Annotated in this window: 52 protein-coding genes (2 of these 52 cut by a window edge); 18 read left to right on the top strand and 34 right to left on the bottom strand. The window is 66.7% G+C overall.

The features are described from left to right. Positions 1-290, bottom strand: the 5' portion of a protein-coding gene (locus HMPREF3174_RS04760) for an asparagine synthetase B family protein (protein WP_070448095.1). Its footprint begins 1,315 nt before the window's first position; 290 of the gene's 1,605 nt are visible here — the first part of the coding sequence; its start codon is at positions 288-290; the stop codon falls past the left edge of the window. Positions 291-369: 79 nt separating this feature from the next. Here HMPREF3174_RS04760 and HMPREF3174_RS04765 point away from each other — a divergent pair, with 79 nt between their 5' ends. Further along, on the top strand, positions 370-1,518 hold the full coding sequence (locus tag HMPREF3174_RS04765) for a glycosyltransferase (protein ID WP_070448096.1): 1,149 nt from the start codon (positions 370-372) through the stop codon (positions 1,516-1,518). Next, positions 1,515-2,759, top strand: coding sequence for a glycosyltransferase (locus tag HMPREF3174_RS04770; protein ID WP_070448098.1), 1,245 nt, complete (start codon positions 1,515-1,517; stop codon positions 2,757-2,759). The genes HMPREF3174_RS04765 and HMPREF3174_RS04770 overlap by 4 nt, the downstream gene beginning before the upstream one ends. 89 nt (positions 2,760-2,848) lie before the next feature. On the opposite strand, the gene HMPREF3174_RS04775 is transcribed toward HMPREF3174_RS04770, so the two are convergent. From HMPREF3174_RS04775 to HMPREF3174_RS04785, 3 genes are read right to left on the bottom strand one after another with little or no spacing between them, the layout of a single operon-like run. Then, positions 2,849-3,835: a Gfo/Idh/MocA family protein gene (locus tag HMPREF3174_RS04775; RefSeq protein ID WP_062613643.1), complete on the bottom strand. Its 987-nt coding sequence runs from the start codon at positions 3,833-3,835 to the stop codon at positions 2,849-2,851. Further along, the gene (locus HMPREF3174_RS04780) at positions 3,835-4,935 is read right to left on the bottom strand and encodes a DegT/DnrJ/EryC1/StrS family aminotransferase (RefSeq protein ID WP_062613644.1); all 1,101 of its coding nucleotides are present in this window, start codon (positions 4,933-4,935) and stop codon (positions 3,835-3,837) included. The genes HMPREF3174_RS04775 and HMPREF3174_RS04780 overlap by 1 nt, the downstream gene beginning before the upstream one ends. Before the next feature lie 2 nt (positions 4,936-4,937). After that, on the bottom strand, positions 4,938-5,537 hold the full coding sequence (locus tag HMPREF3174_RS04785) for an acyltransferase (protein ID WP_062613645.1): 600 nt from the start codon (positions 5,535-5,537) through the stop codon (positions 4,938-4,940). 65 nt (positions 5,538-5,602) lie between these two features. On the opposite strand from HMPREF3174_RS04785, the gene HMPREF3174_RS04790 reads away from it, so the two are divergent. Genes HMPREF3174_RS04790 through HMPREF3174_RS04805 form a run of 4 tightly spaced genes read left to right on the top strand, consistent with a single transcriptional unit; the run spans position 5,603 to position 8,641 of the window. Further along, a complete protein-coding gene (locus HMPREF3174_RS04790) occupies positions 5,603-6,310 on the top strand; it encodes a glycosyltransferase family 2 protein (protein ID WP_062613646.1) in 708 nt (235 codons plus the stop codon). A gap of 2 nt (positions 6,311-6,312) precedes the next feature. Continuing rightward, positions 6,313-6,732 (top strand): DUF2304 domain-containing protein, encoded by a 420-nt coding sequence (locus HMPREF3174_RS04795; RefSeq protein ID WP_062613647.1) that lies wholly within the window; start codon positions 6,313-6,315, stop codon positions 6,730-6,732. Further along, entirely contained in the window at positions 6,729-7,724 is a 996-nt protein-coding gene (gene rfbB, locus HMPREF3174_RS04800) for a dTDP-glucose 4,6-dehydratase (RefSeq protein ID WP_062613648.1), read from the top strand. The genes HMPREF3174_RS04795 and rfbB overlap by 4 nt, the downstream gene beginning before the upstream one ends. After that, positions 7,724-8,641, top strand: coding sequence for a glycosyltransferase family 2 protein (locus HMPREF3174_RS04805; RefSeq protein WP_062613649.1), 918 nt, complete (start codon positions 7,724-7,726; stop codon positions 8,639-8,641). The genes rfbB and HMPREF3174_RS04805 overlap by 1 nt, the downstream gene beginning before the upstream one ends. 112 nt (positions 8,642-8,753) lie before the next feature. On the opposite strand, the gene HMPREF3174_RS04810 is transcribed toward HMPREF3174_RS04805, so the two are convergent. Then, complete coding sequence (locus tag HMPREF3174_RS04810; RefSeq protein WP_070446321.1) at positions 8,754-9,635, bottom strand: glycosyltransferase family 2 protein; 882 nt, start codon at positions 9,633-9,635, stop codon at positions 8,754-8,756. 95 nt (positions 9,636-9,730) lie between these two features. On the opposite strand from HMPREF3174_RS04810, the gene HMPREF3174_RS04815 reads away from it, so the two are divergent. The 3 genes from HMPREF3174_RS04815 to HMPREF3174_RS04825 all read left to right on the top strand — a co-directional run bounded on the left by HMPREF3174_RS04815 (position 9,731) and on the right by HMPREF3174_RS04825 (position 12,735). Beyond that, the gene (locus HMPREF3174_RS04815; RefSeq protein WP_070448099.1) at positions 9,731-10,909 is read left to right on the top strand and encodes an LCP family protein; all 1,179 of its coding nucleotides are present in this window, start codon (positions 9,731-9,733) and stop codon (positions 10,907-10,909) included. A gap of 182 nt (positions 10,910-11,091) precedes the next feature. Further along, on the top strand, positions 11,092-12,255 hold the full coding sequence (locus tag HMPREF3174_RS04820; RefSeq protein WP_246783063.1) for an LCP family protein: 1,164 nt from the start codon (positions 11,092-11,094) through the stop codon (positions 12,253-12,255). Next, complete coding sequence (locus HMPREF3174_RS04825) at positions 12,256-12,735, top strand: GtrA family protein (protein ID WP_062613652.1); 480 nt, start codon at positions 12,256-12,258, stop codon at positions 12,733-12,735. A 196-nt stretch (positions 12,736-12,931) separates the two neighbouring features. Here the strand turns inward: HMPREF3174_RS04825 and HMPREF3174_RS04830 are convergent, their stop codons facing one another. From HMPREF3174_RS04830 to HMPREF3174_RS04840, 3 genes are all read right to left on the bottom strand, one after another. Continuing rightward, a complete protein-coding gene (locus tag HMPREF3174_RS04830) occupies positions 12,932-14,248 on the bottom strand; it encodes a sensor histidine kinase (RefSeq protein WP_068538799.1) in 1,317 nt (438 codons plus the stop codon). Positions 14,249-14,251: 3 nt separating this feature from the next. After that, the gene (locus tag HMPREF3174_RS04835) at positions 14,252-14,929 is read right to left on the bottom strand and encodes a response regulator transcription factor (protein ID WP_062613654.1); all 678 of its coding nucleotides are present in this window, start codon (positions 14,927-14,929) and stop codon (positions 14,252-14,254) included. An 84-nt stretch (positions 14,930-15,013) separates the two neighbouring features. After that, complete coding sequence (locus HMPREF3174_RS04840; RefSeq protein ID WP_062613655.1) at positions 15,014-16,054, bottom strand: adenylate/guanylate cyclase domain-containing protein; 1,041 nt, start codon at positions 16,052-16,054, stop codon at positions 15,014-15,016. A gap of 118 nt (positions 16,055-16,172) precedes the next feature. Here HMPREF3174_RS04840 and HMPREF3174_RS04845 point away from each other — a divergent pair, with 118 nt between their 5' ends. From HMPREF3174_RS04845 to HMPREF3174_RS04855, 3 genes are read left to right on the top strand one after another with little or no spacing between them, the layout of a single operon-like run. After that, positions 16,173-17,852 (top strand): DUF885 domain-containing protein, encoded by a 1,680-nt coding sequence (locus HMPREF3174_RS04845; protein WP_062613656.1) that lies wholly within the window; start codon positions 16,173-16,175, stop codon positions 17,850-17,852. Continuing rightward, positions 17,849-18,478, top strand: a complete 630-nt coding sequence (locus HMPREF3174_RS04850; RefSeq protein WP_201783157.1) for a Maf family protein — start codon at positions 17,849-17,851, stop codon at positions 18,476-18,478. The genes HMPREF3174_RS04845 and HMPREF3174_RS04850 overlap by 4 nt, the downstream gene beginning before the upstream one ends. Further along, positions 18,475-19,104 (top strand): NUDIX domain-containing protein, encoded by a 630-nt coding sequence (locus HMPREF3174_RS04855; protein WP_070448103.1) that lies wholly within the window; start codon positions 18,475-18,477, stop codon positions 19,102-19,104. The genes HMPREF3174_RS04850 and HMPREF3174_RS04855 overlap by 4 nt, the downstream gene beginning before the upstream one ends. Before the next feature lie 226 nt (positions 19,105-19,330). On the opposite strand, the gene HMPREF3174_RS04860 is transcribed toward HMPREF3174_RS04855, so the two are convergent. The 6 genes from HMPREF3174_RS04860 to typA form a co-directional block, all read right to left on the bottom strand. After that, positions 19,331-20,662 (bottom strand): citrate synthase, encoded by a 1,332-nt coding sequence (locus HMPREF3174_RS04860; RefSeq protein WP_070448104.1) that lies wholly within the window; start codon positions 20,660-20,662, stop codon positions 19,331-19,333. Between the two features lie 106 nt (positions 20,663-20,768). After that, a complete protein-coding gene (gene dapC, locus HMPREF3174_RS04865) occupies positions 20,769-21,893 on the bottom strand; it encodes a succinyldiaminopimelate transaminase (protein WP_070448106.1) in 1,125 nt (374 codons plus the stop codon). Positions 21,894-21,895: 2 nt separating this feature from the next. Next, complete coding sequence (gene fdxA, locus HMPREF3174_RS04870) at positions 21,896-22,219, bottom strand: ferredoxin (protein ID WP_062613661.1); 324 nt, start codon at positions 22,217-22,219, stop codon at positions 21,896-21,898. 54 nt (positions 22,220-22,273) lie between these two features. Continuing rightward, entirely contained in the window at positions 22,274-24,346 is a 2,073-nt protein-coding gene (locus HMPREF3174_RS04875) for a VanW family protein (protein ID WP_148132169.1), read from the bottom strand. A gap of 82 nt (positions 24,347-24,428) precedes the next feature. Further along, complete coding sequence (locus HMPREF3174_RS04880; protein WP_062613663.1) at positions 24,429-24,818, bottom strand: hypothetical protein; 390 nt, start codon at positions 24,816-24,818, stop codon at positions 24,429-24,431. Further along, positions 24,815-26,755, bottom strand: coding sequence for a translational GTPase TypA (gene typA, locus HMPREF3174_RS04885; protein ID WP_062613664.1), 1,941 nt, complete (start codon positions 26,753-26,755; stop codon positions 24,815-24,817). Before typA ends, HMPREF3174_RS04880 begins: the two co-directional genes overlap by 4 nt. Before the next feature lie 137 nt (positions 26,756-26,892). Between typA and HMPREF3174_RS04890 the strand changes: the two genes are divergently transcribed. Next, complete coding sequence (locus HMPREF3174_RS04890; RefSeq protein WP_062613665.1) at positions 26,893-27,507, top strand: PH domain-containing protein; 615 nt, start codon at positions 26,893-26,895, stop codon at positions 27,505-27,507. On the opposite strand, the gene HMPREF3174_RS04895 is transcribed toward HMPREF3174_RS04890, so the two are convergent. The 6 genes from HMPREF3174_RS04895 to HMPREF3174_RS04920 all read right to left on the bottom strand — a co-directional run bounded on the left by HMPREF3174_RS04895 (position 27,504) and on the right by HMPREF3174_RS04920 (position 37,334). Beyond that, positions 27,504-29,234: an ABC transporter ATP-binding protein gene (locus HMPREF3174_RS04895; RefSeq protein WP_068538794.1), complete on the bottom strand. Its 1,731-nt coding sequence runs from the start codon at positions 29,232-29,234 to the stop codon at positions 27,504-27,506. The two genes, HMPREF3174_RS04890 and HMPREF3174_RS04895, sit on opposite strands and share 4 nt — an antisense overlap. Continuing rightward, the gene (locus HMPREF3174_RS09455; protein ID WP_070448109.1) at positions 29,231-31,129 is read right to left on the bottom strand and encodes an ABC transporter transmembrane domain-containing protein; all 1,899 of its coding nucleotides are present in this window, start codon (positions 31,127-31,129) and stop codon (positions 29,231-29,233) included. The genes HMPREF3174_RS04895 and HMPREF3174_RS09455 overlap by 4 nt, the downstream gene beginning before the upstream one ends. A gap of 119 nt (positions 31,130-31,248) precedes the next feature. Further along, entirely contained in the window at positions 31,249-32,973 is a 1,725-nt protein-coding gene (locus HMPREF3174_RS04905; RefSeq protein WP_062613668.1) for an ABC transporter family substrate-binding protein, read from the bottom strand. A gap of 211 nt (positions 32,974-33,184) precedes the next feature. Then, on the bottom strand, positions 33,185-35,305 hold the full coding sequence (locus tag HMPREF3174_RS04910; protein WP_101923747.1) for a dipeptide ABC transporter ATP-binding protein: 2,121 nt from the start codon (positions 35,303-35,305) through the stop codon (positions 33,185-33,187). 20 nt (positions 35,306-35,325) lie between these two features. Further along, positions 35,326-36,324: an ABC transporter permease gene (locus HMPREF3174_RS04915; RefSeq protein ID WP_082661181.1), complete on the bottom strand. Its 999-nt coding sequence runs from the start codon at positions 36,322-36,324 to the stop codon at positions 35,326-35,328. Next, positions 36,324-37,334 (bottom strand): ABC transporter permease, encoded by a 1,011-nt coding sequence (locus HMPREF3174_RS04920; protein WP_062613670.1) that lies wholly within the window; start codon positions 37,332-37,334, stop codon positions 36,324-36,326. Before HMPREF3174_RS04920 ends, HMPREF3174_RS04915 begins: the two co-directional genes overlap by 1 nt. Before the next feature lie 218 nt (positions 37,335-37,552). On the opposite strand from HMPREF3174_RS04920, the gene lipB reads away from it, so the two are divergent. Beyond that, positions 37,553-38,296 (top strand): lipoyl(octanoyl) transferase LipB, encoded by a 744-nt coding sequence (gene lipB / locus HMPREF3174_RS04925; RefSeq protein ID WP_062613671.1) that lies wholly within the window; start codon positions 37,553-37,555, stop codon positions 38,294-38,296. A 43-nt stretch (positions 38,297-38,339) separates the two neighbouring features. Further along, entirely contained in the window at positions 38,340-39,374 is a 1,035-nt protein-coding gene (lipA, locus tag HMPREF3174_RS04930; RefSeq protein WP_062613672.1) for a lipoyl synthase, read from the top strand. 24 nt (positions 39,375-39,398) lie between these two features. Here the strand turns inward: lipA and HMPREF3174_RS04935 are convergent, their stop codons facing one another. From HMPREF3174_RS04935 to HMPREF3174_RS04950, 4 genes are all read right to left on the bottom strand, one after another. Continuing rightward, positions 39,399-40,961 (bottom strand): class I adenylate-forming enzyme family protein, encoded by a 1,563-nt coding sequence (locus HMPREF3174_RS04935; RefSeq protein WP_070448111.1) that lies wholly within the window; start codon positions 40,959-40,961, stop codon positions 39,399-39,401. Continuing rightward, on the bottom strand, positions 40,954-42,231 hold the full coding sequence (locus tag HMPREF3174_RS04940) for a M18 family aminopeptidase (protein WP_062613674.1): 1,278 nt from the start codon (positions 42,229-42,231) through the stop codon (positions 40,954-40,956). Before HMPREF3174_RS04940 ends, HMPREF3174_RS04935 begins: the two co-directional genes overlap by 8 nt. Positions 42,232-42,301: 70 nt before the next feature. Next, positions 42,302-43,006: an alpha/beta hydrolase family protein gene (locus HMPREF3174_RS04945; RefSeq protein ID WP_148132170.1), complete on the bottom strand. Its 705-nt coding sequence runs from the start codon at positions 43,004-43,006 to the stop codon at positions 42,302-42,304. Between the two features lie 66 nt (positions 43,007-43,072). After that, positions 43,073-43,543 carry a protein-tyrosine phosphatase family protein gene (locus HMPREF3174_RS04950; RefSeq protein ID WP_210382925.1) on the bottom strand — a complete coding sequence of 157 codons (471 nt, stop codon included), beginning with the start codon at positions 43,541-43,543 and terminating at the stop codon, positions 43,073-43,075. A 204-nt stretch (positions 43,544-43,747) separates the two neighbouring features. Between HMPREF3174_RS04950 and HMPREF3174_RS04955 the strand changes: the two genes are divergently transcribed. After that, complete coding sequence (locus HMPREF3174_RS04955) at positions 43,748-45,949, top strand: NADP-dependent isocitrate dehydrogenase (protein ID WP_070448115.1); 2,202 nt, start codon at positions 43,748-43,750, stop codon at positions 45,947-45,949. On the opposite strand, the gene focA is transcribed toward HMPREF3174_RS04955, so the two are convergent. From focA to HMPREF3174_RS04970, 3 genes are all read right to left on the bottom strand, one after another. Then, positions 45,927-46,835, bottom strand: coding sequence for a formate transporter FocA (gene focA, locus HMPREF3174_RS04960; protein WP_210382926.1), 909 nt, complete (start codon positions 46,833-46,835; stop codon positions 45,927-45,929). The genes HMPREF3174_RS04955 and focA overlap by 23 nt on opposite strands. 147 nt (positions 46,836-46,982) lie before the next feature. Beyond that, a complete protein-coding gene (locus tag HMPREF3174_RS04965) occupies positions 46,983-48,578 on the bottom strand; it encodes a hypothetical protein (RefSeq protein WP_070448117.1) in 1,596 nt (531 codons plus the stop codon). 33 nt (positions 48,579-48,611) lie between these two features. Further along, positions 48,612-49,241 (bottom strand): TIGR03085 family metal-binding protein, encoded by a 630-nt coding sequence (locus tag HMPREF3174_RS04970; RefSeq protein WP_070448119.1) that lies wholly within the window; start codon positions 49,239-49,241, stop codon positions 48,612-48,614. A 109-nt stretch (positions 49,242-49,350) separates the two neighbouring features. Here HMPREF3174_RS04970 and HMPREF3174_RS04975 point away from each other — a divergent pair, with 109 nt between their 5' ends. After that, positions 49,351-49,758: a DUF4870 domain-containing protein gene (locus tag HMPREF3174_RS04975; RefSeq protein WP_070448121.1), complete on the top strand. Its 408-nt coding sequence runs from the start codon at positions 49,351-49,353 to the stop codon at positions 49,756-49,758. A gap of 159 nt (positions 49,759-49,917) precedes the next feature. Here HMPREF3174_RS04975 and def read toward each other — a convergent pair whose 3' ends face one another. Further along, positions 49,918-50,487 (bottom strand): peptide deformylase, encoded by a 570-nt coding sequence (gene def, locus HMPREF3174_RS04980; RefSeq protein ID WP_068538787.1) that lies wholly within the window; start codon positions 50,485-50,487, stop codon positions 49,918-49,920. A gap of 394 nt (positions 50,488-50,881) precedes the next feature. Here def and mscL point away from each other — a divergent pair, with 394 nt between their 5' ends. After that, positions 50,882-51,262 (top strand): large conductance mechanosensitive channel protein MscL, encoded by a 381-nt coding sequence (mscL, locus tag HMPREF3174_RS04985; protein ID WP_062613682.1) that lies wholly within the window; start codon positions 50,882-50,884, stop codon positions 51,260-51,262. A 90-nt stretch (positions 51,263-51,352) separates the two neighbouring features. On the opposite strand, the gene HMPREF3174_RS04990 is transcribed toward mscL, so the two are convergent. The 6 genes from HMPREF3174_RS04990 to HMPREF3174_RS05015 all read right to left on the bottom strand — a co-directional run. Further along, positions 51,353-52,816 (bottom strand): purine-cytosine permease family protein, encoded by a 1,464-nt coding sequence (locus HMPREF3174_RS04990; RefSeq protein WP_062613707.1) that lies wholly within the window; start codon positions 52,814-52,816, stop codon positions 51,353-51,355. A gap of 73 nt (positions 52,817-52,889) precedes the next feature. Beyond that, positions 52,890-53,840: an ABC transporter substrate-binding protein gene (locus tag HMPREF3174_RS04995; protein ID WP_062613683.1), complete on the bottom strand. Its 951-nt coding sequence runs from the start codon at positions 53,838-53,840 to the stop codon at positions 52,890-52,892. 18 nt (positions 53,841-53,858) lie between these two features. Then, on the bottom strand, positions 53,859-54,521 hold the full coding sequence (locus HMPREF3174_RS05000; RefSeq protein WP_068538785.1) for an ABC transporter permease: 663 nt from the start codon (positions 54,519-54,521) through the stop codon (positions 53,859-53,861). Then, positions 54,505-55,170, bottom strand: coding sequence for an ABC transporter permease (locus HMPREF3174_RS05005; protein WP_070448123.1), 666 nt, complete (start codon positions 55,168-55,170; stop codon positions 54,505-54,507). The genes HMPREF3174_RS05000 and HMPREF3174_RS05005 overlap by 17 nt, the downstream gene beginning before the upstream one ends. After that, positions 55,167-55,964, bottom strand: coding sequence for an ABC transporter ATP-binding protein (locus HMPREF3174_RS05010; protein ID WP_062613686.1), 798 nt, complete (start codon positions 55,962-55,964; stop codon positions 55,167-55,169). Before HMPREF3174_RS05010 ends, HMPREF3174_RS05005 begins: the two co-directional genes overlap by 4 nt. Next, on the bottom strand, positions 55,961-56,351 hold the 3' portion of the coding sequence (locus tag HMPREF3174_RS05015; RefSeq protein ID WP_068538784.1) for a nitroreductase family protein. 203 nt of this gene lie beyond the right edge of the window; 391 of the gene's 594 nt are visible here — the last part of the coding sequence; the start codon falls outside the window, past its right edge — the gene reads right to left on this strand; it ends in the stop codon at positions 55,961-55,963. The genes HMPREF3174_RS05010 and HMPREF3174_RS05015 overlap by 4 nt, the downstream gene beginning before the upstream one ends.

A 56,351-nucleotide genomic window follows, 5' to 3' on the forward strand; every position in this document is an offset into this window, starting at 1 on the left:
ACGCGGGCGCGCAGGGCTTCGATGGAGGACGACACCACGGACGGCGAGCCCATGGCCACATGGATCGGGAACGAGCGCGCCTGATCGGTCATGAGGTAGGCGGCATCGTCCGTCATATAGATGGCCGCCCAGTTCCCGCGCTGCGCGCGGATCCAGTCGAGGATCCGGTCCGGTGCCGGGAGGCCCTGCGGGCGCTGACCGCCGACCGCCGTCCGCCACAGTAGCGTACCGTTGCCGGCCTCGACGGTCTCCCATTGGCCGGGGTCAGCTATCTCAACATGCGCGCACATAAGCGTTATCCTATCGAGTGGCTCTGCCCTTGGCCGCCTCCCGCTATGTCAAACTCGCCACTCGCGATAGTGTTGAGCCATGACCCTGTCCCACGCCCTCTGGGTGCCGTCATGGTATCCGACGCCCGAGTCCCCCCACACCGGCAGCTTCTTCGCCGAGCAGGTTGCGGGCCTGCGCTCGTCCGGCCTCAGAGTCGGCGTGATCGTGGCCGAGCCACGAAGCTGGAAGGCGCTTCGGTCCTCGCCGCTGACGATCGATCAATCCGGGATCGTGGCCACCGCCTGGCCCACGAATATCCACGAGCGCCTCCCCGGGGAGCCGCTACGGCTCTCCCTTCTCGCGCGGCGCCTCGCCGCGGCGTACGAGCAGACGTGGGGCAAGCCCCAGGTTCTCCACGCCCACTCGGTCTTCCCGGGCGCGCTCCTCGCCCGCGAGCTCGCAAAGATCTGGGACGTCCCCTACGTGCTCACCGAGCACCGCCCCTCCTCCCTGACGCGCCGGAAGGGAACGGCCCGTTTTCGCGCGATCGACGCCGCCGTTCAGCGCGCGCATTCACGCTGGACGGTGTCGAACGGGATGGCGCAGGAGTTCACCGCCTTTTACGGCGCGCCATTCAGCTCTGTTGCGCCGCCGGCACATCAGGCTTTCTTTGACATCGCCATCCCGCAATCACCGCGCGGCGAGTTCACCTTTGTCCACGTTTCGTCCCTTGACGACAACAAGCGCACGGCCCTGACGATCCGGGCCTTCGCCAAAGTCTGCGGGCAGGAGCCGCACGTCCGCCTCCGCATCGCGGGCGGAAGCCCAGACCTCATCGCGGCACACGCGAACCTCGCCGCGAGCCTGCGCGTTTCCGATCGCGTGGACCTCCTCGGGCCAGTCGCGCGCGCCGACGTCCCCGCGCTCATGGCCGCCTCCGACTGCCATGTGCTGGTATCTGCCACGGAAAGTGGGGGGACCGTGTTTTCCGAGGCACAGGCCACCGGCTTACCGTCGATCGCCTCGGCAACACCTGGCGGATTGTTCCAGACAGTGCCGGGCACCGGCGTCGTGATCCCCATCGACGACGAGCCGGCGCTTGTCGCCGCGATGGCCGACATGGTCCACTCCACCTCCCGCTACGACCGCGCGCACATCCGGGAAATCGCCCGATCGCGCGTATCGATGGACGCCTTTGTGCGCACCCTCCGCCACGCCTACGACGCCGCAATCGAGGACAGGTCATGAGCCAGCTCGTACTGATCACCAGCCACTTTCCGTACAACCCGGGCGAGCAGTTCCTCGAATCCGAGATCGAGCACCTCGCCCGATCGTTCGACAGGATCTACGTGGTGCCGATCGACCTCAGCCACAGCGACGGCACCACCCGCGCCCTGCCCGCCAACGCCACGTTGGTCGACATGGCACGCCCGGGCGACCCCCGCGTGTCGGGCGCCGCCCGGCGCGCGATCCGCTCCTTGACCGAGAGGATCGCGCGGTTCGGCCTGCCGCAGCACCTGGCGCTCGACCTCCGCTTCGCCGTCACCGCGCTCGGCTTCTACGAGCGCACGGCCGCGGCGTTGCACGACGCCGGCGTCGACCCTGCGGCCCCCACGGTCACCTACGGCTACTGGCTCTTCAAGCAGGCGGCCGTGGCGAGCCTGCTCAAGGAGCACTACTTCACCGGGCAGATCCGCGCCGTCTCCCGCGCACACAGCTACGACGCCTACCCCTCCCGCGGGATCCTCGGATATCTGCCCGCCCGCCCGTACCTGTCCACGCACGTCGACGCCGTCTACCCCATCTCGCGCTCCGCCTACGATTCGATCCTTGCGAACACCCCCTTCGCCGCGGACAAGCTCTCCATCGAGCGCCTCGGGACCCGCGCACCGGGCGCCGAGGTCACACGGGCGAAGGGCGCCCCCGTCCGCTTCCTCTCCTGCTCCTCGCTGGCGTCGCTCAAGCGCGTGCCCGATATCGCGCGCGCCATGGCCGAGCTTCACCGCAGGCGGCCAGGGGAGTTCCGATGGACCCACATCGGCGATTCCGGCGAGGCGTCCGCCCGCGAACTCGCCGCGCTCGTGAACGAACTCGGCATCGCGGACATCACCACCCTCATCGGGCAGATCTCGAACCCAGACCTGTTCGAGCACTACGCCACCCAGCCCGTGGACTTCTTCGTCAACTACTCCACCACCGAGGGCGTGCCCGTCTCGATCATGGAGGCCTTCTCCTTCGCCATCCCGGCCATTGCCACGAACGTGGGAGGAACCGGCGAGCTCGTGCGCCACGCCAACAACGGCCGCCTCATCCCCGGCGACGCCGCGGTCGGCGACCTGGCCGACGCCCTGTCCTCGCTGATCGACATGGAACCCGCAGAATACGACAGGCTGAGCTCCGGCGCGCGAGCCACATGGGAGTCCATGGCTCGCGCCGACGAGAACTACAGCCACTTCGCCGCGACCCTCGCCCGCCTCCTCGAGCCGTAGCCGCAAAGCGCCCGGGGAGGCCGCAAACACGCGTGGGCGGGAGCTCCAGCTCCCGCCCACCTTTGCTTCCTAGCTATCTGCTTCGTGGCCTAGAAGTGCCGGACCTCCCCGTCCGCCGCGGCCGAATCCAGGATCGCCTGCACCACTTCCATGGTGGTCAGCGCCTCCTTCATCGTCACGTGCTCCGAGCCCTTGCCCAGAATCGCGTCCCGGAAATGCTCGTGCTCCACTGCCAGCGGTTCGCGCTTTTCGAACGCGTAGCGGATCACCTGGCCCTCGGAAACGCCGCGGAAGGCGGAGATCTGATCCCAGCCGAGCGGCAGCGAGCCGTTCTCGTAAAACGTCAGGTCGCCCATCGTGGTATCGGCCACGAGCGCGCCGTGCTCGCCCAGCACCACGGTCTGGCGCTCCTTGTACGGGGTGAGCCAGTTGACCAGGTGGTTAACCAGCACGCCGTTCTCCAGCTTGCCGGACGCCGTCACCAGATCCTCGTACTCGCGCTCGGCGCGGTGCGCCGTCTGAGCCGAGATGGAAGCGTACTTTGAGCCGGCAACCCACGCCGTGAGGTCGACGTCGTGGGTAGCCAGGTCCTTGACCACGCCCACGTCCGCGATGCGCGCCGGGAACGGCGACTGGCGGCGGGTGGTGATCTGGTAGACCTTGCCCAGCTGGCCCTCGGCGATCCGGCGGCGCATCTCGAGCAGCGCCGGGTTGCAGCGTTCCACGTAGCCCACCGCGCCCACGAGCCCCTTGGACTCAAAGGCCTGCACCATCGCCTTGCCCTCCTCGATCGTGGAGCCCAGCGGCTTTTCCACCATCGTGTGAACGCCGGCCTCCGCCAGCTTGAGGGCCACCTCGGCGTGCTGCCCGGTGGGCACGGCCACCATGGCGGCGTCGATGCCGGCGTCAATCAGCGCGTCGACGTCGGGAAGGACCTCCAGGTCCCCCGCCACGCCAAACTTGTCCCCATACGGGTCAGCAACGGCCACCAGCTCGGCGCCCTCCAGCGCGCGAATGTTGCGCGCGTGGTGGCGACCCATCGAGCCCAGGCCGATCAGTCCGTAACGCAAAGTCATTAGGCACCAGCCTTCGCCACGGCGTTGACGGCCTCGACGATCCGGTCAAGGTCCTCCTGGCTGAGCGACGGGTGCACCGGCAGGGAGATGACCTCCTTGGCGGCCGCCTCCGTGTTCGGCAGCTCCAGGCCCGGTGCGAAGTGCGCCAGCGAAGGCAGGCGGTGGTTCGGAATCGGGTAGTACACGCCGCAGCCCACCTTGTACTCCTCGCGCAGGGCGTTCGCGAAGCCATCGCGATCGTCTGCCACGCGAATGGTGTACTGGTGGTAGACGTGCACGGCACCCTCGGCCACCGGCGGCACGACGACGCCCTCCAGGTTAGCGTTCAGGAACGCGGCGTTCTCCTGGCGGATCTTCGTCCAGCCCTCAAGTTTGCGCAGCTGCACGCGGCCAATGGCGGCGTGAATGTTCGTCATGCGGTTGTTGAGGCCCACCAGCTCGTTCTGGTACTGCACCTCCATGCCCTGGTTGCGCAGCAGGCGAGCGCGGCGGGCGATCTGTGGATCCTTGGTGGAGATCATGCCACCCTCACCGGAGGTCATGTTCTTCGTGGGGTAGAGCGAGAAGCCGGCGAAGGAACCGAAGGTGCCCACCATCTCCCCGTTCAGCGACGCGCCGTGAGCCTGGGCGGCGTCCTCGAAGATCTGCAGGCCAAACTCCTCGGCAATCTTGCGGATCTCCACCATGTTCGCCGGGTGGCCGTACAGGTGGACGGGCATGATGCCCTTGGTGCGCTCGGTGATGGAGGCGCGGATCGAATCGGGATCGAGGCAGAAGTAGTCCGGCTCGATGTCGGCGAACACGGGGCTCGCGCCGGTCAACGCCACCGAGTTGCCGGTTGCCGCGAAAGTGAAGGACGGGACGATGACCTCGTCGCCCTCGCCGATGCCTGAGGCCAGCAGGCCAATGTGAAGGGCCGAGGTGCCGGAATTGACCGCCACAACCTCAGCGCCCGGGGTGAGCTGCTCGGAAAACTCCTGCTCGAAGGAGGCAACCTCCGCGCCCTGTGCCAGCATGCCGGACGCGAGAACCGCATCAACCGCGGCGCGCTCCTCTTCGCCCACGATCGGCTTGGCGGCCGGGATCATCTGTCGTTCCATTTTTACTTAGCAACCTTTCGGATTGTGTTGTCACATTCTTGGTAAGTATCTCCGGTGGCGGGGCACGTCCACATCCCGTTCCCGTCATCCTCCAGCTTGACGCCGGCATGCCCGACCCAGCCGATCTGCTTGGCCGGCACACCCGCCACGATGGCGTGCGGGGGCACATCGCGAGTGACCACCGAGCCAGCCGCCACCAGCGACCACGCCCCGATCGTCACGGGAGCCACGCACACGGACCGGGCGCCCACCGACGCGCCGGTCTCCAACGTCACACCCACCTGCTCCCAGTCGGAGGCAGACTTCAACGAGCCATCGGGGTTCACCGCACGCGGGTAGTGATCGTTGGTGAGCACCACGGCCGGGCCAATGAACACGCCGTCGGCCAGCTTGGCCGGCTCGTAGACGAGCGCGTAGTTCTGCACCTTGCAGTTGTTGCCCATCTCGACGCCCTCGCCGATGTAGGCCCCGCGGCCAATCACACAGTTTTCGCCAATGACAGCGTGCTCACGAACCTGAGCGAGATGCCAGACACTGGATCCATCGCCAATCTTCGCCTCATCCGACACGTCAGCCGAATCAACGATCCGCGCTTTTGCCATCCATTTCTCCTTGTATTGGCAGGCACAAAAATCGGTTCGTAGAACCTTATGCAATAATATATCCCATGCAAGACGCCGGCTTTCGGGACTTAGCACGGGTGAGTTGGCTCGTGGTCCCCCTGTATAACGAGGCGACCGTCATCTACGACGTCGTTCGCCAAGCACGCCAGACCTTCCCCAACATCGTCTGCGTCAACGACGGTTCGAAAGACGACTCGGCACGGCTGGCGCGCGCCGCGGGCGCGGTCGTCGTCGACCACCCCATCAACCTCGGGCAAGGCGCCGCCCTCCAAACCGGGATCACGTGGGTGCTCACCTACACCGACGCCAAATACATCGTCACCTTCGACGCCGACGGGCAGCACCGCACGTCCGACGCCGCTCGCATGATCGAGCGCGCCGAACGCGAGGACCTTGCCTTCGTGCTCGGCTCTCGCTTCTTGACCGGCGAACACCAGGCCGGGTGGCTGAAGAAGGCCGTGCTTTCAACCGCCGCGAAGGTCACGCGGGCGCGCACCGGCATGAACCTCACTGACTCCCACAACGGCCTACGAGTACTGCGCCGCGACGCCGCCACCCGGCTCGACCTCACCATGCACCGCATGGCCCACGCCTCCCAGATCATCAACCAGCTCGCCTCCATGGGCTTGCCGTGGGCTGAAGAGCCCGTGACAATCGACTACACCGACTATTCTCGTTCTAAGGGTCAGAGCCTGCTCAACGGCGTCAACATCCTGACCGACATGATCTTCGCACCGACAGAGAGCCGATAAACATGCTGATCAAGCTCATCCTCCTCGCGGTTGTCCTCGTGGCGGCCGTGTACCTCGTGCGCGGCACGCAGGACACGAAGAACGTGGCACTGCGCCGCCTACTCCTGCTCGTGTTCGTCGCCCTCGCCGTCGCCACCATTGTTTTCCCGCAGATCACCACGAAAGTGGCGCACTTCGTGGGAGTCGGGCGCGGGGTGGACCTGCTGCTGTACCTGACGATCATCGCCTTCCTGTCCTACTCCGTGGTCTCCTACCGGCGCATGGTCATCCTGGAAAACCGACTGGTAGACCTGGCCCGCGAGTTGGCGGTGGCCCGCACACACCCTGAAACGATCACCCGGGCTGGCGAATTCACGCCCGCCACCGATCCCGCGGAGGCCATCCTCCACGGCGAAACCCTCGAGGAGGAGGAAGAAAAATGAAGGTACTGGTCACCGGCGGCGCAGGCTTCATCGGCGCCAACTTCGTCAACTACACCGCATCCGAGCTTCGCAACGCCGACGTCACGGTCATCGACAAGCTCACCTACGCGGGAAATAAGGACTCAATTGAGATGCTCGGGGCGGGCGTGAAGCTGGTTAAGGGCGACATCTCCGACCCCGACGTCATCGACCCGCTCGTGGCCGAGGCCGACGTCGTCGTGCACTTCGCCGCCGAATCACACAACGACAACTCGCTACGCGACCCGTGGCCCTTCATCCAGTCCAACATCATCGGCACCTACCAGATCCTCGAGGCGCTACGCCGTCACGGTGGGCGCCTTCACCACATTTCCACCGACGAGGTCTACGGCGACCTGGAGATCGGCGAAGATCGCAAGTTCAAGGCGGGCGACCCGTACGTGCCCTCCTCCCCCTACTCCGCCTCCAAGGCATCCTCGGACCACCTGGTGCGCGCCTGGGTGCGCTCTTTCGGCATCGAGGCCACCCTGTCGAACTGCTCGAACAACTACGGGCCCTACCAACACATCGAGAAGTTCATCCCCCGCACGATCACCAACCTGATCGACGGGGTCAAGCCCCGCGTGTACGGCACGGGCGAGCAGATCCGCGACTGGATCCACGTCCACGACCACAACACCGCCGTGTGGGACATCATCAACAAGGGCCGCATCGGGGAGACGTACCTAATCGGCGCGAACGGGGAGAAGACGAACCTGGAGGTCACCCAGCTCATCCTCGAGGAGTTCGGCTACGACCGAGACGACTTCGACCACGTGGCCGACCGCCCCGGCCACGACCAGCGCTACGCCATCGACAACACCCAGCTGGTGTCCGAGCTCGGCTGGCAGCCCACCTTCACCGACTTCCGCGACGGCCTGCGCGACACCATCTCCTGGTACAAGAACCACGAGGACTGGTGGCGCCACCAGAAGGCCGAGGTCGAAGCCAAGTACCGCAAGGCCGGCCAGTAGTGGGGTCCGCCGCGGCCGTCGTCGTCACGTACGGCCCGGATGCGCGCACTGCCGCCCTCATTGAGGCGTTGGCGCGGCAGTGCGCGGTGGTCGTGGTGGACAACGGCTCGGCGCCCGCGGCCCTCGCCGAGATCGCCGACGCTGTACGACGCGCGGGGGCGCAGCTCATCGAGCTGGGCACCAACACCGGCATCGCCCACGCCCAAAACGTCGGGATCCTGCGGGCCCGCAAGCTCGGCGTCGACTACGTGCTGCTCTCCGACCAGGATTCCCTTCCCGACGCACGAATGGTCGCCACGCTCGTCGACCGCCTGGAGCGCGGGACGGGGGCTGAGGCAACGGGCGGCACGGGCGCGCCGATCGGGGCGGTGGGCCCATACATCGCGGAGAACAAGCCCGGAGGGGACGAGCTGGTCTACGTGGACCGGCGCTGGGGGCCGCGGCGCGCGAGCGCCGAGGAGCTGGCCCAGCCCGCCGTGGAGGCCGCCTTTCTCCTGGCCTCCGGGTGCCTCATTCCCATGCGGGTTCTGGAGGAGGTGGGCCCGATGAACGAGGCCTACTTCATCGACCACGTCGACCTCGAGTGGTGCCTGCGCGCTCGTAAGCGCGGCTACCGGATGGTGGTGGACACGGGCGCCAAGCTCGAACACTCGCTGGGGGACGCAACCGTCCAGCTGCCCGGGCGCACCCAGCCCGTGCACGTCCACGGTCCCATCCGCTGCTACTACCTGGCTCGCAACACGATCTTCCTGCTGCGCTCAGGGCTCCTGCCCTGGCACTGGCGGACAGGCTACGTGGTGTGGCTGGCGAAGTTCGCCGCCTTCCACTCCCTAGTCGCCGACCGCCGGGCTGAACGCATCACCCAGTTGGCCGCCGGCCTGCGCGACGGGCTCCTTGGCCGGGGCGGCCCCCGCTAGCCGGCTCGTTGCCGGACCTCCGTGGCAACCAGCCGCCAGCCTCCCACGGATGCAACGTTAATCCGCAATATGCAACACCAATAAACCGCTTTTTGCCGTTGCACATACGTAATTAGTGTGACACATGCGCCGAGGTCTGCCGCTGCGCCCGCAACTCCCGCGCCAGCCGCACCTTCAGCCCCGCCTTGATCGCGGCGCGCAGGGGTGCCTGCCACGGCCTGTCGTATACCTTCGCCAGGTACCGGTAGGCCGACCGGTGATGTTCGCGCATCATGGGTTCAGGCCGCTCCCGCCAGGATTTGCCCTGGTCGTGGACGGCCATGGCGTCGTGAACGAAAACCCGCTGCCAGCCGGCGCGCGCAAGGTCCTCCCCCAGCATCGTGTCCTCGAAAAACATGAAGAAGTCCACGTCGAACCCGCCCACATCCTCGAAGGCCTCGCGGCGGATGAGCAGACAGGCGCCAGAGAGCCAGTCCACGGGGTGAGTGGAGCCGGTGGCACCGTTCGCGTGGTAGCGCGCGGTCCACGGGTTGCCCGGCCACACTCGCCCGAAGAGCGCATGCCCGGTGCCGGCAACCAGCCGGGGGAACTGCCGCACCGAGGGATAGACCTCGCCCTCGGGCGTCATGATCTTGGGAGCGAACGCACCGCCGCGCGGGTAGTTCGCCGCCGCGCCGATCATGCGTGCAACGCTCCCGGGCTCGAGCCGGACGTCAGGATTGACGATAAGGAGCCAAGGCCCGGTAAACCCGCGAGCGCCCAGGTTGTTGGCCTTGCCATAGCCGAGGTTTGCGGGCGCGTCGATCACGGTGGCACGCGAGCGGGCGGCGTCGAGCGCGGGGGTGGCCGAGCCGTTATTCACCACGACGGCCTCGAAGGCCGTATCCCCCACGGCGGCAGGGAGCGAGTCGAGCAGTTGGGTCAGCTCATCGCCGGGGTTGAACGCCACACTCACCACGCGGATGAGGACCGAATCGTGCTCGTTACCTGCCATACCCCCACCTTAGCCAACGCGCGCGCGGGCGTTAAACACGACGCACATTCCCCGGGCTGATGAATACCTCGCGCGCCGGCCGCTATGATCGACACATGATATCTGCACCCGCTAAGCGCGGCCCGTCACATCGCTCCCTGGCCGGGAGCGATGTCCCCGTACTCCGCTGGGTGCTCGTCGTCCTCCTCGCCTTCCTGCTCACCGTGGGCTCGGCGGCCGCTTTTCTTTACCAGAACCTCCAGGGCAACCTGAAGGTCCAGGAGGTCGGCCACTACTTCGAACCGAACGAGCGCCCCACCCCCCAGGAGCCCGCGGACGAATCGGCAGGCCGGCCGCTCAACATTCTCATCCTGGGTTCGGATGTGCGCGAGGGTGCTAGCGACGTGGACGGGGCGGGCGCCGCCGGCTACATCACCGGTATGCGTTCGGACACGGCGATGCTCATGCACATTTCGGCGGACCGCCAGCGGGTGGACGTGGTCTCCATCCCGCGCGACACCCTGGTCACCATCCCCTCCTGCATCCTCAAGGACGGCTCACGCAGCTACGAGCAGTACGATGCGATGTTCAATTCGGCGTTTTCGATCGGCGGGCAGTCGGGCGACGTGGCAGGCGCCGCGGCCTGCACGATCCGCACGCTCGAGGAAATGTCGGACGTATACATCGACGGCTTCGTGGTCATCGACTTCGCTTCCTTCCAGGACATCGTCAACACTCTGGGCGGCGTGAACGTCTGCTTGTCCGAGCCCGCGGAGGACCAGGCGGCGGGCCTGCACCTCGAGGCCGGGTGCCAGGTGCTCGACGGCGAGCAGGCGCTCGCCCTGGCCCGCGCCCGTAAGTCGTTGGGCGACGGCTCCGACATCAGCCGCATCGGCCGCCAGCAGCAGATGGTCGAGGCGATCATCTCCAAGGCCCTATCTCTCAACATCGTCTCCGACCTGCCCACGCTCTACGGTGTGCTGAGTGACGTCACCGAAAACATCGACGTCTCCCCCAGCCTCGGTTCCATCACCTACCTGGGCGGGCTCGCCTACTCCCTGCGCGGGCTCTCACTCGACAACGTCAACTTCGTGACGATGCCGTTCTACGCGGAGGGCAACCGCGTGCGCCCGGCCGCCGCCGCCGCCGCCGTGTGGGAGGCCCTCCGCAACGACCAGCCGCTGCCCGAAGTGACCAACGACGCCAACACGGATAGCCCGATCCTCAAAGGCACCGAGGACGAGATCAACGCGTTCCAGCAGGCCATCGGCGGGGGCCTGCGCTTGGAGGACTGATGAGCCAGCCACCGTCGTTCGAACCCCGCAATCGCCGTCAGCGCCCCTCCGTTGAGGGTGCCCGCCCGGTCGGCCAAGGTCTCGAGGGCCAGGGTCGCGAAAGCCGGGGGCGCCAGGGCCAGCCGCGTGGTGACAGGCCCTCCAGTAGCCCCAGTCGCGCTGCGGGTGCACCCCGGCGGCCCGTGCGTCGTTCCGCGTTTGCCGACGACGCCCGCCCGGCCTCGTTCGCGCCCGTTTCCGGCGCGTCCGACTCGGCGTCCGATCAGGCTCCACCCCCGGCGTTCCCGCCCCAGGGCCAGCAGCGAGCGCGGGCCGAGCGCTCGCGCGTCGTCGACCCCCGTCCGGGCGCCGGGCGACCCGACACGCGCCCGGACGCCGCCGGTCCTGCCGAGCGGCCCGCCCGTCCGCGCAAGGAGCGTTCGTGGGGCAAGCGCATCCTGGCGATCGTGCTCATCCTCATCATCGCGGTGTTTGCCTGGGTCTATTACCTGTACTCCTATGGCAACGACAAGCTCGCCCACACGGCCGCGCTCTCCGGCGCGCCGGACACGCCGGGCACCACGTACCTCATCGTCGGCTCCGACGAGCGCGGCGAGGCGGTCAACGACCCCACGGAAGGCCACCGCGCGGATACGATCATGCTGCTGCACAAGCCCGAATCGGGCCCGGCGGCGCTCGTGTCCATCCCGCGCGACACCTATATTCACTTCCCTGACTCCGACGCCTACGGCAAGCTCAACGGCGCCTTCTCCTACGGCGGGGCCGAATACCTGGTGCAGACCGTGGAGGAGCTGACCGGCCTGACGATCGACCACTACATCCAGATCGGCATGGACGGCGTCAAGGACCTGACCGACGCGGTTGGCGGCGTGGAACTCTGCCTCGACTACGACGTCTCCGACGAGTTCTCCGGCCTCGAGTGGACTGCGGGCTGCCACGAAACCGACGGCACCACCGCCCTTGCCTTCTCCCGCATGCGCTACTCCGACCCGCTGGGCGACATCGGCCGCACCGAACGTCAGCGCCAGGTGGTGGCCAAGATTATCGACAAGGCCACCTCGCCTGCCACCCTGTTCAACCCGCTGAGCCAGCGGCACCTGGTTGGCTCCGTCGCCGAGACGCTCACGGTCAACGACGATTCCTCTCTCATGGACGTCGCCTACGCCGGCCTGGCCTTGCGCGACACGATCGGCCCCGACGGCCTCAGGGGCGCCCCGCCGATCGCCTCGCTCAACTACCCCGGCCCGGGCGGATCCTCCACCGTGTTGCTGGCCGACGAGGCCGAGCAATTCTGGGCCGACCTGCGCGACGGCGCCCTCACCCCCGATTCGTTCGCGAGCTTCTAAATGCACGACCTCGCCACCAAGTTGCTGCGCGGGCAATCGTTCAAGCGGTGGTTGGTAGAGTTTATCCAGTTCTGCACGGTGGGCTTGGGATCGTATGTCGTGGACGTCGGCCTATTCAACTTCCTGGCCTACTCCGGCGTAGTCCACCTGCCCGGCGACGCGCCCATGGTGGCCAAAACCCTGTCCGTCTTCGTCTCCATCATCTTCTCCTGGGTGGTCAACAGGTTGTGGACGTTCCGCAACAAGTCCGACAAGAGCCGGGGCCAGGAGTTCGTGCTCTTCCTCGCGATCAATATCGGCGGCCTGCTCATCGCGCTCGGGTGCCTCGGCTTCTCGCGCTACATCCTGGGCCTGGACTCCCAGCTGGCCGACAACATCTCCGCCAACGGGGTAGGCCTGGTGCTCGGTACGGCCTTCCGCTACGTGTGCTACCGCTACCTCGTCTTCACCAAGGCCCCCGCGGCCGACGAGTCCCGCTGAGCCGGCCTGACGCAGGCCCCACCCGTTTCTCGTCACGCAAAATTATTTCTGCACACTCAAATCGCGGATTTGAGTGACGCGAGAACACTTTTGGTGCCGAGAAAGCAAACGGCCGCTCGGGTACGGGCCCGGGCACGAGCCGGGCTCGGGACGCGGGTTCACGACGTCGAACGCCGGCTTAACGCCGACTGGCGGCCTAACGCCGGCCGCGGCGCGCGCCCACGGTCATAATCGCCCCGTGGGGCAGCACCTTGTTCGGGTCGAGCGACTTGGGCAGGGCCGACAGGGTGAGGGTGAACTCGGCATGCGCCTTGTTCGTCAGTTCGAGCCGGCCGCCGTCGATCTCGGCGAGCTCTTTGGCCACGGCCAGGCCGATGCCGGTGGATCCGCCGGTGGAATAGCCCTTCTCGAAGACATCCTCGGCGTCCTCGGCGGACACGCCCGGCCCCTCGTCGCGCACCTTGAAGATCACCGACTTTCCGGCAGAAGCCGCGGAGACCGACGTCGTGCCCGCGCCGTACTTGAGGGAGTTCTCCACGAGGGTCGCAAGGATTTGGGACAGCGAGCCGGGGGTGGCGAGCACGGCGCCGTCGAAGTCCTGGTCCAAGACAAGCTGGCGGCCCTCGCGCTGGTACGGCTTTGTCCACTCGTCACGGATCCGGTTGAACGCGCGCGAGACCGCGATCGCCTCCGTGGTGCCGCCCGATTCGGACTGGGAGGTGGCCATGAGCTCGCTGACCACGCCGGTGAGGCGGTCGATCTGCTCGAGGGATTTGTGGACCTCTTCGATGATCTCCTCGTCGTCCGTGAGGAATTCGATCTCCTCGATCCGCATCGACAGGGCCGCGAGCGGGGTGCGAAGCTGGTGGGCGGCGTCGGCGGCGAACTGGCGTTCCTTGGCGAGGCGGCCAGCCATGCGGTCGGCGCTGCGGGCGATCTCGTCGCTGATCAGGTCGATCTCCTCGATCCCCGACTGGCGGATCTGCGGGCGTACCCGCCCCGCGCCCAGTTGCTCGGCGGCGGCCGCCAGGTAGATGAGCGGTGCCGATATCTTGCGCGACTGCTTCATCGCCAGCGTCACCCCGGCCACAAAAGCCACGAAAATGAGCCCGACCGCGCCGGCCACCATGAGCCCGATCTTTTGCAGGATGTCCGCGCGCGGCACCTCCACGGTCACGAGCACGCCGGCGGCGTTGACCACCGACTGCTCGAGTGAGTACGGCGGCTCCTTCGTATCGGACTCCACCCTCGTGCCGTCGGGGTAGTTCACCACGATGTGGGCGTTATCGGGGTTGCCGTTCGTGGCGAGCCGGGTCAGCAACGACTCCGAAATGTACAGGTCATCCGCCGCCACGCGCTCCACCACCGTGGACACGGCAGTGGCCCGGTCGGACAGCTCGGTGTGCACCTGCTGCCAAACGAGCGAGACCGCGAACATTATCCCCGGCAGGCCCAAGATGAGGACGGCGACCGCCACGGCCGCCGTCGTCATCGCAATTGCGCGCCGCCGCATCGCCTAGACCTCGAAACGGAAACCCATCCCGCGCACGGTGCTGATGTACTTCGTGTCGTTCACGTCGTCGCCCAGCTTGCGGCGCAGCCACGAGATATGCATGTCAAGCTTCTTCGTGGACGAATCCGGCTCCGATCCCCACACGTCCAGCATGAGCTTGTCGCGTTCGACCACATTGCCCGCGTCGCGCAACAGCACGCGCAGCAGCTCGAACTCCTTGCCCGTCAGCTGCAGTTCGCGCGAGCCGACGTAGGCACGGTGGGCGTCCACGTCCATCGACACGTCCTGGGCCTTGAGCAGATCACTGCCCTCCTCGCCTGTGACTGAGCGGCGCAGCAGGGCGCGCACGCGCGCCAGCAGTTCGGCCAGGCGGAAGGGCTTCGTCACGTAATCGTCCGCGCCCGCGTCAAGGCCGACCACCATGTCCACCTCTTCAGAACGGGCGGTAAGGATAAGAATCGGGAAGGTCTTGGACCGAGCGCGCGCCGTGCGCGCCACATCGAGGCCGTCCATGTCCGGCAGACCAAGATCGAGGACCACCAAGTCAATGTGGCCGTCCATCTTCTCCAGGGCGTCCCGCCCCGTCTCTACCGCCTCGATGTCATATCCCTCGCGAGAAAAAGCACGCACCAGAGGCGCCGAAATCGCTGCGTCATCTTCGACTAGCAAAATCTTTGTCAATTTTCCGTCCAATCGTGAAAGGAACGCCGTTGGGATTTAGCCTAGTAAAGAAATCGCCAAGGCAAAAGTGGAACGATGCAAGTTCTACTCCTCATCAGGCATCACAGTGAGCCGCGCCGATTCGATGTATCCGATCCCGCGCAGCTCCGATCCGATGTTCTCCTCGAGCACGTACTTGTGGGCGTCGAGGGCGCGCAGGGCCTCGGCCGTGTCCCGGTCCACGACGATCGACCCCTCCGGCGCGATCGCGCACAGCCGCGAGGCGAGGTTGACGCTCGGCCCGAACACGTCACCGAAGCGCGAGACCACCCGGCCCCACACGAGCGAGGCCCGCACCTCTGGCATCGATGGGGTGGCACGCAACGCCTCGCGGATGCCGGCCACCGCCTCGGCGCCGGTGGCCAGGTCGTCCGCAATATAGAGGACGGCGTCTCCCACCATCTTCACTACGCGGGCGCCGAGGCCGGAGATGACGTCGCGGCAGGTGAACTCGAAGGTTTGGATGAAGTCCACCAGCTGGTGCGGGGAGAGCTGGCCGGAGCGGTCGGTGAAGGCCACGAGGTCCACGAAGCCGAGCGCGCGCGGCAGCAAGATCACGTCATTGCCGGCGCGCAAGTTTTCCAGCTCCACCTCGGTGCGGCGCAGGAAGGAGGCCAGGTGGCGCCGCCAGGCGTACTTCATTTGGTAAATGAGGAATTCTTCGTAGTCGCCTATGTGGTCGAGCACCCAGTAGCGGGCCGAGAGTTCGTCGAGCCCGTGGCGGGCCTCGGCCTCCTCCACGAGCGCCTCATACTGCCACAGCACCAGGCGGTCGGCCAGGTGGCTTTGGGCGCGGACCAGGGAGTTTTGCGTGTCCTCATCGGTGCGGCCGAGGTCCACCATGTCCTGGTGGGCGCGCATGACGTCGACGTCGTACTCGGTAAACAGCCGCGATTCTGGGTCTTGAATGTAGGGGAAACCCATGGCGCGCCAGAAGCGGCGTGCAGAATCGGTGTCCATGTTGGCCAATTCCGCCGCCTCGCGCAGCTGATACTTTGCGGGCCCGTCAAGGAGCCGACGCACGTGCGTCTCGACTGTGGTTGGATGCTCGTCAGAGGACCCCGCAAACTCTGTGTTATGGGTCACACGAACCAGCCTAGCAATCTTCGACTCCTTTGCCAACAACTTTGGCAGCTTCCTCAACCTGCACAATCGTACCCTCTTTAACGTGCCCTGTCTCACGTCAACCGACTACTGTAGAGGCATGACTTCTCGACCCACCTCAGATATCGACATCCTGTGCAACCGCTACGTCTCCGAGGTCCTCGACCGCACCCCCGAGCTCGTCACCGCGCTCGGCCTTGGGCGCGACGACGACGGCGCCTTTTCCGACTACTCCCCCGAGGGCCTGGCCGACCTCAACGAGCTCAACGTTGCCACCCTCCGCCAGCTGTCGGCGCTTGAGCCTGCCGACTCCGTCGACCGCGTCACCAAGGCTGCCCTCACCGCCGAGCTGGAGCAGGAGATCGACTTCTTCGAGCGCGGGGAGGTGGGCGACATCAACGTGATCGCTTCCCCCTTGCAGTCGGTCCAGGAGATCTACGACAACATGCCTCAGGCGAGCGCCGCGGACTGGGAGCTGATCGCCCAGCGCCTGGCGAACACCTCCTCGGCCCTGCGTGGCTGGCAGGAGACCCTGCTGCGCCGCGCCCAGTCCGGCCCGCCCACTGCCGCCAAGCAGATCGAGCTGGCGATCTCCCAGGCAGAGCACAAGGCCGGCGCTTCCTCCCCGCTGGCGGAGCTCGCGGCCCGCGGCGGTGCGGCGCACCCAGACCTGGCCGGCGTCGTGAAAGACGCCGCCGACTCGGCGCGCCGCGCGTATGGCGAACTGGCCACTTTCCTGCGCGAGGAGATCCTGCCCCACGGAGCGGCCAGCGAGGCCTTCGGCCGCGAGCGCTACGCCCCGCGCCTGCGCAGCTCGACCGGCGCCACCCTGGATCTGGACGAGACCTATGAGTGGGGCCTTGAGGAGCTGGCCCGCATCGTCGCCGAGCAGGAGGCGATCGTGGCAGACCTGTACGGCAAGGGCGTCACGATCCCCGAGGCACTCGAGCGACTGAACGCCGACCCGGCCCGCCAGGTCCACGGCACCGCCGCGCTCAAGGCGTGGATGCAGGAGACCTCCGACCGCGCGCTGGACGACCTGCACGGCACCCACTTCGACATCCCTGACCCGCTGCGCAAGCTCGAATGCATGATCGCCCCCTCGGGCACGGGCGCCATCTACTACACCGGCCCCTCGGACGACTTCGCGCGCGGCGGGCGCATGTGGTGGTCGGTGCCGGCGGGCACCGAGGTGTTCCACACGTGGCAGGAGAAGACCACGGTCTACCACGAGGGCGTGCCGGGCCACCATCTCCAGATTGGCATGGCCACCTACGTCAAGGACTCGCTCAACGACTGGCGCCGCCACCTGTGCTGGAACTCCGGGCACGGCGAGGGCTGGGCGCTGTATGCCGAGGGCCTCATGGCGGAGCTCGGCTACCATGACGACCCGGCCGACTACATGGGCGTGCTCGATTCGGAGCGACTGCGTGCCACCCGCGTGGCGCTCGACATCGGCTTCCACCTGGGCAAGCCCTCCCCGAAGGGATACGGGCACATCTCGCCTGTCTGGACGCGCGAGGTAGCCTGGCAGTTCCTCCAGGACAACGTGGCAATGGACCGCGCCTTCCTCGCGTTCGAGCTCGACCGCTACTTGGGCTGGGCCGGACAGGCGCCGTCGTACAAGGTGGGCCACCGCATCTGGAAGCAGCTGCGCGCCGACGCCGAGGCCCGGGCCGCCGCCCGCGGCGAGGCTTTCTCGGTCAAGGACTGGCACATGCGGGCGCTCTCCATGGGCTCAGTGGGCCTGGACATCCTGCGCGACGGCCTGGCGGAATGATGAAGACCCTCCTCCTCGCCTCCGCTTCCCCCGCCCGCAAGGCCACACTGCTCGCCGCCCACATCCCGCCGCGCATCGCCGTGGCGGACGTGGACGAGGACGGGCTGCTCACCACAGCGAAGGCCCGCGGGCCGATCAGCGCGGCCGAGCAGGTCCAGCTGCTGGCCGAGGCCAAGGCGAAGAAGATCGCCGCCGAGCTGGACTTCCTGGACGGCGAGCCACCCACGGTGATCGTCGGTTGCGACTCGATGCTCGAGATGGGCGGGCAGGTGGTGGGCAAGCCGCACACGCCCGAGGTGGCCCTCCAGCGACTGCGCGCCATGCGGGGCAACGCCGGCGACCTCCACACCGGCCACTGCGTCATCGACGTGGCCACCGGGCGCGTAGCCGTGGGGACATCCACCGCCACCGTCCACATCGCCCACCTCACCGACGCCGAGATCGAGGCCTACGTCGCCACCGGCGAGCCGCTCGTGGTGGCCGGTTCCTTCACCATCGACGGCTACGGCGGCCCCTTCATCGAACGCATCGAGGGCGACCACCACGGGGTGGTCGGCATCTCCCTGCCGCTCCTGCGCGAACTGCTCGCCGAGCTGGGGCACGCGATCACGGACTTCTGGCCATGACCCGCGGCGGGGACGGCTTCATCGAGTGCCGCTGCGGGCAGCGCCACTGGGGGCTACTCGGCGCCGCCGGGATCCTGGCGTGGCGGCCCACGCCCAGTGCCAATGCCGTTGCTTCCGCTAACGGTTCCGCCGGGGCCGTTTCTGCCGGTGCTGTTTTTGCCGACGACGCCGTGGCATGCCCCAACGCCGACGCCCGGCTTGACACCCCCGCCCGCCCCGACCCACGCCGCGATGCCCGCGCCCACCCGGAAACCAGCGAGCATGCCGGCGCGGTGGAAGTGCTCGTGCAGCTGCGCGCGGGCTGGTCACACCACGGCGGCACGTGGGGCGTACCGGGCGGCGCGATCGACGTCGGTGAAAGCCCATGGGAAGGCGCTCTACGGGAGTTCTTCGAGGAGACCGGGATCGGCGAGCTCGAGCCGCCCACCGGCAGCCACGTGCTGGCCCACCCCGACTGGAGCTACACCACGTTCGTGGCCAAGATGGCAGACCCGGGCGCGGACGTCGTTATCAACCCCGAATCCGCAGACCTACGTTGGGTGAAGGCGAGCGAACTCGAGGCTCTAGACCTCCTGCCGCCCTTCCGGCGCGCCCTGCCCGAGCTGCTGGCCCACATCCCCGCCTAGCCGCCGGCCGCTGTCGCCCGCCGCCGGCACCCGCGCGCCGCCCACAGGTGCTATACAAAACCGCAAGATGCTGCACTACTTTACGGTTATTTAGTGCAGCATCTTGCGGATTAGTGCAGCATTTGCGCGGGCGGCCTGGCCGGCTGGCGGCAGGGACGCCTCAGGTGGCGCGACCGCCGCTGGCCGGTGCCCCGCCCGCAGGAGGCCTGGCCCGGCCGCCGGCAAGCTAGACCACGTAGTCCAGGTTCTCGTCGAAGGCCCGGTCCTGCTTGGTGCGATCGGACATCTTCACCCAATCCCGCTCGGCCTCACCCACGTACACCTGGCGCGGGCGGCCGATCTTCTGGGCCGGGTCGAGCACGAGCTCGCGGTACTGCGCGATCCAGCCGGGCAGGCGGCCGAGGGCGAACAGCGGGGTAAACATCTTCGTGGGGAAGCCCATCGCCTTGTACAGCAGGCCCGTGTAGAAGTCGACGTTCGGGTAGAGGTTGCGCTCCACGAAGTAGTCGTCCTCAAGCGCGGCCTGCTCGAGCTCCATCGCCATGTCGAACAGCTCCGTGTCGCCCTTGAGGCGGCCGAGGATGTCGTCGGCCAGGCCCTTGACAATCTTGGCGCGCGGGTCGTAGCTCTTGTAGACGCGGTGGCCAAAACCCATGAGCTTGACGTCGTTCGTCTTGTCCTTGACCTGCTGCACGAATTCCTTGATCGGGATACCGGCCTCGCGGATGTCGTCCAGCATGCGCAGCACCGCTTCGTTCGCGCCGCCGTGGAGCGGGCCGGACAGGGCGCCCACGCCCGCCGCCACCGAGGCGTAGATCGAGGCGCGCGAAGAGCCGACCAGCCGCACGGTGGACGTCGAGCAGTTCTGCTCGTGGTCCGCGTGCAGGATAAACAGTTTGTCCAGCGCGTTGACGATCGTGGGATCCACGTCGTGCGTCTGGTAGGGCAGCCCGAAGGTCATGCGCAGGAAGTCCTCCGTGTAGGACTTCGAGGCGTCCGGGTAGATGAGCGGCAGGCCGGTGGCACGCTTGGAGATAAACGCGATCATCGTGGGCACCTTCGCCAGCAGGAGGATGGAGGCCAGGTCGCGCTGTTCGGCGTCGTTCGGATCGAGCGTGTTCTCATAGTAGGTGCCCAGGCCCGCAATGCCGGCCTGCAGGATCGACATCGGGTGGCCTGACGACGGGAACGCCGTGAAGAAGCTACGGAAGTCCTCGTGCAGGAGGGTGTGCTTCTTGATGCGGCGCGTGAAGGCCGCCAGCGACGCCGCGTCCGGCAGCTCGCCATAGATGAGCAGGTAGGCAGTCTCGAGGAAGGAGGCACGCTCGGCCAGCTGCTCGATGGGGTAGCCGCGGTAGCGCAGGATGCCCTGCCCGCCGTCAATGTACGTGATCTCCGATTCGCACGAGGCGGTGTTGGTGAATCCTGGGTCGAGGGTGGTGGTGCCGCTCTGGTTGAGCATCTGGCCGATCCTAAAGCCGTCATTGCCTTCGGTGGCGGTGACGCGTTCGAGTTCAAGAGTCGTTCCATCGATCGTCAATTGCGCATTGTTAGACATCGAGTCTCCTTCGCGATCCTTCCCGACCACGTTGCCGGGCAGTTAACATTCATCACACTACCCGATTGCGGAGAAAAAGTGATCCCTTAAAGTCAAGATAAATGCACTAGGACCGTTTCAGCAGGTCAGAAATCCTTTCCAAGCGCTTGGCGGCTTCGTTAATTGCGAAATCGGTGGCGGTGAGCGACATGCGCACCCACCCGTCCCCGGCCTCGCCGTAGAACGTTCCGGGCGCCACCACGATCCCCAGCTGGGCGCAGGCGTCCACGATGTCCCACGACGTCGCCCCCTCGGCTCGCGCCCACAGGTACAGTCCCGCCACCGACGCCGGGTCGTTGACCAGGCCCGCCGCGTCGAGCGCCGCGAGCAGCGTTTCACGACGCCGCCCGTACACCTCGCGCTGGGCACTCACGTGTTCGCCGTCCCCGAGGGCCACGGCCATCGCATGCTGGACGGGGGCGGGCATCATGAAGCCCAGGTGCTTACGCAGCTCCACGATCGGGGCGATGATGGCCGGATCTCCCGCCATCCAGGCGGCGCGGTAGCCGGCCATGTTCGACTGCTTCGACAGGGAGTAAACCATGAGAAGGCCGCGCGGGTCGCCGCCGCACACGGAGTCGTCGAGTATGGAGGGCGCCTCGGCCACGTCCCAGCACAGCTCGGCGTAGCACTCGTCACTGGCCACGATAGCACCGCGCTCGCGCGCCCAGGCCACGATCGCCCGCAACTGTTCCCGGGAGAGCACGTGCCCATTGGGATTTCCCGGCGAGTTCAGCCACAGCAGATCCACGGCCGGCCACGTGGCCGGGTCGGCATCGGTGTCAATGAGAACGGTGGCTGCCCCCGCAAGCCGCGCCCCGACGTCGTAGGTGGGGTAAGCGACGTCCGGGAAGCCCACGCGCGCGCCCGCCCCCAGGCCCAGGAGGGAGGGCAACAGGCCCACCATCTCCTTCGAGCCGATCGTGGGCAGGACCCCCACGTCGGAGGTGATGCCACGCCGGGCCATCCACGTCCCGATCGCCTCCCGCAGCTCGGCGGTTCCGAGCACCGTGGGGTAGCCGTGGGCGTTGCTCGCTTCAGCGAGCGCCGCCTGTACCAGCGCAGGCGTGTCATCCACCGGGGTGCCGATTGTCAGGTCACACACCGGCCCCGGATACTGCGCTGCCCGATTCCGCGTGGGGACAAGCGTGTCCCACGGGAAATCGGGCAGGCTATCAGCGAAAAAAACCACAGCTAATCGTTGATGCCCTGCGGCAGGTTGGCGATCAGCGGGTGGTCCTTCTTGATCGGGCCCATCTTCGAGGCGCCGCCCGGCGAGCCGAGATCATCAAAGAACTCGACGTTCGCCTTGTAATAATCGGACCACTCCTCCGGGGTGTCGTCCTCATAGTAGATGGCCTCCACCGGGCACACCGGCTCGCAGGCGCCACAATCCACGCACTCGTCAGGGTGAATGTAGAGCATGCGCTCGCCCTCGTAGATGCAGTCCACAGGGCATTCGTCGACGCAGGCGCGATCCTTCACGTCCACGCAGGGCAAAGCGATAATGTACGTCACGCTATCCTCTTTCTCTTCCTCTTACTGCTCTCAATCCTAGTACGAAAGACGGACTCACCCGCACTTGACTGCGTGTACCGGCTGGTAGGTCCACGTGTACTGGGAATCCTCGTGGACCTCGCCGTTGAGCTTGACCACGCGGCCCACCGTCACCGTAAATCCGGGACCGCCCGCCGGCGAGGCCTCGCAGTCCCTGGCCGGGTTCGTCTTCGTCTCAGGCTGAACGTAGTTGTACGGCTGGCCCTGCCACACCTCCACGTCCCAGTAGTGGGTGGACCACAGGCGCGTGTAGACCCGGCCGTCCGCCACCCAGGCCTCCACCAGTGCGCCGTATGGGGTGTTGTTCTTCCAGATCATCTCGATCTGCCCGCTCCACAGGGTGGACTCCAGGCCCATCGGGTAGCGGCTGAAGTACTTCGAGTGCGGCTTGTGGGCCACGTCCACCATGCCGGCCCGGTAGCCGATGTTGAAGGTGTTGGTGGACAGCTGGGACAGGCCGCCGCCCAGCGCCGTGGAGTTAAAGCCGTTGGAGACCACGCCGGAGGAGACGAAGCCGTGGGCCTCGTCGATCGGGCCGAGCGCTTCCTCAAGATTGAACTCCTCGCCGGGCTTGACGAGCGTGTTGTTGACCATGCGCGTGCCGACCACCAGGTTGGTGGTGCGCACCGAGTCGTTGGTGAGCGGCGTGGAGATTTCGGAGACGACTTCCTTGATCCCCATCTTCTCAGCCGCCTCGGTGGTGAACTTCGGCTCCTGGACCGTGACCTCGGCGACGACCGTCCGGTCCGTTCCCTGTGGCAGCGCGAGCAGCGCCGTGGCGATCTGCTCCGCATCCACCGACTCCCCGCTCTCCGACGGGGTGATCTTCGGCGCGCCATCCATGATCGCGATCGTGGCGTCCTTCGGCGCCCCGAGCACGTCGCCCACGGCCTCTTGGATCACGGCGTTGAGCTTGTCCTTATCGACGACGAGCGACGCCTTACCCTCCGCCGTCGTGACACTCATCAGGTCGGCTGTCTGGGCCGGCTGAAGTTCGACCAACGAATCCTTGACCGTGATCGAAATCTTGTCGCTCAGCAACGGGTCCACCGAGGAGGTGGCGAAGTCCTGCATGTCCTGCGTGGAGACCTCGGGGTCCACCGTGGTGGTGGGCAGCTCGATCGGGGCGTCACCCGCCAGCCAGTTGCCCAGGATCGTCTCCCCCGCCGCGCTGGTGTCCAGCGAGCGGCCCTCCTTCGCGTCGGTCACCTGGGTGGCCGCGTCCACGATCGCCAGCTCGGCGTTGGCCGGGTCCTGCTTGAATACCTCGCCCAGGCGTGCCACCTCAGAATCGAGGGAGGCCTGGTCGGCCGTGAGGACGGCGTCGACGTTCGCGGCGCCGGAGATGTGAGCCCAGAGCCGGCGCGGGTCGAGCGAGAAGACGGTGAGCCCATGGAACGTCTTGTCATAGTCGATCTCGAGGGCGATGTTGCCGGGATTGACCGCGTCGGACTTGTCATCGCCCGCCACGCCCACCTGGCGTGGCGTGGCGAGGACGTCCTGGAGGCCGGAGGCGAGGGTTTCGCGCGCCTGGGCCTCATTCATGCCGCCCACCTGCACGCCCGAGATCGACGTGTTGGACGGGATCTTGTCTTGATAGGCGTAGGCCGCGCCCGTATAGGCGCCACCAAGCAACACCACGGTCGCCGCCACCCAGGGCCACTTGCGCCGCTTCTTCTTCACGGCCTCCCCCTCACTTTCCGCAGGCACGCTCGCCGGTTCACCCGCCGGCACGAAGGCCGGAGCCGGGTTGGTGTCAAAGCGAGCGGTTTCTTCCGCGCCCGCGGGGCCGGCGAAGTGCTCGGTCTGCGCAAACTGCTCAGTGGCCGCAAACTGCCCGGCCTCTGTAGCGCCCATCGCCTGAGTCTGGGCCGGATCTGCCGCGCCGATCGCCTCGGTTGGCCGCTGCGCGGCCTCCATCGCCTGGGTCTCCTGCTCGGCGCCCGCCTGCTCGCCTGCCGGCTCACCGGCCGGGGTCTCTGCCGCGGTCGCGCCCGCCGAGTCGGCGCCGTTCGCCTCGTCGGTGGACTCATCGCCGAGGCGCCTGCGCCACGCGTCGACGAGGTTGTCGTCCTGGTTATCAGCCACGTTTTCTCCCTTGTTCACACCGATCTTACTAAGACCCCTCCGGGTGTTGCTGAAAAGGCCGCCAACGTCACCCGCGCGGCCGCTACAGGCCCGCCTCGGCGTCGTCGACGTCGTCGGCGCCCTCGTCCCCCAGGCCACGGCGCGCCCCGTAACGGATCACGAGCGGCACAGGAAAGACCGCCGATACGGCCGCGACGAGGACCCAGGTGGACGAAACGCCGGCGCCGACCACGGCGAGCGTGTCATCGGCGGGCGGGAAGTAGACCAGCCACCCCGTCGCGGCGAATGTGCCGATGACGTAGGCCACCCAGGCCCCAAACGAGCCCCACTCCCACATGAACCACGCGCCGGCGGCCACGATCCCCGCGGCCAGCCCAACGCCCACCCACGGCATATCCAAGGGTCCGGCCGACACCACCACGGTCAGCATCCCCGTGACGAAGCCGACCACCGCGCCGACGACGCTCTTCACTTGCCCGCCTTCGCCGCGGCCTTCTTCCGCCCGGCCTCCCGCCCGCGCAGCGTCGCGGACAGCTCGACCTTGCGGATGCGCGCCGTCTCGGGCGTGACCTCGATGCACTCGTCGGCGGCGGCGAACTCGATCGCCTCCTCGAGCGTGAGGTAGCGCCGGGCCTGGAGCGTTTCGAAGACGTCGGCGGTGGAGGAGCGCATGTTCGTCATCTCCTTTGCGCGCACCACGTTCACATCCATGTCCTCGTTACGCGGGTTCTCGCCCACTACCTGGCCCTCGTAGACCTCGTCGCCCGGGTCCACGAAGAACGTGCCGCGGTCCTCGAGGCGCTGCAGGGAGAACGCTGTCACCTGGCCCTGACGGTCCGACACGAGCGAGCCGGTCTGGCGCGAGACGATCTCCCCCGCCCACGGCTTGTAGCCCTCCGAGATCGAGGTGTAGATACCCGTGCCGCGCGTGAGCGTGAGAAACTGCGTGCGGAAGCCGATAAGCCCGCGTGCCGGCACGATGAACTCCATGCGCACCCACCCCGAGCCGCGGTTCGCCATCGTCTCCAGGTGGCCCTTGCGCAGCGCCATGAGCTGGGTGACCGCGCCCAGGTACTCCTCGGGCACGTCCACCTGCGCGCGCTCCCACGGCTCGTTCACGACGCCGTCGATCACCTTGCGCACCACCTGCGGCTTGCCCACGGTCAGTTCGAAGCCCTCGCGGCGCATCGTCTCCACGAGCACGGCCAACGCCAGCTCGCCGCGGTCCTGGACCTCCCACGTGTCAGGGCGGTCGGTGGGCAGCACGCGGATCGACACGTTGCCCACGAGCTCCTGGGTGAGCCGGTCGCGGATCTGGCGGGCCGTCAGCTTGTGGCCAGCCACGCGGCCGGCCAGCGGGGAGGTGTTCGTGCCGATCGTCATGGAAATCGCCGGATCATCAATGTGGATCGGCGGGCGCGGGCGCGGGTCCTCCATGTCCACCAGCGTCTCACCGATCGTGATGTTGGCAATCCCCGCGATGGCCACGATGTCACCCGGGCCGGCGCTCGGGGCCGGCTGGCGCTCGAGGCCCTTCGTACGCAGGAGCTCAGTGATGTGGACGCGCTCGATCGGCGAATCCGGGCCGTCGGCCAAGCCCACCCAGGCGCCCTTCTTCAGCTCGCCGGAAAACACGCGCACGAGCGCCAAACGGCCGAGGAACGGCGAGGCGTCCAGGTTGGTCACCTGCGCAACGAGCGGGGCCGCCGGGTCATACGTGGGCGCGGGCACGTGCTGCAAAATGGCGCGGAAGAGCGGCTCGAGGTTGGGCGAGTCCGGCAGGGCGCCGTCGTCGGGCTGGGTCAGCGACGCGCGGCCGGCCTTCGCGGCGGCGTAAACCACGGGGATCTCCAGGATCGCCTCGAGGTCGAGTGCAGTGCCCTCACTTTCGACGTCGGCGGCGAGGTTGAGCAGCAGCTCCTGGGTTTCCTGGACCACCTCGGATATGCGGGCGTCGGGGCGGTCGACCTTGTTGATGACCGGGATGACGGGCAGGCCGGCCTCGAGCGCCTTGCGCAGCACGAAGCGGGTCTGCGGCAGCGGGCCCTCGGACGAATCGACGAGGAGCACCACGCCGTCCACCATCGACAGCCCGCGCTCGACCTCGCCGGAGAAGTCCGCGTGCCCGGGGGTGTCGATGACGTTGATGGTCAGCCCCTCGGGCGCGCCGAACTCGGCCGCGGACGGGCCCACGTAGGAGATGGCCGTGTTCTTAGCCAGGATCGTGATGCCCTTCTCGCGCTCGATGTCGCCCGAGTCCATCACGCGTTCGCCGGTGGACTCCACCGTGGCATGCGGGTCAAAGACGCCACCCTGCCAGAGCATGGCGTCCACCAGGGTGGTCTTGCCGTGGTCGACATGGGCCACGATCGCGACGTTGCGCAGATCGTTGCGAACGGTGAGGGTCATAGGAATCCTTCAGGTAGAAAGCCAACGTCTCATCCTAAACCCGGCCCGCCGCACCGGCGTAGAGCGGCCGGCCAAATGCGAGCGAAAGTACACGGGCCCGCCCGGCAGCGCCCAGCGGAGCGTGAGAGAATACCGGCATGACTGTGATCCTGCGCGGTAAAACCCGCACCTACGCCTACCTCCTCTACGCCCTCGCCGCCATCTCCCTGGTGGGCTCGGCGGTCCACGGCGGGGTGGCCGAGCTGCTGTGGGCCGTGCCGATCGCCGCCGTCCTCGCCGCCTTCGGCTGGGTGGTCTTCCACAACCCACGCCTCGAGGTGGGGCCCGGCGGCCTGCGCGTGGTCAACATTATCCGCGAACACCTGATCCCCTGGTCCGACCTGGCGCTCGCCGAAAACCGCTGGGGCCTCTACCTCTACAACCGGGCTGACCGCAAGATCAGCGTGTGGGGCGTGCCCTCGAACGTGGGCCTGTTCAACAACTCCTGGCGCGACCGCAAGAAGGCCTACGAGGATCCGGACATTGTGTGGGAGGACTCCGGCACGCTCTCCCGCACCGTCTCCACCGGCTTCGCCGCGGACCTCATCATGGTCCGCCACGGCAACATCACCCGCAACGCCCAGCTACGCGCCAGCCTCAAGCCCGCGCAATACTGGCCCGATCAGACGGTGACGAAGTTCCAGCCCCTGCCGGTCATCGTGCTCGGCGTGGCGCTCGCCGGAGCGGGTCTGGCAATCGCGGGCACCCGCTAGTCCTGCTGCCAGGCTTCCCACAGTGAGGCGTACTCCCCGCCCCTAGCCACCAGCTCGTCGTGCGAGCCGAGCTCGGCTACCTCGCCGTCGATCATGACAGCCACGCGGTCGGCGTCGTAGGCCGTGTAAAGGCGGTGGGCGATCGAGATCACCGTGCGGCCCTCGAGCAGGCGCAGCAGCGACTGTTCGGCCGAGCGCGCCACCGTAGGGTCGAGCAGCGAGGTCGCCTCGTCGAGGATGAGCACGTCAGGGTCGAGTAGCACAATGCGCGCCAGGGCCAGCTGCTGGGCCTGCGACGGCGCCAGCTCCTTCTCCCCCGAACCCACGCGGGTCTGAAGGCCCTTCTCCAAGCGCTCCACCCACGTGGCGTCAACGGTGGCGAGCGCCGCGAGCAGCTCGGCGTCGGTGGCATCCTCCTTGGCAAAGCGCAGGTTGTCGGCGATCGTGCCCACGAACACGTGATTTTCCTGGGTGACGAGCGCGATGGTCTGATGCAAGAGCGCCTCGGGCAGCGCCGTGACCTCCACCCCGCCCACGCGGATCGAGCCACACCCCGGCGGGTTGACCGCGGCGATGAGGCGGCCGAGGGTCGACTTGCCCGCGCCCGACGGGCCGACGATCGCCAGCCGTTCACCCGGGGCAACCTCGAGGCTGACGTCGCGCAACACGGGCCGGCCGTCGCGATAGCTGAACGAGACGCCCTCCACACTGACCGCGGAACTGGCCGGGACGGCGTCGCCGGCAACCCTGTCCGCCTCAACCTCGGCCACGCCGAAGATACGGGCGAGCGCGACGGCGGCGAACTGTAGCTCGTCGAACCACCAGGCGAGCTCATCCAGCGGCACACGCAGCTGCTGGGCATACAGTGTGACGGCGATGACCGCACCCACCGTCACATACCCCAGGCCCACCAGCCAGGCCCCCCACAGGATCGAGATGACCATCGGGGCGTAAAGCACCGCAAGCAAGGAGATGACCAGGTAGGAGCGCATGAGCCCCGAGTAGCGCTCGTTGTCCCAGTACTCGCGCAGGAGCACGGAGGTGCGGCGGATGCGCACCTCACTCATCGCCAGCGAATCGACCGTGGCGGACTGCTCCACGGTTTCCGTGATGTCACCCGAGACCTCGGCGTTGAGCGCGGAGGCCGCCAGGTACACGGCGATCGTACGGCGCAAATACTTGCGTACCACGAAGTACATCGGAACAAAACTCAGGAGCACCACAAAGCCGACCCGCCACTCCACCAGGAACGCCGCCACCACCGTGACGACCACCTGGAAGGACAGCACCATGATGCGCGATACCCCTTGGCGAATGATGAACTCCACCCGGTTGACGTCGGCGGTGGTGCGCCCCAGCAGGTCGCCCGTGCCCGCCGCCTCGACCGTGGACAGCGGCAAGTGCATGACGGCCTCCACCAGCCGCACGCGCAACTCGTGGAACACCTTCTGCCCCAGCACGCGGCTACGGAAGTCGGCGAACCATGTGGCGACCACGTTGGCCAGCATTGAGATCGCGATCGCTACCACATACGTGCGGATCACCGCTGCCTGTGCCCCGCCCGCGAGCGCGTCGAAGGAGCGCCCGATGATCCATGGAGTGATGACGGCGGCCACGGCCACCACGATCTGCGTGGCGATGACCAGCAGAAATTCGTCCTTGTAGGCGGCGAAGAGTTCGAGCATCTTCGCCCCGACCGTCCGGTTTGTTGCAATGGGTAGTTTCATCGGGCCTCCCGGTGCACGACGTCGAAGTAGCGCGGATCGTCCAGCAGCTCGGCGTGCGTGCCGCGGGCGAGCTCGGCGCCGTCGGCACCAAGGAAGATGACCTCGTCCGCCTCACCGAGCACGATGGGCGAGGTGGTGACGACGGCGGTGGTGCGGCCCTCCCGCGCGGCGCGCAAGCGCTGGGCGATGCGGGACTCGGTGTGGGAGTCGACAGCGGAAGTCGGCTCCACGAGCAGGAGGATGGGCGCCTCAGTGAGCACCGCCCGAGCCAGTGCCACGCGCTGGCGTTGGCCTCCCGAGAGCGAGCGGCCGCGCTCGGCCACGTAGCCGTCCAGCCCCTCCTCCAGGCTGTCAACGATGTCGGCGGCGTCGGCGGTGATCATGGCGAGCATGAGCTCGCGCACCCCGATCGCCACCGGGTTGTCCTTGTGGTCGCGGTGGGCAACCCCCGAGCCGTCGCCCGTGTCGGCCATCTGGCGGCCCACCTCGCGTGGGAGCGGCCAGGCAGCGTTGTTCGCCTCCAGGTTCGAGCGCAGCCGGCCCTGAAAGAGTTGGGCGATCGCGTCCGAGAGCACGATCGCGCTACGGACCTCGGCCAGCGGGAAGGCCGTCAGCGGGATGGAATCCTCGCCCTCCCAGCGGGCGGTGACGGGGGCGGCGTCGTCGGTGCGGGCCAGACGCTCGAGGAGCTCGGCCGAGACCTCGGGCGCGGAGCACACGAGCGCCGTGTTGAGGCCGGGCTTGATCTCCACGCCCGTCGCCTCGTCCCGCAGGTGGGCGCGCGACCAGTCTGCGCCGGCGCGGGCCGGCTGGGCGGCGTCGTCGGACGTGAGGGGCTCAATCGCCATCACCTTCGCCACCCGCCCGGCGCAGACGCGGGCGTCGGTGTACGTTTGCAGGAAGCCGAGCACCATCCAGATCGGGGCGCCCATGAACATCGAATACCCGTAGAAGGATACGAGCTGGCCGTGCGTCATCGCGCCCGAATAGACCTCCCACAGGCCGCCGCCCACGATGAGGACGGTGAAGCCGTACGGCACCGCGGCCGACAACGCGTTGAGGAAGGACTGCAGGGCGGCGGCACGAATCCCCGTCTCGCGCACCTTCTCCGACTGGCGCGTGTAACGCCCGATGTAAATATCCTCCCCGCCCACGCCGCGCAGCACACGCAGGCCGACCACGGCATCCGAGGCCAGGGTGGTGAGCTTGCCCCTCTCCTCGCGCTGGGCGTCAAGGCGGCGCTGGAGCGGGTTGATGAACACCAGCATGATCCCGATCGCCACCGGCACCCCGATCACCACCACAAGCCCTAGTGGCACGCTAATGCGGAGCATGAGGGCGGCGGTCAGCACAAAGGAGAAGATTGCAGCTGTCACGTCGGCAACCATGTAGGAAAAAGCGCCAAGCTTCTGGGCGTCGGTGGTGACGGCCGTGACCATCTCCCCCGACGGGATCGCTGCGCGCCCTCCTCCGCGCACGCCCGCGATCCGCTCCACCATCTTCAACGACCAGCCCACATGCGCGCGCAACTCTGTCACCATGAGCACGGGCTCGGCAGCCGCGCCGATCATCCGGACCGCCATCGCGGCAAAAATGAGGGCGACCCCTGGGAGTAGGGACGTGGTCAGGCCGCGCTCGATGCCGGAGTCCAACGCCCGCCCCAGCGCCCAGGAGATGAACACCCCGCCGCCGTACGCCGCCATCGACAGGAGCGTGGCAAGCGCCAACACCTGCCAGTTCGCGCGAAGGGTAGAACGAAGCAGGCGGCCCGGGTCCATCTCCGGAACCGCGGACATCTCGAAGGAGGCCGGCCAACGCTTCGGCTGCGGCCCAACCTCGAACCGGCGCTGATTAATTGCGCGGGAGGCGCGCTGAGAAGAAACGTGTTTTGCCATAGCTTTCGCAATTCCACACCGTCATCGGTCAAGTGTCAAACGCAGTCTCACGTGACAATATGCGGGAGGGCCGCCCCTTCCGGGACGGCCCTCCGTGTTCGTGTGCTATAGCCGAGAGATTACTTGGTGTAGCCGATGTTCTCGGTCAGCAGGGTCTCGAACGTGGTCGAACCGTAGTTCGCCAGGTTCGAGGGGATTGCCGTGATGTTCGCGCGGTAGTACAGCGGGAGAACCATGACTTCGTCCCAGATCACCTTATCGGCTTCGTTGGTGAGCTCGCGGCGCTTGTCGACGTCGGTCTCAGCAGCGATCTGCGGGATCAGCTCGTCAACCTTGTCAACCTTGAGGCCGGCGAAGTTCGAGTTCACGAGGTTGCCCTCGTCATCGAACGGGTTGCCGTAGATCTGGCCGACGTTCGCCATCGGGTACGGGGTGCCGTTCCACGCGAAGGAGGTCGCATCGTACTCGCCACCAATGACGTGCTTGAAGAAGTTCTGCCCCTCAACATCCTGGTAGGTCACCTTGATGCCGATGTCCTTCATCATCTCCATGAGCATGGCGCCCTCGTTCTCATTCGCGGCGTTACCCGGAATGCGCAGGTAACGGAAGCCAAGCTCCTGGCCGTCCTTCTCGTAGTAGCCCGAGGTTTCATTCATGGTGTAACCGGCGTCCTCGAGGAGGGCGGTGGCCGCCTCCGGGTCGAAGCCGACCGAGTTGTCCTGGTAGCCAGCCTGGTTCGGCATGAAGAAGTGGTTGCCCAGGTTCAGATCGTAATCCTGCGAGGGCAGGCCAGACAGGTCGGAAGCGGCAATGTCCTTGGTGTCAATGCCGAGCTGGATCGCCTGGCGAACCGCCTTGTCCTGGAGCGCACCCGCGCGGGAGTTGAAGGTGAAGTGACGCCACTGAACCGAGGACGACATCGTGATCTGAGCGTCGGGGCGGTTCTGTGCCGTCTCGTAGGAGGCGGCGTCAACAATGAAGTTGATCGCGTCGATCTCACCGTTCGCGAAGCCGGAGGCCGTGGCCTGCTGGTTCAGCGAGGAGAAGGTCACAGTCTCAAGCTTCGGAGTCGAGCCCCACCACTCAGGGTTGCGCTCAAGGGTAAGGACCTTCTGGGCGGCGTTCGAGTTCGCCACGCGGAACGGGCCGGCGAAGAACTTGTTCGCCTCGACCGGGTCAACCCAGCCAGTGTTGAAGGTCTCCGGATCGGAGATACCAGCCGCGGGCTGAACCGTGGAGAAGTTCGCCGACCAGTCCGGGTACTCCTCCGAGTACTTGGCGATGACTTGCTGCGGGGAGTCGCCAGCCTCGATCGACTTGATCTGGGTCCAGCCATCAGAGGACGGGCAGCTGATGCCCTCGACCTGGCCCGAGCAGGCCTTCCACAGCGCCTCGTAGTCGGCGGCGGTGATGGGCGTGCCGTCATTCCACTTGGAATCCGGGTTGAGGTTCAGGGTGATGACCATGGCGTTCTCGCCGTCGCCCTTAAGGTTCGCGTCATAGGACTCGAGGTAGGCCGGGTTGACGTCGAAGCCACCGTTCTCGTCGAAAATCCAGTTCACCGGGGCGATGAACGAGGAGATGGTGGAGGAGACGTCAACGGTATTGCCGTCAACGTGGCTTGGGTTGAACTGCTCCGGGTAGGCGTCAGAGATCGCGAGGCGGAGCGTACCGCCGTCGGCGAGCTCGGCCGGATCAACCTTGTTGTAGTCCGACGCCGGCAGCACCTTCTCGTCGCTACCCTTGCCCGGGTCGCCACCCGAGCCGCCGTTCGAACCACCAGACGAGCAGGCGCTCAGCGTGAGCGCGCCAGCGGCAACCAGTGCAATGCCTGCCTTCTTCATTCGCATAAAATGTCCTCCTTCAGGACTCGCCTTTCGCCGGACGTGCGAAAGTTCATGGAGCCAGATTAGTCCATAATCTCGACATCGTGAAAACCTCTCCCCATCCGTTACCGAAGCGTTATCTACTTTTCGGTCAAGAAATGTCTATTGCCGCCGGTCAAAAGGGTGGGCCCGCGATCGACGATCGCGGGCCCACCCCTACCTGGAACGGTTAGAAAACATTGAGCTGGCGCGGGTAGTAGCACGCCACGTCGTGATCTGCACCCATGGTGGAGAACTCGGGGTGAGCCCCCTGGCAGACCTGCTTCTCCCCCTCCATCAGCGTCTCAAAGACTGGACAACGGGTGACGAAGCGGCACCCCTTGGGCGGGTTCGCCGGCGACGGCAGGTCGCCCTTGAGCAGGATGCGGTGGCGACTGCGCTCCTTTGCCGGATCCGGAATCGGGATCGCGGAGAGCAGGGCCTGGGTGTAGGGATGACGCGGCGCCTCGAAGACGGCGTCGACATCGCCAACCTCCACGAGCTTGCCCAAGTACATGACGGCCACGCGGTCGGCGATATGGCGGATGACCGACAGGTCGTGAGCCACGAACAGGTAGGACAGGTTGAGCTTGGCGCGCAGTTCGTCCAGCAGGTTGATGACGCCGGCCTGGATCGACACGTCGAGTGCCGAGACGGGCTCATCCAGCACCAGCAGCTTGGGCTGGACCGCAAGCGCGCGGGCGATGCCGATGCGCTGGCGCTGGCCGCCGGAGAAGTTGCGCGGGTAGCGGTTGACGTGCGCGGGCTCGAGCCCCACCATGTCCATCAGTTCCTTCACCCGCGGCTCGATGTCGGCCTTATTCCAGCCGGCATACTTCAGCGGTTCAGCAATGATGTCGAAGACCGGCATGCGCGGGTCAAGGGAGGCCATCGGGTCCTGGAAGACCACTTGGAGGTCATTGCGCACGCGCTTGCGGTCCGCGCGCGTCATGTCCGCCGTGTTCTCCCCGAGCACCACGATCTTGCCCTCGATCGGCTTGACCAGGTTGAGGACCTCCATGAGGGTGGTCGTCTTACCCGAGCCGGACTCGCCCACGAGGCCCAGGGTCTCCCCCGCACGGATGTCGAGGGAAATGCCGTCCACCGCGTGGACCGTGCCCACGCGCCGGCGGAACACCGAGCCCTTCATGAGCGGGAAGTGCTTCTTCATGTCCTCCAGGCGCAGCACCTCTTCGCGCTCGTTGCGCGGCGTTCCATCGAACGGCGGAATGACGGGGGCGGGCTTGGGGTAAATATCCGAGTAGCGCTTCGATTCGTCGCGGATCTCCTCGCGGCGGATGCAGGCCACGTCGTGCGGGATGTCCGGGGTGTCAGACTTGACCGGCTCGAGCGTGGGTTCCCCGTCCAGGCAGGCTTCCACGGCCACCGGGCAGCGGGCGGCAAAAGGGCAGCCGGTCTGTTCGTACAGCATCGACGGCGGGTTGCCTTCGACGACGGCGAGCTGGCTGTCCTTCTTCGAATCGAGCCGCGGCAGGGAGCCGAGCAGGCCGATCGTGTAGGGCATGGCGGAGTGGTAGAAGATCTCGTCCACCGCGCCACGCTCCACGATGCGCCCGGCGTACATGACCGCCACCTTGTCGGCGATGCCGGCTACCACGCCCAGGTCGTGGGTGATCATGATGACCGCGGCGCCCGTCTCCTTCTGGGCGCGGCGCAGAACGTCGAGGATCTGGGCCTGGATGGTCACGTCGAGTGCCGTGGTCGGTTCGTCGGCGATGATGAGGTCCGGTTTGTTGGCGATCGCCATGGCGATCATGGCACGCTGGCGCATTCCGCCGGAGAACTCATGCGGGAAGGACTTGACCCGGATCTCGGGGTTCGGGATGCCCACGATGCTCAGCAGCTCTACCGCGCGGGCCTGGGCGTCCTTCTCCGAGATCTTCTTGTCATGCGACTGGAGTGCCTCGATGATCTGATCGCCGATCGTGTAGACCGGGGTCAGGGCCGAAAGCGGGTCCTGGAAGACCATGGCGATGTTCTTGCCGCGGATCTTCGACAGGTAGGAATCGGACTTGCCCAGGATCTCGGTGCCGTGGATCTTGACCGACCCCTCCACGTCCGCCGCCGGATCGAGCAGACCCATGATCGACATGGAGGTCACGGACTTACCCGATCCAGATTCGCCCACGATGCCGAGCACCTCGCCCGAGTTCACGGTGAGGTTGACTCCGCGCACGGCGTGCACCACGCCATCCTCGGAGGGGAAGCGGACGTTGAGGCCCGACACCTCCACCACCGGCACGCCGGGCGTGGGGGTGGGCAACGAACGATCGTCGGTAGTTTCACTCACGTTGGTCTCTTTCGTAGATGTCACGCCTTACCACCCCCGGACTTCGACGACGGGTCGAGCGCGTCGCGCAGACCGTCACCGATGAAGTTCACCGATGCCAGCATCACGACGAGCGCCACGGCCGGCGGCAGGAACAGCCACGGGTGTGTGATCGCCGACGCCTGGCCGGCGCCGATGAGCGAGCCGAGGGAGACCTGCGGGTCCTTGATGCCGAAGCCGAAGTAGGACAGGGAGGTCTCGGACAGCACTGCGGTGGCCACGCCGAGCGTGAAGTCGATGATGAGTAGCGAGGAGATGTTAGGCAGGATGTGGCGCACGATGATCGTGCCGGAGGGCACGGACATGAACTTCGCGGCGTGGACGTAGTCAAGGTTCTTCACCGACATCGTCAGCGACCGCACCACGCGCGCCGTCAGCATCCAGCCGAATCCTGCCAGCAACAGGATGAAGATGAACACGCCCTTGTTCTCCGCGCCGAAGCGGTTGGAGATGATGGCGATCATGAGGAAGGACGGGATGACCAGCATGAGGTCAATGAACCAGGTGGCGGCCTTGTCCACCCAGCCGCCGAAGTAAGCGGCGGCCGATCCGAAGAGGGCCGCCCATCCGGTCTGGATGAGCGCCACGGCGAAGCCGATGATGATCGACTTGCGCAGGCCCTCGAGCGTCATCGCGAACATGTCGCGCCCGCGGCGGTCGGTACCGAAGAGGTGCTCCGCGCTCGGGCCCTCGAGGTAGTGCCCGCGGTCGCGTTCGAGGTAGCTCCACTCCGTCAGGTGCGGGCCAATGATGGCCACGAGCAAGACGATGACGAGGCCGATGATGCCGACGACGGCCGTCTTGTTACGCCAGAAGCGGCGCAGGACGATCTGCCGGCGCGAGTAGCGCTTGGTGGAAGCCAGGCGCTCGGCATTCTGCTGGGCGAGCTTGGTGCGCACGGCGCCGAGCTGTGCGGCATCCGCCATCGGGGAAATCTGTTCGGGCAACACTACTTCAGTGGTGTGATCGAGATGCTCCATTAGTTCACCCTCACTCGTGGATCGACTGCTGCGATCAGGACGTCGGACAGGAAAGCGCCGGTGAGTGTGGCAACACCGGAGAAGGCGACCACGGCCGCGGTTCCGTTGATGTCCTGCGCCTGGATGGTCTTCACACCGTAGATGCCCATGCCCTCCCAGCCGAAGACCTGCTCGGTGATGGCGGCGCCCAGCACGAGGCCGGTGATGCCAAAGGCGAAGTAGGTAGCAATCGGGATGAGGGAGGTGCGCAGGGCGTGGCGGCGCACGGCGGTGCCGAAGCGCAGGCCCTTGGCGCGGGCGGTGCGCACGTAGTCGGCACCGAGGGTGTCAAGCATGAGGTTGCGCTGGTAGCGCGAATAAGTGGCGAGGCCGCCCAGCGAGATCGCGATCGTGGGCAGCAGCAGATGCGTGAGGCGATCTTGCAGGTTGGGCCAGAATTCCGCGGGTGGCACGGCTGACTGTGGCCCGAGGAATTGGAAGAAGGTTGAATCGAAGGTGTTGTTGAACCACACGGCACTCATCTGCAGGCCGATGGCGATAACCATGGCGGGGGTGGAGATGATGATCATGGCGATGATGGTGACGATGCGGTCACCCACCGAGTACTGGTGCACGGCCGCCCATGCGCCGATCGCCACGCCGCCGACGATGCCAATGAAGAAGCCGAGGAAGACCAGTTGCAAGGAGAGCAGGATGCGGTTGGCGACCTGGTCGTTGACCGATTCGCCCAGCGGGGAGAAGCCCCAGTCCCAGTGCCCGAAGACCATTCCGAGCCAGTCGACGTAGCGGCTCCAGATCGGCTCGAGCGGGTTGATGTTCCACGCGTTAAGGCGGGTGTCAACTGCCGCCACGACCTCCGCGTACGAACTGTTGGCCATCTTGGTCAGTTCGTTCTCGATGAGCATCGAGCGCGGATCCAACTGTGTGCCCGCCAAGAAGTAGGCGATAGTGACGGCTACGAACAGTAGAACTACGTAGTTCAGCAACCGTCGGATCAGATACTTAGTCATGCGAGGCCTTCTCGTAAGTGACGCCCTCCGCCTCGCTTGGACGATGGGCGTCAATTCTTCACTTATGGTCAGGGAGTCTATACCCAAGCATTGATCTAATCACGTTTAGAGGTGTCCCGCCCCTCAAATTCAGTTCAAAATCACGCTAGGGAATGCCCTCGGAGTGGCAAAGCCGACCTCGAGTCGATAACTGACCACTTCCAAACTAGGCTGAATCCGTGCAGATCGTCAACGTACTTCATCGCGGCCCAGTCGATTACATGACCGTTGACCGTCTCCAGCGCTATATTCACGGCGAGGTGGCGGCTTTGCGGATGCCGGATACCTTTATTGTGTGGGAGGCCCAGCCCACCTACACGGCCGGCCGGCGCACGGAGGACAAGGACATCCCGGACACGTCCGTGCCGGTGATCCGGATGGATCGGGGCGGATCGGTCACCTATCACGGCCCGGGCCAGCTTGTGGTCTACCCCATCGTCAAGGTCCGCCCGCCGAAGGACGTAGTCGCGTTCGTGCGCAACACGGAGCGGGCGATCATGGGGGCGCTTGCCGAGTACGGCATCGACTCGGTCCAGGTGGAGGGCCGGTCCGGGGTGTGGATCTGCGCGCCCGGCGCGATCGATCGGAAGGTGTGCGCGATCGGCATCAAGTTCGCTGACGACGCCACGATGCACGGCCTCGCCCTCAACGTCACCACCAACCTGGAGGACTTCACGCGGGTCATCCCCTGCGGCCTTGCCGACGCCGGGGTCACCTCGCTTGCCGAGCTGGGACATCCCACCACGCTCGACGACGCCGCAGTCACCCTCTTGCCTCACCTCGCGCGGGCCTACCAGCAGTTTGCGCTGCGCCCGTCGGAGGAGCTGGAGGTCGCGGACACGGAGGCGATCATCACCCAGATGGGCGACTTCCACCCCACCCCGCACGCGGATACCGGCTCGGCCTGGCATCCCCGCCACTAGGCGGCCCGGCTTACAATGACGACGTACGTTTAAAGGAGAACACGTGAGCCTCAGCATCGACCAGCGAAATCCCGAGGGGCGCAAGTTGCTGCGCATCGAAGAGCGCAACGCCGAGACACCGATCGAATCGAAACCGGAGTGGATCAAGACCACCGCCACCGTGGGCAAGGAATACACCGACATGCGCAACCGCGTGGACGGCGCCGGCCTACACACGGTGTGCAAGGAGGCCAACTGCCCCAACATCTACGAGTGTTGGGAGGACCGCGAGGCCTCCTTCCTCATCGGCGGTGACATCTGCACCCGCCGCTGCGACTTCTGCTTTATTAAGACGGGCAGGCCCACCGAGTACGACGTCGACGAGCCGCGCCGCGTGGCGGAGAGCGTGCGCGAGATGCAGCTCAACTACGCCACGATCACGGGCGTCACCCGCGATGACCTGGAGGACGGCGCCTCCTGGCTGTACGCGGAGACGTGCCGCAAGATCCACGAGCTGTGCCCGAACACGGGCGTGGAGCTCCTGATCGACGACATGCGCGGCGGCGCCCCGGCCCTCCAGCGGGTCTTCGATTCGCGCCCCGAGGTGCTAGCCCACAACCTGGAGACCGTGCCGCGCATCTTTAAGAAGATCCGCCCGGCTTTCCGCTACGAGCGCTCGCTCGACCTGATCACGTTCGCCTCGGAGAACGAGCTGATCACGAAGTCGAACCTCATCCTCGGCATGGGCGAGACCCACGACGAGGTGCTGGCGACCATGGCCGACCTGCGCGAGGCCGGCTGCGACATCCTCACCATCACCCAATACCTGCGCCCCTCCAAGTTGCACCACCCGATCGACCGCTGGGTTAAGCCCGCGGAGTTCGTGGAGCTGTCGAAGATCGGCTACGAGATGGGCTTTGCCGGGATCATGGCCGGTCCGCTCGTGCGCTCCTCTTACCGTTCGGGCTCGTTGTGGTCGCGGGCGATGAAGCACAAGGGTTGGGAGATCCCCGAGAACCTGCGCGCGATCGCCGGCGCGGACGACAAGCCGCTGTTTGCCCGCCAGGAGGCGGCCGCCGTCGTCGCCCGCCACGGCTGACCGCGCGGCCGCGCAACCGCCGGGTCAGAACATCGCCACGAGGGCGTTGCGGTCGGCCTTGCCGTTGCCGTTGATCGGTAGCGCGTCCACCACGATGAGCTTGCGCGGCACCTTGAAGCGTGCCAGGCGCGAGCCCACATGGCGCTGGACATCCTCGAGGGTGGGGGCCGCATGCCCGGCCTGCATGACCACCGCGGCCGACACCGTCTCTCCCCACTTCTCGTCCGGCGTGCCCACGACCGCACAGTCGGAGATGCCCTCCATCTGGGCCAGCACCGCCTGGATCTCCTCGGCCTGAATGTTGACTCCGCCGGAGTTGATGACGTTGTGCAGGCGCCCGGTCACCGACATGAAGCCGTCCTCGTCGAGGCGCACCAGGTCTCCTGTGTGGAGCCAGCCGGACCGGAAGGACTGCGCGGTTTGAAGCGGGTCGTGCCAGTAGCCGTTCACGACGCTCGGGCCCCGGACCACCAGCTCGCCCTCGGTCGTGTCGTTGCCGTCGGCGTCGACAATGCGGGCCTCCACGTGCGCGAAGGGCCGCCCGATAGAGCCGGGCCGTTCGGCCAGGTGTTCGGCCGGCAGGTACGCGCCGGAGGCTCCCATCTCGGTCATCCCCCACACGTTAAGCGGTTTGAGGCCGGCGTCCATGAGGCGGGCCAGTAACGCCGGCGGCACCATGCCCCCGCCGATGAGTGGCAGGCGCCAGTGGCTGAGGTCGCGCACGGGGAAGCTCGGGTGGTCGAGGAGGGCGGCGTAGATGGTCGGCACGCCGAACATCATCGTCACCTGGTGTTCTTCGAGCAGGTCGAGCACGACGCCGGGGTTGAAGTCGCGCACCAGCACCACCTTCCCGCCGTGCGAGAACAGATCGAGGGTGGTGCCATTGAAGCCGCCGATGTGGGTCATCGGCGCGACAGTCAGCACCGAGTCCAGGTTGGAGTACTCGAAGCCCTCGCGGAAGTTGCGACTGGCCCACCACAGCTGTTCATGGGTGAGTTCCACCGCCTTGGGCATGCCCGCCGAGGCCGAGGTAAAGAGCATCGCGGCCGGCCCCTCCGGGTACTGGCGGGAGTTCAGCGCCGTGGAGCCGTCCTTGATAGTGGTGATGAACTTGCCGTTCTGGGCCTCCATCGCCGCGCCGATCCCGATGAAGCCGTTGGAGATGGCGGTGGAGACGGAGGCGGCGTCATCGTCGACCACCAGGTGGAGCAGCGTGCCGGTGGACGTGAAGATGCCCAGGTCCGCGAGCGCCGCTTCGAGCACCACCACACGCGGGCCGCAAAAGTCCACGATTGCCTGGTGGTCGGCGCGGGTGAGGCGCGCGGAGACGGGCACGAAGATGGCGCCCAGCCGCGCGCACGCCACATGCAGGAGCAGGTGGTAGGGCGAGTTGCGGGAGATGAGCATGACCCGGTCACCCTCGGAGACACCGGCGGCGGCGAGCATTTGCGCGAGCTGGCGGGTGCGGACGGCAGCCTCGACCACCGTTATCTCCGCACTCCCGTAAACGATGGAGGTGCGCTGGGGGTGGGTGCGGGCCGCGCGGTCGAGGGCGTGGGCGGCGTTGTAGTTCGGTTTCTTAAGCACCGGCGAAGTATCCTCGCAAAATCGCGGTCATGGCCTCGATGTCGGCCGGCGAGGAGATCTCGCGCGCCGAATGCATCGACAGCAGCGGCACGCCCACGTCCACCGTGAGCACTCCCAACCGGGTGGCGGTGAGCGGGCCGATCGTGGAGCCGCAGGGCACGTCGTTGTTGGAGACGAACTGCTGGGTGGCCACCCCTTCGGCGGCGGCCGCGCGTAGCCACAGCGCGGTGCCCTCGGCCTCGGTTGCGTAGCGTTGGTTGGCGTTGACCTTGAGCAGCGGGCCGCCCCCGAGCACGGGGTGGTGGTCCGGGTCGTGCAGGCCCGCCTTGTTCGGGCTGATGGAGTGGCCGGCGTCGGCGGAGATGCACGTGGAGTTGGCGATCATCCGGGCAAAACGCTCGTCCCCCACGGCGTCGAGCTCGAGGCTGGCGGCAATGCGGCGGAGCGTATTTTCGAGGAAGGGCCCGGCCGCGCCGGTGTAGGTGGACGAGCCGACCTCCTCGTGGTCGAAGGCCACGAAGATCGCCACGTCCTCGCCCTCCGCCACCGCGGCCTGCACGCCGGGATCGAGGAAGGCCGAGAGCGAGGTGAAGACCGAGGAAAGGTTGTCCTGGCGGCCAGCGGAGAAGAAGGCATCCCCGCTCGGCCCGCCGTAGACCGCGGGCTCCTGCACGTCGTAGGCGAAGAGGTCAAAGGCCGCGGCGCGCTCTGGGTCCACCCCGGCCAGCTCGCAGATGTAGGGCAGCAGCTCCGCCTCCCCGATTGCCCAGATTGGCTTGTAATCGACCTGGCGGGAGAGCTTGAGGTTATCGTTGACCGAGCGGTCCAGGTGCGGGGCCAGCTGCGGGATGGTCATGATGGCGGGCGTGCGCACCAGGTGCACGGTGCCGTCCAGTTCGGTCACAACGCCGGCCAGGCCCAGGTCCCGATTCAGCCAGGAGTTGAGCAGCCCGCCGCCGTAGACCTCCACGTTGACCTGCCCAAACCCGTGGGCCTGGCTGGAGGGGGCAGGCTTGACCTTGAAACTCGGGGAGTCGGTGTGGGAACCGACGATCCGGAAGCCCGAATCCGGGCCGACCTTTCCCACGCACCACGCGATGACGGCCCCGCCGCGCACGAGGAAGCCCTTGCGCTCCCCCACCCACGCCGCCTGTTCATCCTGGCGGGCATACCCGGCCTCCCCCAGGCGCCGGGCGATCTCAGCCGCGGCGTGGAACGAGCTCGGGGACGCACTAATGAAAGCTGCATAATCCTGGATCAACGTAGACATGCCGCCATTGTACGTGGTGGCAGGCCACCGCCCCGAGTTTTTCCGCCACGGAATGAAGAACGCGGGCTACCTAGCGCTCCTGGGCGGCGAGCGCGCCGAGGAGGAAGACCCAGGCGTCGCGGTCGGGGCGGATGAGGTCCAGGTGGTCGGCTCCCTCCACCACGGCCAGGTTGAATGGCTCGGCGCGCAACTCGCGCGAGCGGTCCACCGGCACCAGCGCGTCGTCGACCCCGTGAATGATGTCCACCGAGAGTTCGCGGGCGCGGAAGCGCGCCGGGCCCACCTGGTAATAGGTAAAGAGCGGGTCGTAGACGGCGTAGCGATCCGGGACCTCCTCTGGCAGTCCGCCGATCCAGCGAGCCGTGGTGCCGCCGTCATCGACTTCGTGCACATCGCGCGCCAGGTCGAGGATCGGGGCGAGGAGGACGGCGGAGCACACGGCCGTTTCCGGCGCGAGTGCCACGTTCATCGCAAAGGTGCCACCGACGTCGTGACCCACCCAGATCGCCTGGCCGAGCACCGGATGCATGCCGAGCGTGGTGTAGTCGGCCGCGGCGAGTTCGGGGCGGGCGTCCACGCGGCGATAGTCGACCAGGCCCACACAGTAGCCGGCGCGGGCGAGCGCGCGGGCGGCCGGGCGGGTGGCGGCAAGGGCGTGGTGGAACAGGGCGCCGTGGACGAGGCAGACGGGCCGGCCTGCCGGATCGCCATACCACTCGATGACCTGGTTCGGCGCCTCCCCGTAGGACTCCACACGGTCAGGTCGGATCGGCAAGGTTCGAAGCCATTGCACGGCCCGCTCTTCCCCGAGGGAGAGCCCGGGTGGTTGAACATCCATCGACTAGTTGCTTTCGGCACCCATGTCGTTGACGAAGGCGCGCTGGGCGGGCGTCTCCACCGCGTGGGGATCGTAGTTAGTCTTGACGAAATCGATCGCGGCGTGCGGGTCCATGCCATCGAGCACGCCCATGATGGCGAGCGCGGTGCCCGTGCGGCCCACACCTCCAGCGCACACGATCTCCACCTTCTCGTTTTCCGCGCGCTCCCACGCCTCACGCAGCACCTCGTGCGCCTGGGCGGGGCGGCGCGGCAGGCGGAGGTCCGGCCAGTCGATGAGAATGGTTTCGGTTGCCGACGTCACCACGCCGGGGTGGCCGAAGCGCGAGCCGACGCCGGTGGTGAGAATGACGCACAGGTCAGCCGGCTCCTCGGTGGCCTTGCGCCACGAGCGGCCGCGAACCCGGCGTCCGGACGGGAATTCCACGACGCCGTGGGACATCGCCCAGTGCTTGACTGCGCTCCCTTGTATCATCGTGCTCCCTCGGTTGATTGATGATTTCACCGTACCAACCGAGGCGTAGATTCCGAAAAGCTTTCCTCGCGAAAAGGGCACATCTAGCCCAAGATCACACTCGGTTGCAGGAGGACGGCACGAGATTGCGTAGTGCCTCACACGGAGCGCAAAAATCGGATAATCTTGAGATCGAGAGAAATTCTTGCCCGCAAAGGAGACCTCATGGCACGGATCATTTACACTCACACCGACGAAGCTCCCATGCTCGCCACCGCCTCCCTGCTGCCCATCATCGAAGGCTTCACGGCGCAGGCCGGCATCGACGTCGAGCTGCGCGATATCTCCCTGGCCGGCCGCATCATCGCCGCCCTGTCCGACTTCCTGCCCGCGGGCCAGCGCCAGTCCGACGCGCTCGCCGAGCTCGGTGAGCTGGCCAAGACCCCCGAGGCCAACATCATCAAACTGCCCAACATCTCCGCCTCGATCCCCCAGCTCAAGGCCGCGATCGCCGAGCTGCAGGCCGAGGGCTACGCGCTGCCCGACTACCCCGAGCCCCCCGCCACCGATGAGGAGCGCGAGATCCGCGCCCGTTACGACGCCGTCAAGGGCTCGGCCGTCAACCCCGTGTTGCGCGAGGGCAACTCCGACCGCCGCGCACCCCAGGCCGTGAAGAACTTCGCCAAGGCCCACCCGCACTCGATGAAGCCATGGTCAGCCGACTCCCGCACGCGGGTGGCCACGATGGACGCCGGCGACTTCCGCGCCAACGAGGTCAGCACGGTCATTTCCGGCGACGGCGCCGTGCAGATCGTGTTCGTGGGCGCGGGCGGGGAGCGCGTGCTGCGCGAGGTGCCCGTGACGGACGGCGAGGTTTTTGACGCCACGAAGATGGACGCCGCGGGGCTCCAGGAGTTCTTGGCCGGGACCGTGGCCGAGGCGAAGGACACCGGCGTGCTGTACTCCTTGCACATGAAGGCCACCATGATGAAGGTCTCCGACCCAATCATCTTCGGCCACGCCGTCGCCGCCTTCTTCCCCCAGACCTTCGCCGCCTACGGAAAGGCGCTTGCCGACGCCGGCCTGTCGCCGAACGACGGCCTCGGTTCGGTGCTTGCCGGGCTCGACGCGCTGAAGAACGGCTCCGAGATCCGCGCCTCCTTCGAACGCGAGATGGCCGAGGGCCCGGGCCTGTCCATGGTTAACTCCGACCGTGGCATTACCAACCTCCACGTCCCCTCCGACGTGATCGTAGACGCCTCGATGCCGGCCATGATCCGCAACGGCGGCAAGGCGTGGGACAAGGATGGCAACACGGCCGACACCCTGGCCGTCATCCCTGACTCCAGCTACGCCGGGGTCTACGAGGCTGTGATCGAGGACTGCAAGGCCAACGGCGCTTTCGACCCGGCCACCATGGGCACCGTGCCAAACGTGGGCCTCATGGCGCAGAAGGCCGAGGAGTACGGCTCGCACGACAAGACGTTCGAGATCGCCGAGGCGGGCCACGTGGAGGTGCGCAAGGATGGTGAGGTGCTCCTGCGCGTTGAGGTGGGCGCGGGCGACATCTACCGCTCGTGCCAGACGAAGGACGCTCCGATCCGCGACTGGGTCTCGCTCGCCGTGCGTCGTGCCCGCCTGTCTGGGATGCCGGCCGTGTTCTGGCTCGACCCGGAGCGCGCCCACGACCGCACGATCCGCGCCAAGGTGGATGCCTACCTGCTCGAGGAGGACACCACCGGGCTCGACATCCGCGTCCTGTCGCCCATCGAGGCCACGCGCTTCACGCTCGAGCGCATCCGCAAGGGCGAGGACACGATTTCGGTGACCGGCAACGTGCTACGCGACTACCTCACCGACCTCTTCCCCATCATGGAGCTTGGCACGTCGGCCAAGATGCTGTCGGTGGTGCCGCTCATGGCCGGCGGTGGCCTGTTCGAGACAGGCGCGGGCGGTTCGGCGCCGAAGCACGTGGAGCAGCTCATCAACGAGATGCACCTGCGCTGGGATTCGCTCGGCGAGTTCCTGGCCCTGGCCGAGTCGCTACGCCAGCTCTCCCGCTTCGCCAACAACCCGCGGGCCGCCGTGCTCGCCGACGCGCTCGACCGCGCCACCGAAACCCTGCTCAATGAGGGCCGCTCGCCGCAGTACAAGACCGGCACGCCGGACACACGCTCCTCGCACGCCTGGCTCGCCATCTACTGGGCTGACGAACTCGCCAAGGCCGACGACGACGTCGCCGCCACCTTCGCGCCCTTCGCCCGCCAGCTGGCCGAAAACGCGGAGACAATCGAGGCCGAGCTGCTCGCCTCGCAGGGTCAGCACTCCGGGATCGAGGGCTACTACCACCCGGACAAGGCGCAGGTTGAGGCCGCGATGCGGCCCTCGGCCACGCTGAATGCCATCATCGACGCGATGCGGAAGTAGCCCCCGCCTTCGCGTGCGTCCACCAGAAGAACATTCCAATCATCAGCCCGCCGCCCACGATGTTACCGAGCGTGACGGGGATGAGGTTATCGAGGAGGAATGACTGAACGGTGAGGGTGCCGGTGGCGCTCGGGTCCAGGCCGAGCGCCACCGGCCCTTCTGACGTCCAAAACTCCGGGCCGACCATGCGGCTGGTGGCGATCGCCATCGGGATGAGGAACATGTTCGCCACCGAGTGCTCGAAACCCGTGGCCACGAACAGCACGATCGGAGCGAAGGCGGCCAGGATCTTGTCAGCCGTGGTCTTGCCCGTGTACGAGGCCCAGATCGCCAGGCACACGAGCATGTTGCACAGGATGCCGAGCACGAAGGCCTGGCCCCACGAGTGGGAAAGCTTACCCATTGCGGCACTCATCGCCACCGCGCCCCACGCACCCTCGCCCTGCATGTAGGTGCCCGAGGCCACAATGAGGGCGGCCAGCACCAGGGCGCCCGTGAAGTTGCCCAGGTACACGATCCCCCAGTGCTTAGCCCACTGCCCCGCCCTGATCCGGTGCTCGGTGAGCGGGATGAGAGTCATTGTGGTGGAGGTGAACAAGTCCGCACCCGTGAGGATCACCAGGATGAGGCCCACCGAGAACGACACCCCGCCCACCAGCTTCGTCAGCCCGTACCACTCGGCATGGACGGCACCCATCTGGGTGGTCGTGTAGAAGACGAAGCCGAGGCCGATGAGGAAGCCGGCCATGACCGCGAGCGCGAACGACTTCCGCGCCGGGGCTGTGGCCTTGTGGTACATCTGCTCGGCTAGGTAGGCGGCGGTTTCGTCGGCAGTGCGGGAAAGCGTGGACATGGTGACCTTTCGTTCGGCAAACTGCTTCACCATACCCTACGCAGGCGTAGGACCCCGCCGCATGCCCAGGTGTGGCTACCTGTCCGGCGCCAGCCCGACAGAAGTCGTGAAAATACCGGCTACCGATTGCCATAGGGACCTGGCAGCTCTCTCATTCACGAGTTGTGACGGGGCGCGCTGTTATTGGTAGGAAACGAAGTCTGGCCGCGGCTCGACCTGGTAGGTCTGCTCGGGAGTGAGCATGGGCGCGTCCTCGTCGTAGAAGTTCTTCCAGCCCCAGTGGGTGACGTTCGGTGCGTTGTCGAGGAGGGTTGCCCACGTGGCGGCCTTGGCCTCCTGCGCGCCTTGCCCGTCCACGTGGATGAGGTAGGCCAGCTCGGCGCGGGACTGGTCGAGCTGGTCGATATTGCGCAGCATCTGCACCTGGAACTGGTGCAGGATCAGGAGCTTTTGCGGCAGGGCGTTCTCGCGCACGAAGTCCGCCAGGTAGGTGGCCACCGCGTTGACCTCGGCCATGTCCACGTGCCCGATCCGAGTGAGGGGCAGCTCGTCGGGCGCAAGGCGCCACTCCGGGTCGAGTGCCACGCCCACGTTCGGGTAGGTCAGTAACTCCTCGTAGGCCTGGACCTGGCTGAGAAAGCCGGCGCGGCCCGGCTGGAAGTCGAGCACCACGTACTGGCCGGCGGCCTGCGCCGCCTCGATGAGCGGCTTGAAGCCCTCGGGGTCCCATTCGCTGGAGTAGTTGCCGTCGTCGCCCGGGCCGCCCGAGGCCACGGTCACGATGACTTCGAGCGCGCCGATCACCTGGTCGTCGGTGAGGGCGCGGTAGGGTGCCGCAGTTTCCTCCGCACGGGCCACCGTCTCCTCCACGCTCTGCTCGCCGAGCACCCCCAGGGTGGTGGTGTACGGGGAACCGTAGAGCGCCACGTAGCGCTTGCCGCCGAAGACCAGCTGCCCGCCGCCGGGGAGCTGCGTGCCGGTCAAGGCGGTTGCGATCTGCCAGTCCAGATCCGGGTTTGCGGCGGCGAAGCTGGCCACCACGCCCTTGGCCTTGCCCAGCGCCTGGACAGTCTTGGCGGTCCCGCGCGGGTCGCCCTCCGACAGGAGCGCCTTGCCTCCCGCCGCCACCGACGTGCCGACCGCCGCCAGGTTCACCCCGTCGGTCAGCACCACCGAGCCGGGGGCGCGGGTGGCCGCCTCGACGTCGAGCGGCAGGTCCGACGCCGCTCCCGGATCCTCGTCATAAATGACGGTGCCGAGGGTGGTGAGTGCCTCCTCCACGCTCTCGTCGCCCGTGAGGTCGCCCACGTACGTGAGCCGGATGCCGAGCGCGTCCGCCGCCGCCTTCGCGCCGGGCCCAAGCGGCAGTTGCGTGCGCTCGCCCCACGTTGCGCTGTCCACGACGCCGTCCGTGAGCACCACCTGGACGCCCAGGCGCTCGAGCTCGTCGAGCACGGGCTCGGTGGGCTCACCGCCGCCAAGCATCAGGGCGGGGACGCCGAGCGCCGCGGCATAGGAGGCGGCCGCCCATGAGTCCTCCGCCGTCACGATCGCCACCTGTGCCGAGGCAAACCCGGCCTGGGATGCCTCGATCGACGCGGCCAGCGACTCGGGATTCAAGACCACGCGCTCGAGCGGCTGGGCCACAGCCACCGGCTGGGGCGCTGGAGGGGTGGCAGTCGGCGTCGTCGGAGAAGAATCACCGTGGCGCCCGATCGCGACCGTGACCAGGCCGGCGAGCACGAAAATCACCAGCGCCACGATCAACTTCTTCATGCCATCCCCCTTACTCCTCCCGGATCGTGCGCCCTACAGCGCGGCCGCGCGCGGCTCCACGCCCTCCGGGGAAAGGGTGACGTGGGCGGCGTCGCGCCCGTACACCCACAGCAGCACCTCGCCGGGTTCGCCCGTCACGGTCACCACACCGCCAGAGGCCGACCTCGGGTGGACGTCGAGCGTGAGGCGGCCCGGGATCCGCAGCTGCACCGGACGAGAGGAGCCGCGGAGCATCATCCGCCCCGCAATCATCGCCGCCTTCGTCAGCGTCGCCTGCTCGTGCTCACTCATCTTCCGCGCGGGAACCAGCGTGCCGTCCACCATCCACTGGCCGCGGCGCACGTCCTCGTGATGCACGAAATGCTCCGCCAGATTCATCCACCGATCCACGATACGCACAGGGCTGAACCGGCCCGGGCTCTCCGCCCACGCCTCCACCAGCTCCTCATACGGGCGGGCGAGCACCTGGGCCGTGACCGCATCCAGGTGGCCCTGCGCGGCCGAGACGAACATGCCTGCCGCCGCATCCGGGCGGTTCTCACGAACCCACAGGTGAGCCGCCAAATCGCGGGTGGTCCACCCCTCGCACAGCGTGGGGGCGTTCGGGCCCTGCTTGATGAGGAGGTCGGCGAGTCGGCGTCGTTCATCGTACGAAAAAGTCACGGTTCCAGCCTAAACCAGGGTGACGCGCACATGACCGGGAAGTTGGCCCGCGGCGATATTGCGGGCCCTGGCACTATGCGCGCGGCCGCACATGTAGGAGAATGGAGGCATGACAGAATACGAGCCCTATCAGTACTCCAACCCGGACTACTCCGAATCCCCGGTCGATCCCACCGACCGCTCCTGGGCGATGATCGCCCACCTGTCGGCCATCATCGCGTGGGTGGTCTCCGCCGGTTGGGTCTCCTTCATTGGCCCGATTGTCATCTGGTTCCTCAAGAGCGACCGGCCGTACGTGCGCCGCGCGGCCGCCCAGTCCTTCAACTTCAACCTCGGCATGTGGGTGATGTCGATCGTCGGCTGGATCCTCATCATCACGCTCCTGCTCCTGCCCGTGGGCGTCATCCTCGTGATCGCCAGCTTCCTGCTCACCCTGTGGCACCACATCCGGGCCACGATCGCGGCGTCGAACAACCAGCCCTACCACTACCCGTACCAGATCAAGATTCTCAACTAGGCCGCTGGCGGAGGCCGTAGGTCCGGACATGACCTTGGCTTCGGTCGCCGGTAGCCCTTGGCACCCGCCACCCGCGACCCTACGCGGGACGATTTCGGCCGCATCTTCGTACATGTGAAGAAGCGGCCGAAATCGTCCCGTGAACGCCCGGGTCCGGGACTACTCCTCGGGCTCGTAGGGTGAACCCGGGCCCGGCATCCACTCGACGCCCGGCACGTTCCACTTCTCCGCCTTCATCACCTGCTGCACGCGTTTGGCGAGCTTACCCTGGAGGCGGTCTACGTAGATGCGGCCCTGCAGGTGGTCGTACTCGTGCTGGAGGATGCGGGCGAACCAGCCGCGCGCCTCGAGCTCGTACCACTCCCCCTTCTCGTTCTGCGCCCGAAGGAGCGCGTACGGCGAGCGCCGGATCGGGAAGGAGTAGCCGGGGAAGGATAGGCACCCTTCGGAGTCGGCGTACTTGTCGGGCTCGACGGTGTCGATCGGCTCGATGAGCAGCGTGGGATTGATGGCCACGCCGCGAGCGGGGCCGTCGTGCTCGTCGTAGACCCACACGAACATCGCCTTGTCCAGGCCGATCTGCGGGGCAGCGAGCCCCACCCCCGGGGCCTTGACGGTGGTTTCGTACATGTCCTCCACGAGCTGGGCGAGGTCGTCGTCGAACACGGTGACCGGTTCGGAGGCCTTGTGGAGCACGGGGGAACCATAAACGTGAATGGGATGAATCATGGGACTAGGTTACGCCATCCCCGCAGGCGCCCACTCATCCGCGACGCCTTTCTGACAGACGCCCGAGCAACTTGCCGTCGCCGATGTCACAGAAGCGTCGCCAACGCACGGGCTCCGGCGCGAAAGCCGGGCATCCGGAGGCGGCAACACCGGGGCGGAGGGATGAAGCCTCACCGCCCGAAGCAACGGCGTGACCTCCGTAGCATCGGCGGCAACACCGGCAGACCGACCCGCCACAGTTATTGGAATTATTCCCATGTGAATTCACTGACAGAACTGTAAAACATTCCAATGCCGTGGTGGTTATAGTTACGATGGTCACGACAGCAAGGGTGCCTGCAGTGCACCCTTTGCATATGCTGGCCCCCTTCTCACACACGTTAGAAGGAACATCATGCTTAAGGGCTTCAAGGATTTCATCTCGCGCGGTAACGTGCTCGACCTCGCAGTCGGCGTCATCATCGCTGGCGCTTTCTCCGCCATCGTCACCGCTCTCAACGAGCAGATCCTCATGCCGCTCATCGCCGCGATCTTCGGCAAGCCGAACTTTGACCACATCTGGACCATCAAAATCAACGGTGCCACCATCCTCCCCGGCACCCTCATCACCGCCACGGTGAACTTCCTCATCGTGGCCGCCGCGATCTACTTCTTCGTCATCGTGCCGATCAACAAGCTGAAGGCACCCGAGGCACCGGCCGAGGAGACCCCGGTCAAGACCGACGAGGCCGTGCTTCTCGAAGAGATCCGCGATCTCCTCGCCCGCCAGAACTAAGACGTCGACGCCGGAACTCATCCCGGCTGGCACAAGGGGGCGGCTGTCCGATCGGGCAGCCGCCCCCTTTCGCATGTGCCGAACCGGGCCTTACCCCTCTTGGGTGCGGACCTTGCCCCGGCTAAGGCCGAGGTAGCCGAAGAACCCGAGCAGGAGGGAGGCGATCACGCCGATGTTGCCGTACGCCCACACCGAATCCCGGCCGCCGACCAGGCCGAGCAGGTAGCCCTGCCAGTTGTTCCAAGCTGCATCCTCGGCGAACCCGTTGACCACGAGCCCCCAGCCGATCACGCACGCCACCACCATGAGGCCGAGCGAGGCCCAGTTGTAGGCGCCGTAACGGCCGGCGGGGTCGAAGAGGGCAGCTTCATCGTAGTCACGCTTGCGCAGGATGATGTCGGCCATCATGATGCCGGCCCAAGCGGCGAGCGGCACGCCCAGGGTAATGAGGAAGGACTGGAAGGGCCCGATGAAGTTGGGTGAGAAGAACACCACGAACACGGTGCCGAGGGTGAGGATGACGCCGTCGATGAGAGCGGCGAGCGGCCTGGGGATGTGGATGCCGAGCGTGAGCAGGGTCAGGCCGGAGGAGTAGATGCCGTTGATCGCGCCGGAGAGCAGGGTGAGGATCGCGGTGATAAGGAACGGGATGAGGAACCAGGTGGGCAACACGCTGGCGAGCGCGCCGATCGGGTCGTTGCTGACGTTGACGGCAGCCTCGGGGTTGGACCCGGCGAAGAGCAGACCGAAGGTGATGAGCACGACTGGGCCGAGCGAGGCCCCGAAGGTGTTCCAGAAGATGATCTTGCCGCCGCTGGCGTCGCGCGACTGGTAGCGCGACCAGTCAGCGGCAATGTTGATCCAGCCCAGCCCGGTGCCGGTCATGACCATGGTCATCGCGCCGATCATTTGCGCCGGCGAGCCGCTGGGGATCTGCATGACGGCGCCAAAGTCGATGTGCGGGATGACGAGGAAAATGTAGACCATCGTGGTCAGCCCGGTGAGCCAGGTGAGCACGGACTGGACCTTCATGATGATGTGGTATCCGGCCACGGCGCCAAGCACAATGAGGACGGCGACGACGACGGACGCCCCCACCCGCACGCCCACCGAACCTTCTTCGGCCCAGCCGAGCCGGGTGAAGATGGTGGAGGTGGCGAGCACGGCGGTGATCGCGAGCATGGTCTCCCAGCCGATGGAGGTCAGCCATGACACGACGCCGGGGGCCTTCGCGCCCTTCACCCCGAAGGCGGAGCGGGACATGACCATGGTGGGCACGGATCCTCGCTTGCCGCCGATGGCGATGATGCCGCAGAAGATGAAGGAGAGGATGACTCCAATGGTGGTGATCGCGGTGGCCTGCCAAAAGGAGATCCCGAAGTCGAAGATCCACGCGCCGTATGACATGCCAAACACGGAGACGTTGGAGGCGAACCACGGCATGAAGAGGTTGTGCGGTTTGGCGGTGCGCTCGGATTCCTTCACAATTTCGATGCCGACGACCTCAATCCCGAGGCCCTTCGTGTCGAGCGAGGCTGTGTCTTGTTGCGTCATATCAAACTCCATTCACAGGTTCTAGCGTGGATACCTGCGCCTCGTTTCTACCTCAGGTGCGGATCGGACGCAATCAATCTGTGGATTCCCAACCGTTTTGAGACAACCAGTCACGTGCGATGACCGATGCCATCTCTTCGCCTTCCACGGAGCGGACATTCATGTCGATGAGGGCCTCGGGCGTGAGGCGGGCCTGGATGGCGTTGATGACGCGGGCGGCGTCGGGGTCGAGCCGGGTGGAGGCGAGAGGCACGACGTGCGAGGCGAGGAACATGCCTTGCGGGTCGCTCAGTACCACGAGGTCGTTGATCTGGATCGCGGGGCTCGCGGAGAAGACGTTGGCGAGCTCGATCTGCCCGTCGAGCAGGGCCTTGACGGTGAGCGGGCCGCCCTTGTCTTCTATGGGGGTGAAGCCGACGTCGACCCCGTAATGCTTCTTTAGCCCCTTCGGCCCGTTGGGCCGGTTCTCGAACTCGGAGTTGGAGCCGACCGTGAGCGGCCCATCGTAGCTCGCAAGATCGGCGAGCGAGGTGATGCCGGTCTTCTCGGAAAATGTGCGCGAAACCACGTAGGAATCCTGGTCGGTGGCGCCAGCCTGGTCCAGGATCTGCAGGCCATGTGGCACGCGCTCGGTGAGCTCGGCGTAGATCCCCTCGGCGTCGGTCACCGTGTTGTTGGGGTTCCAGTACTGCAGCAACGGGCCGGAGTACTCGGGGAACAGGTCAATGCTCCCGCTCTCGACCTCGCCCAGGTACACCTCCCGCGCCCCGATCTTGAACTCGCGGGCCACGGTGAAACCGGCATTTTCGAGCGCCTGGGCGTAGACCTCGGCGATGATCTCGTTCGAATAATAGTCGGCCGACCCGATGACGATCGCGTCCCCCGGCCCGTCTCCTCCCCCAAGTGCCTCGGCTCCCCCACACCCGGCGAGGGTGAGCGCTAGCGCGACAACGCCTGCGCCCCTCCGTCCCCACGCGCGGCTTCCTGCCTTCCCGGCGCGGCCGGCGTCCTTGCGATGGTACATCAGTATTCCTCCCTGGTCCTAGGCGATCCCGACCCTACGCTCGGCGCGCTTGACGGCGAATCCCACCCCGAGGTCGAGGATGAGCGCGAGCACGATGACTACGATCGCGGCGCCCAGCACCTCCTCGTAGCGGCGGGTGGCCAGCCCGGAGAAGATGAAGCGGCCGAGGCCGGCGTCGGCGACGTAGGCGGCGAGCGTGGCGGTGGCGACCACCTGGACGATCGCCGAGCGGACACCACCCATGATGATCGGTGCGGCGAGCGGAAGTTCGACGTCGCGCACCACCTGCCAGCCCGACATACCGAGCGCGTGAGCTGCCCGCACTGTCATCGGGTCGACGTTCGCAACCCCCGAATACGCGCCAGCGAGCAACGGCGGGATAGCGAGGACCACGAGCACGATCGTGGGCGCGGCCAGCCCGATGCCCAGCATGAGCCCGAGCAACGTGAGCAAGCCGAGGGTGGGGATGGCGCGCGCGGAGCCGGCGATCGCGGCCACGACGTTTTGCCCGCGACGCGTGTGCCCAATGGCGACGCCCGCGGGAAGGGCGAGCGCGGCTGCAATCAGCACGACGACGGCCGCCAGGCCCACATGCTGGCCGAGGCGGTGCAGGATACCGGACGGCCCGGCCCAGGAGGCGGGGTCGGCGAGCCAGGCCAGCGAATCAAATAGCAGATCCACGCGCCACCTCCTTCGCACGAATCCTGGTCCACGGGAAGATCACGCGCCCGCCGAGCACGGTCGCCGCGTCGAGCGCGAGCGCCAGTGCTACGGTCAGCACCAGGCCCGTCAACACCTCGGGGATGATCCCGCGCTGGAAACCGTCGGTGAAGAGCGTGCCCAGACTCTGGCTGCCCACCACCGCGCCCACCGTCACCAGGCTGACCGTGTTCACGACAACGACGCGCAGCCCTGCCACGATCACCGGCCCGGCGAGCGGGAGCTCGACCGCCCAGAACCGCTGCCAGGTCGAATAGCCCATCGCGATGCAGGCGCGCATCGTGTCAGCGGGGACGGCGGCGAAGGCGTCCGCCACCGTGCGCACGAGCAACGCCACCGCATACACGCTGAGCACGATCACCACCGTGAGCGAGGAGCGAATCGGCGCGCCCGTGATGACGGGGATGATGATGAACATGGGCAGGGACGGGATCGCATACAGGATGCCGATGAGGGCGACGATCGCCTCCCGGCCCAGGCGCCACCGGTTCGCCGCCCAGCCCACCGGCACCGAAATCACCAGGCTGAGCGCGAGCGCGGCCACCGCCAGCCACAGGTGGACGAGCGTCAGGTGCCCGATCCACGAAAGATTGGCCGAAATCCAGCTCATTCCAGGGTCCCTAGCAGGCGCCCGGTGCCGTCGCGGACCAGCCGCCCGTCGTCGTCGAGACACAGCCGCCGCGAGCCGTCGGTGATGCCGATGAAGGAGGCCACGAAGTCGGATGCGGGGTTAGTGAGCAGCTCGGCGGGCGCCCCACGCTGGGCGATGGAGCCGCCGTGAAGGATGACGACGTCGTCGGCAAGCGCGAGCGCCTCGTCGATGTCGTGCGTGACGAACAGGATCGTCTTGCCCAGCTCGCGTTGCAACCGGCGCACCTCCCCCTGCAGCTCGCGCCGCACGATCGGGTCGACCGCGCTGAAGGGCTCGTCCATGAGGAGGACGCTCGGGTCAGAAGCGAGGGCGCGGGCCACGCCCACGCGCTGGCGCTGCCCGCCCGAGAGCTGGGCCGGGTAGCGCCGGGCCAGGCTCGCGTCCAGGCCCATAATCTCCATGAGCTCCATCCCACGACGCCGCGCGTCGGCCTTGGTCGTGCCGTTCAAGAGCGGGACTACGCATATGTTGTCAAGGATCGTGCGATGCGGGAGCAGGCCGCCGGACTGCATGACGTAGCCAATCGAGCGGCGAAGCTTGACGGGATTGACGCCGGCCACGTCTTCGCCGTCGATGAGGATGCGGCCGGCGGTGGGCTCGATCATGCGGTTGACCATGCCCAACAGCGTGGTCTTGCCCGATCCCGAGGAGCCGACCAGCACCGTGGTCGAGCGGGCGGGAACGGTGAAGCTGACGTCGTTCACCGCTCGGGTATCGCCGTAGGTTTTGGTGACGGAGTCGAATTCAATCATGAGGTAAACCGGCCCTCGCGGGGCATGCGCCCGATGAACCGGATCGGGTCGAGGGGCGGGCGGTTGGATTCGCCGAGGCGCTGGCGGTGCGCGGAATCGATGTCGCCCACGTACAGCCAGCCCATGAGCAGCTCGCTATCGGCCAGACCGTGCGCCTCGCGCACCTGTTGCGCGTTCGCGAACGTGCCCGTGCGCCACATGACACCCCAGCCTGCCTGCCACAGTGCGAGCTCAAGCAGGTGGCCGACCCCGGCCGCCGTGGCGTGCTGCTCCCAGGTGGGCACCTTTTCATGCTCGACCGGACTGGCCACCAGCGCGATGAGCAGTTCGGCGCGGAACGGCTTGGGGTTGACCTCGCCCGACTCGCGCTCGATCCCCTGCGCCGCG

It is taken from the genome of Trueperella sp. HMSC08H06 (genome assembly GCF_001808465.1).
In the GTDB taxonomy this organism is placed as follows: Bacteria; Actinomycetota; Actinomycetes; order Actinomycetales; family Actinomycetaceae; genus Trueperella; species Trueperella bernardiae.

What these genes read in the sequence shown, in the direction of transcription:
- HMPREF3174_RS04955 (WP_070448115.1), top strand. Translation starts at nt 43,748, where the DNA reads ATGGCACGGATCATTTACACTCACACCGACGAAGCTCCCATGCTCGCC.
- HMPREF3174_RS04810 (WP_070446321.1), bottom strand. Translation starts at nt 9,635, where the DNA reads ATGGCAGGTAACGAGCACGATTCGGTCCTCATCCGCGTGGTGAGTGTG.
- HMPREF3174_RS04920 (WP_062613670.1), bottom strand. Translation starts at nt 37,334, where the DNA reads ATGACTAAGTATCTGATCCGACGGTTGCTGAACTACGTAGTTCTACTG.
- HMPREF3174_RS04830 (WP_068538799.1), bottom strand. Translation starts at nt 14,248, where the DNA reads ATGCGGCGGCGCGCAATTGCGATGACGACGGCGGCCGTGGCGGTCGCC.
- HMPREF3174_RS04770 (WP_070448098.1), top strand. Translation starts at nt 1,515, where the DNA reads ATGAGCCAGCTCGTACTGATCACCAGCCACTTTCCGTACAACCCGGGC.
- HMPREF3174_RS04860 (WP_070448104.1), bottom strand. Translation starts at nt 20,662, where the DNA reads ATGTCTAACAATGCGCAATTGACGATCGATGGAACGACTCTTGAACTC.
- HMPREF3174_RS04940 (WP_062613674.1), bottom strand. Translation starts at nt 42,231, where the DNA reads ATGTCTACGTTGATCCAGGATTATGCAGCTTTCATTAGTGCGTCCCCG.
- HMPREF3174_RS04785 (WP_062613645.1), bottom strand. Translation starts at nt 5,537, where the DNA reads ATGGCAAAAGCGCGGATCGTTGATTCGGCTGACGTGTCGGATGAGGCG.
- focA (WP_210382926.1), bottom strand. Translation starts at nt 46,835, where the DNA reads ATGGTGAAGCAGTTTGCCGAACGAAAGGTCACCATGTCCACGCTTTCC.
- HMPREF3174_RS04850 (WP_201783157.1), top strand. Translation starts at nt 17,849, where the DNA reads ATGATGAAGACCCTCCTCCTCGCCTCCGCTTCCCCCGCCCGCAAGGCC.
- HMPREF3174_RS04855 (WP_070448103.1), top strand. Translation starts at nt 18,475, where the DNA reads ATGACCCGCGGCGGGGACGGCTTCATCGAGTGCCGCTGCGGGCAGCGC.
- HMPREF3174_RS04965 (WP_070448117.1), bottom strand. Translation starts at nt 48,578, where the DNA reads ATGAAGAAGTTGATCGTGGCGCTGGTGATTTTCGTGCTCGCCGGCCTG.
- HMPREF3174_RS04765 (WP_070448096.1), top strand. Translation starts at nt 370, where the DNA reads ATGACCCTGTCCCACGCCCTCTGGGTGCCGTCATGGTATCCGACGCCC.
- HMPREF3174_RS04950 (WP_210382925.1), bottom strand. Translation starts at nt 43,543, where the DNA reads ATGATACAAGGGAGCGCAGTCAAGCACTGGGCGATGTCCCACGGCGTC.
- HMPREF3174_RS04780 (WP_062613644.1), bottom strand. Translation starts at nt 4,935, where the DNA reads ATGGAACGACAGATGATCCCGGCCGCCAAGCCGATCGTGGGCGAAGAG.
- rfbB (WP_062613648.1), top strand. Translation starts at nt 6,729, where the DNA reads ATGAAGGTACTGGTCACCGGCGGCGCAGGCTTCATCGGCGCCAACTTC.
- HMPREF3174_RS04815 (WP_070448099.1), top strand. Translation starts at nt 9,731, where the DNA reads ATGATATCTGCACCCGCTAAGCGCGGCCCGTCACATCGCTCCCTGGCC.
- HMPREF3174_RS04995 (WP_062613683.1), bottom strand. Translation starts at nt 53,840, where the DNA reads ATGTACCATCGCAAGGACGCCGGCCGCGCCGGGAAGGCAGGAAGCCGC.
- HMPREF3174_RS04905 (WP_062613668.1), bottom strand. Translation starts at nt 32,973, where the DNA reads ATGAAGAAGGCAGGCATTGCACTGGTTGCCGCTGGCGCGCTCACGCTG.
- HMPREF3174_RS04795 (WP_062613647.1), top strand. Translation starts at nt 6,313, where the DNA reads ATGCTGATCAAGCTCATCCTCCTCGCGGTTGTCCTCGTGGCGGCCGTG.
- HMPREF3174_RS04790 (WP_062613646.1), top strand. Translation starts at nt 5,603, where the DNA reads ATGCAAGACGCCGGCTTTCGGGACTTAGCACGGGTGAGTTGGCTCGTG.
- def (WP_068538787.1), bottom strand. Translation starts at nt 50,487, where the DNA reads ATGATTCATCCCATTCACGTTTATGGTTCCCCCGTGCTCCACAAGGCC.
- HMPREF3174_RS09455 (WP_070448109.1), bottom strand. Translation starts at nt 31,129, where the DNA reads ATGGCAAAACACGTTTCTTCTCAGCGCGCCTCCCGCGCAATTAATCAG.
- HMPREF3174_RS05005 (WP_070448123.1), bottom strand. Translation starts at nt 55,170, where the DNA reads ATGAGCTGGATTTCGGCCAATCTTTCGTGGATCGGGCACCTGACGCTC.
- HMPREF3174_RS04915 (WP_082661181.1), bottom strand. Translation starts at nt 36,324, where the DNA reads ATGGAGCATCTCGATCACACCACTGAAGTAGTGTTGCCCGAACAGATT.
- typA (WP_062613664.1), bottom strand. Translation starts at nt 26,755, where the DNA reads ATGACCCTCACCGTTCGCAACGATCTGCGCAACGTCGCGATCGTGGCC.
- HMPREF3174_RS04825 (WP_062613652.1), top strand. Translation starts at nt 12,256, where the DNA reads ATGCACGACCTCGCCACCAAGTTGCTGCGCGGGCAATCGTTCAAGCGG.
- HMPREF3174_RS04775 (WP_062613643.1), bottom strand. Translation starts at nt 3,835, where the DNA reads ATGACTTTGCGTTACGGACTGATCGGCCTGGGCTCGATGGGTCGCCAC.
- HMPREF3174_RS04975 (WP_070448121.1), top strand. Translation starts at nt 49,351, where the DNA reads ATGACAGAATACGAGCCCTATCAGTACTCCAACCCGGACTACTCCGAA.
- HMPREF3174_RS04890 (WP_062613665.1), top strand. Translation starts at nt 26,893, where the DNA reads ATGACTGTGATCCTGCGCGGTAAAACCCGCACCTACGCCTACCTCCTC.
- HMPREF3174_RS04895 (WP_068538794.1), bottom strand. Translation starts at nt 29,234, where the DNA reads ATGAAACTACCCATTGCAACAAACCGGACGGTCGGGGCGAAGATGCTC.
- HMPREF3174_RS04990 (WP_062613707.1), bottom strand. Translation starts at nt 52,816, where the DNA reads ATGACGCAACAAGACACAGCCTCGCTCGACACGAAGGGCCTCGGGATT.
- mscL (WP_062613682.1), top strand. Translation starts at nt 50,882, where the DNA reads ATGCTTAAGGGCTTCAAGGATTTCATCTCGCGCGGTAACGTGCTCGAC.
- HMPREF3174_RS04845 (WP_062613656.1), top strand. Translation starts at nt 16,173, where the DNA reads ATGACTTCTCGACCCACCTCAGATATCGACATCCTGTGCAACCGCTAC.
- HMPREF3174_RS05010 (WP_062613686.1), bottom strand. Translation starts at nt 55,964, where the DNA reads ATGATTGAATTCGACTCCGTCACCAAAACCTACGGCGATACCCGAGCG.